General features: G+C 61.1%; 49 protein-coding genes and 1 pseudogene (2 of these 50 running past the window's edge). 31 read left to right on the forward strand and 19 right to left on the reverse strand.

Annotated elements, in window-relative coordinates:
• The 5 genes from serS to BMY45_RS15840 all read right to left on the reverse strand — a co-directional run.
• Positions 1-590, reverse strand: the 5' portion of a protein-coding gene (serS, locus tag BMY45_RS15820) for a serine--tRNA ligase (protein ID WP_092399175.1). The gene continues 691 nt to the left of window position 1, outside the view; only the first 590 of its 1,281 coding nucleotides appear in the window; its start codon is at positions 588-590; its stop codon lies off the left edge, out of view.
• A 15-nt stretch (positions 591-605) separates the two neighbouring features.
• Positions 606-980, reverse strand: coding sequence for a fluoride efflux transporter CrcB (gene crcB, locus BMY45_RS15825; RefSeq protein ID WP_047227715.1), 375 nt, complete (start codon positions 978-980; stop codon positions 606-608).
• Positions 977-2,302, reverse strand: a complete 1,326-nt coding sequence (locus tag BMY45_RS15830; protein ID WP_092399177.1) for a replication-associated recombination protein A — start codon at positions 2,300-2,302, stop codon at positions 977-979. The genes crcB and BMY45_RS15830 overlap by 4 nt, the downstream gene beginning before the upstream one ends.
• 173 nt (positions 2,303-2,475) lie before the next feature.
• Entirely contained in the window at positions 2,476-3,099 is a 624-nt protein-coding gene (gene lolA / locus BMY45_RS15835; protein WP_092399179.1) for an outer membrane lipoprotein periplasmic chaperone LolA, read from the reverse strand.
• A 58-nt stretch (positions 3,100-3,157) separates the two neighbouring features.
• A complete protein-coding gene (locus BMY45_RS15840; protein WP_092399181.1) occupies positions 3,158-5,563 on the reverse strand; it encodes a DNA translocase FtsK in 2,406 nt (801 codons plus the stop codon).
• A gap of 318 nt (positions 5,564-5,881) precedes the next feature.
• On the opposite strand from BMY45_RS15840, the gene trxB reads away from it, so the two are divergent.
• From trxB to infA, 4 genes are all read left to right on the forward strand, one after another.
• Positions 5,882-6,841, forward strand: a complete 960-nt coding sequence (gene trxB, locus BMY45_RS15845; protein WP_092399183.1) for a thioredoxin-disulfide reductase — start codon at positions 5,882-5,884, stop codon at positions 6,839-6,841.
• A gap of 76 nt (positions 6,842-6,917) precedes the next feature.
• Positions 6,918-7,598: a leucyl/phenylalanyl-tRNA--protein transferase gene (gene aat / locus BMY45_RS15850; protein ID WP_092399362.1), complete on the forward strand. Its 681-nt coding sequence runs from the start codon at positions 6,918-6,920 to the stop codon at positions 7,596-7,598.
• 57 nt (positions 7,599-7,655) lie between these two features.
• Positions 7,656-8,363 (forward strand): arginyltransferase, encoded by a 708-nt coding sequence (locus BMY45_RS15855; protein ID WP_092399185.1) that lies wholly within the window; start codon positions 7,656-7,658, stop codon positions 8,361-8,363.
• Positions 8,364-8,463: 100 nt separating this feature from the next.
• Positions 8,464-8,682 (forward strand): translation initiation factor IF-1, encoded by a 219-nt coding sequence (gene infA, locus BMY45_RS15860; RefSeq protein WP_002553999.1) that lies wholly within the window; start codon positions 8,464-8,466, stop codon positions 8,680-8,682.
• Positions 8,683-8,921: 239 nt separating this feature from the next.
• Here infA and clpA read toward each other — a convergent pair whose 3' ends face one another.
• Both clpA and clpS read right to left on the reverse strand, forming a co-directional pair.
• The gene (gene clpA / locus BMY45_RS15865) at positions 8,922-11,192 is read right to left on the reverse strand and encodes an ATP-dependent Clp protease ATP-binding subunit ClpA (protein ID WP_047227721.1); all 2,271 of its coding nucleotides are present in this window, start codon (positions 11,190-11,192) and stop codon (positions 8,922-8,924) included.
• Between the two features lie 29 nt (positions 11,193-11,221).
• Entirely contained in the window at positions 11,222-11,584 is a 363-nt protein-coding gene (gene clpS / locus BMY45_RS15870) for an ATP-dependent Clp protease adapter ClpS (protein WP_015094394.1), read from the reverse strand.
• A 242-nt stretch (positions 11,585-11,826) separates the two neighbouring features.
• Between clpS and cspD the strand changes: the two genes are divergently transcribed.
• The gene (cspD, locus tag BMY45_RS15875) at positions 11,827-12,084 is read left to right on the forward strand and encodes a cold shock domain-containing protein CspD (protein ID WP_177193358.1); all 258 of its coding nucleotides are present in this window, start codon (positions 11,827-11,829) and stop codon (positions 12,082-12,084) included.
• 81 nt (positions 12,085-12,165) lie between these two features.
• On the opposite strand, the gene icd is transcribed toward cspD, so the two are convergent.
• Positions 12,166-13,422 (reverse strand): NADP-dependent isocitrate dehydrogenase, encoded by a 1,257-nt coding sequence (icd, locus tag BMY45_RS15880; protein WP_092399189.1) that lies wholly within the window; start codon positions 13,420-13,422, stop codon positions 12,166-12,168.
• A gap of 483 nt (positions 13,423-13,905) precedes the next feature.
• Between icd and BMY45_RS15890 the strand changes: the two genes are divergently transcribed.
• From BMY45_RS15890 to aceA, 9 genes are all read left to right on the forward strand, one after another.
• Positions 13,906-16,131: an NADP-dependent isocitrate dehydrogenase gene (locus BMY45_RS15890; protein ID WP_092399193.1), complete on the forward strand. Its 2,226-nt coding sequence runs from the start codon at positions 13,906-13,908 to the stop codon at positions 16,129-16,131.
• A 198-nt stretch (positions 16,132-16,329) separates the two neighbouring features.
• A complete protein-coding gene (locus BMY45_RS15895) occupies positions 16,330-16,776 on the forward strand; it encodes an NUDIX hydrolase (protein WP_092399195.1) in 447 nt (148 codons plus the stop codon).
• A 59-nt stretch (positions 16,777-16,835) separates the two neighbouring features.
• Complete coding sequence (mnmA, locus tag BMY45_RS15900) at positions 16,836-17,960, forward strand: tRNA 2-thiouridine(34) synthase MnmA (RefSeq protein WP_047227726.1); 1,125 nt, start codon at positions 16,836-16,838, stop codon at positions 17,958-17,960.
• Complete coding sequence (gene hflD / locus BMY45_RS15905) at positions 17,957-18,580, forward strand: high frequency lysogenization protein HflD (RefSeq protein WP_047227727.1); 624 nt, start codon at positions 17,957-17,959, stop codon at positions 18,578-18,580. Before mnmA ends, hflD begins: the two co-directional genes overlap by 4 nt.
• 291 nt (positions 18,581-18,871) lie before the next feature.
• Entirely contained in the window at positions 18,872-20,242 is a 1,371-nt protein-coding gene (purB, locus tag BMY45_RS15910; protein ID WP_092399197.1) for an adenylosuccinate lyase, read from the forward strand.
• An 83-nt stretch (positions 20,243-20,325) separates the two neighbouring features.
• Positions 20,326-21,492 (forward strand): ribosomal protein uL16 3-hydroxylase, encoded by a 1,167-nt coding sequence (locus BMY45_RS15915; protein ID WP_047227729.1) that lies wholly within the window; start codon positions 20,326-20,328, stop codon positions 21,490-21,492.
• Positions 21,485-21,910 (forward strand): GNAT family N-acetyltransferase, encoded by a 426-nt coding sequence (locus BMY45_RS15920; RefSeq protein ID WP_092399199.1) that lies wholly within the window; start codon positions 21,485-21,487, stop codon positions 21,908-21,910. Before BMY45_RS15915 ends, BMY45_RS15920 begins: the two co-directional genes overlap by 8 nt.
• A gap of 305 nt (positions 21,911-22,215) precedes the next feature.
• On the forward strand, positions 22,216-22,977 hold the full coding sequence (locus BMY45_RS15925; protein ID WP_092399201.1) for a secretin N-terminal domain-containing protein: 762 nt from the start codon (positions 22,216-22,218) through the stop codon (positions 22,975-22,977).
• Positions 22,978-23,434: 457 nt separating this feature from the next.
• Positions 23,435-24,760 (forward strand): isocitrate lyase, encoded by a 1,326-nt coding sequence (gene aceA / locus BMY45_RS15930; protein WP_014337679.1) that lies wholly within the window; start codon positions 23,435-23,437, stop codon positions 24,758-24,760.
• 120 nt (positions 24,761-24,880) lie between these two features.
• Here aceA and BMY45_RS28650 read toward each other — a convergent pair whose 3' ends face one another.
• Together BMY45_RS28650 and BMY45_RS28655 are read right to left on the reverse strand one after the other, a co-directional pair.
• Complete coding sequence (locus BMY45_RS28650; RefSeq protein ID WP_371913959.1) at positions 24,881-25,798, reverse strand: methyl-accepting chemotaxis protein; 918 nt, start codon at positions 25,796-25,798, stop codon at positions 24,881-24,883.
• Positions 25,784-26,803, reverse strand: a pseudogene (locus BMY45_RS28655) (methyl-accepting chemotaxis protein); the annotation flags it as partial. The pseudogene BMY45_RS28655 and the gene BMY45_RS28650, both read right to left, overlap by 15 nt.
• Positions 26,804-27,676: 873 nt before the next feature.
• On the opposite strand from BMY45_RS28655, the gene BMY45_RS15940 reads away from it, so the two are divergent.
• From BMY45_RS15940 to BMY45_RS16010, 15 genes are all read left to right on the forward strand, one after another.
• Positions 27,677-28,090: an NADH-quinone oxidoreductase subunit A gene (locus tag BMY45_RS15940; protein WP_011062185.1), complete on the forward strand. Its 414-nt coding sequence runs from the start codon at positions 27,677-27,679 to the stop codon at positions 28,088-28,090.
• A 10-nt stretch (positions 28,091-28,100) separates the two neighbouring features.
• Positions 28,101-28,775, forward strand: a complete 675-nt coding sequence (locus BMY45_RS15945; RefSeq protein WP_024779314.1) for a NuoB/complex I 20 kDa subunit family protein — start codon at positions 28,101-28,103, stop codon at positions 28,773-28,775.
• Between the two features lie 72 nt (positions 28,776-28,847).
• Positions 28,848-30,632, forward strand: a complete 1,785-nt coding sequence (nuoC, locus tag BMY45_RS15950) for an NADH-quinone oxidoreductase subunit C/D (RefSeq protein WP_092399205.1) — start codon at positions 28,848-28,850, stop codon at positions 30,630-30,632.
• A gap of 2 nt (positions 30,633-30,634) precedes the next feature.
• Positions 30,635-31,132 (forward strand): NADH-quinone oxidoreductase subunit NuoE, encoded by a 498-nt coding sequence (gene nuoE / locus BMY45_RS15955; RefSeq protein WP_003203372.1) that lies wholly within the window; start codon positions 30,635-30,637, stop codon positions 31,130-31,132.
• Positions 31,129-32,487: an NADH-quinone oxidoreductase subunit NuoF gene (gene nuoF / locus BMY45_RS15960; RefSeq protein WP_092399207.1), complete on the forward strand. Its 1,359-nt coding sequence runs from the start codon at positions 31,129-31,131 to the stop codon at positions 32,485-32,487. Before nuoE ends, nuoF begins: the two co-directional genes overlap by 4 nt.
• 142 nt (positions 32,488-32,629) lie before the next feature.
• A complete protein-coding gene (gene nuoG, locus BMY45_RS15965; protein WP_092399209.1) occupies positions 32,630-35,344 on the forward strand; it encodes an NADH-quinone oxidoreductase subunit NuoG in 2,715 nt (904 codons plus the stop codon).
• Positions 35,341-36,348, forward strand: coding sequence for an NADH-quinone oxidoreductase subunit NuoH (gene nuoH / locus BMY45_RS15970; protein ID WP_047227737.1), 1,008 nt, complete (start codon positions 35,341-35,343; stop codon positions 36,346-36,348). Before nuoG ends, nuoH begins: the two co-directional genes overlap by 4 nt.
• Before the next feature lie 11 nt (positions 36,349-36,359).
• Positions 36,360-36,908, forward strand: a complete 549-nt coding sequence (nuoI, locus tag BMY45_RS15975; RefSeq protein WP_047227738.1) for an NADH-quinone oxidoreductase subunit NuoI — start codon at positions 36,360-36,362, stop codon at positions 36,906-36,908.
• A gap of 9 nt (positions 36,909-36,917) precedes the next feature.
• On the forward strand, positions 36,918-37,418 hold the full coding sequence (gene nuoJ / locus BMY45_RS15980; protein WP_047227739.1) for an NADH-quinone oxidoreductase subunit J: 501 nt from the start codon (positions 36,918-36,920) through the stop codon (positions 37,416-37,418).
• Between the two features lie 4 nt (positions 37,419-37,422).
• Entirely contained in the window at positions 37,423-37,731 is a 309-nt protein-coding gene (nuoK, locus tag BMY45_RS15985; RefSeq protein ID WP_044463936.1) for an NADH-quinone oxidoreductase subunit NuoK, read from the forward strand.
• Positions 37,728-39,581 carry an NADH-quinone oxidoreductase subunit L gene (nuoL, locus tag BMY45_RS15990; RefSeq protein WP_092399211.1) on the forward strand — a complete coding sequence of 618 codons (1,854 nt, stop codon included), beginning with the start codon at positions 37,728-37,730 and terminating at the stop codon, positions 39,579-39,581. The genes nuoK and nuoL overlap by 4 nt, the downstream gene beginning before the upstream one ends.
• Before the next feature lie 39 nt (positions 39,582-39,620).
• A complete protein-coding gene (nuoM, locus tag BMY45_RS15995) occupies positions 39,621-41,153 on the forward strand; it encodes an NADH-quinone oxidoreductase subunit M (protein ID WP_047227741.1) in 1,533 nt (510 codons plus the stop codon).
• A 7-nt stretch (positions 41,154-41,160) separates the two neighbouring features.
• Positions 41,161-42,624, forward strand: coding sequence for an NADH-quinone oxidoreductase subunit NuoN (gene nuoN, locus BMY45_RS16000; protein ID WP_047227742.1), 1,464 nt, complete (start codon positions 41,161-41,163; stop codon positions 42,622-42,624).
• A gap of 131 nt (positions 42,625-42,755) precedes the next feature.
• Positions 42,756-43,859 carry an NAD(P)/FAD-dependent oxidoreductase gene (locus tag BMY45_RS16005; protein WP_092399213.1) on the forward strand — a complete coding sequence of 368 codons (1,104 nt, stop codon included), beginning with the start codon at positions 42,756-42,758 and terminating at the stop codon, positions 43,857-43,859.
• 201 nt (positions 43,860-44,060) lie between these two features.
• The gene (locus BMY45_RS16010; protein ID WP_047227744.1) at positions 44,061-44,537 is read left to right on the forward strand and encodes a hemerythrin domain-containing protein; all 477 of its coding nucleotides are present in this window, start codon (positions 44,061-44,063) and stop codon (positions 44,535-44,537) included.
• 55 nt (positions 44,538-44,592) lie between these two features.
• Here the strand turns inward: BMY45_RS16010 and BMY45_RS16015 are convergent, their stop codons facing one another.
• The 7 genes from BMY45_RS16015 to BMY45_RS16050 all read right to left on the reverse strand — a co-directional run bounded on the left by BMY45_RS16015 (position 44,593) and on the right by BMY45_RS16050 (position 51,430).
• A complete protein-coding gene (locus BMY45_RS16015; protein WP_092399215.1) occupies positions 44,593-45,471 on the reverse strand; it encodes a LysR family transcriptional regulator in 879 nt (292 codons plus the stop codon).
• A 249-nt stretch (positions 45,472-45,720) separates the two neighbouring features.
• A complete protein-coding gene (ycaC, locus tag BMY45_RS16020; protein ID WP_014337664.1) occupies positions 45,721-46,350 on the reverse strand; it encodes an isochorismate family cysteine hydrolase YcaC in 630 nt (209 codons plus the stop codon).
• 143 nt (positions 46,351-46,493) lie between these two features.
• Positions 46,494-48,332 carry an amidohydrolase gene (locus tag BMY45_RS16025; RefSeq protein WP_092399217.1) on the reverse strand — a complete coding sequence of 613 codons (1,839 nt, stop codon included), beginning with the start codon at positions 48,330-48,332 and terminating at the stop codon, positions 46,494-46,496.
• A gap of 174 nt (positions 48,333-48,506) precedes the next feature.
• Positions 48,507-49,133 carry an antibiotic biosynthesis monooxygenase gene (locus BMY45_RS16035; RefSeq protein WP_092399221.1) on the reverse strand — a complete coding sequence of 209 codons (627 nt, stop codon included), beginning with the start codon at positions 49,131-49,133 and terminating at the stop codon, positions 48,507-48,509.
• Positions 49,126-49,539: a DoxX family protein gene (locus tag BMY45_RS16040; RefSeq protein ID WP_092399223.1), complete on the reverse strand. Its 414-nt coding sequence runs from the start codon at positions 49,537-49,539 to the stop codon at positions 49,126-49,128. The genes BMY45_RS16035 and BMY45_RS16040 overlap by 8 nt, the downstream gene beginning before the upstream one ends.
• The gene (locus BMY45_RS16045; protein ID WP_092399225.1) at positions 49,536-50,477 is read right to left on the reverse strand and encodes a LysR family transcriptional regulator; all 942 of its coding nucleotides are present in this window, start codon (positions 50,475-50,477) and stop codon (positions 49,536-49,538) included. Before BMY45_RS16045 ends, BMY45_RS16040 begins: the two co-directional genes overlap by 4 nt.
• Before the next feature lie 131 nt (positions 50,478-50,608).
• Entirely contained in the window at positions 50,609-51,430 is an 822-nt protein-coding gene (locus tag BMY45_RS16050) for an alpha/beta fold hydrolase (RefSeq protein ID WP_092399227.1), read from the reverse strand.
• 355 nt (positions 51,431-51,785) lie between these two features.
• Between BMY45_RS16050 and BMY45_RS16055 the strand changes: the two genes are divergently transcribed.
• A complete protein-coding gene (locus BMY45_RS16055) occupies positions 51,786-54,596 on the forward strand; it encodes an ATP-binding protein (protein ID WP_092399364.1) in 2,811 nt (936 codons plus the stop codon).
• On the opposite strand, the gene BMY45_RS16060 is transcribed toward BMY45_RS16055, so the two are convergent.
• Positions 54,543-56,021, reverse strand: coding sequence for an ATP-binding protein (locus tag BMY45_RS16060; protein ID WP_092399230.1), 1,479 nt, complete (start codon positions 56,019-56,021; stop codon positions 54,543-54,545). The two genes, BMY45_RS16055 and BMY45_RS16060, sit on opposite strands and share 54 nt — an antisense overlap.
• A 183-nt stretch (positions 56,022-56,204) precedes the next feature.
• Complete coding sequence (locus BMY45_RS16065; protein WP_092399232.1) at positions 56,205-57,155, reverse strand: GlxA family transcriptional regulator; 951 nt, start codon at positions 57,153-57,155, stop codon at positions 56,205-56,207.
• A gap of 212 nt (positions 57,156-57,367) precedes the next feature.
• Here BMY45_RS16065 and BMY45_RS16070 point away from each other — a divergent pair, with 212 nt between their 5' ends.
• Positions 57,368-57,671, forward strand: partial view of a pirin family protein gene (locus BMY45_RS16070; RefSeq protein WP_092399234.1) — the start only. The gene runs 419 nt beyond the window's last position; the window shows 304 of its 723 coding nt (coding positions 1-304); it begins with the start codon at positions 57,368-57,370; its stop codon lies off the right edge, out of view.

Here is a 57,671-nt window from a genome sequence, read left to right on the forward strand (position 1 = left end):
TAAGGGGTGTAGGCTTCTTCGTAACCGTGTTCGGTGACGTGCAGGTTGATCATGAACTGCGCCAGGGCGCGATGCAGACGGGCAATTGGCCCACGCAACAAAGCAAAGCGAGCGCCCGACAGCTTGGCGGCGGTTTCAAAGTCCAACCAGCCGAACTTCTCGCCCAGGGCCACGTGATCCTGAACCTGAAAATCGAAGGTTGTCGGCGTGCCCCAACGGCGCACTTCGACGTTGCCGTCTTCGTCTTCACCGACCGGAACCGATTCATGCGGCAGGTTGGGGATACCCAGCAGGATCGAATCCAGTTCGGTCTGGATCGCGTCCAGCTCGACCTTACCGGCACTCAACTCACCCGCCATGCGCTCGACATCGGCCATCAGCGGTGCGATGTCTTCGCCGCGCTGCTTGGCCTGACCGATGGATTTGGAGCGCGCGTTACGTTCAGCCTGCAGGGCTTCGGTGCGGGTCTGGACGGTCTTGCGCTGTTCTTCCAGCGCTTCGATGCGCGCGACGTCCAGGGCGAAGCCACGGGATGCCAGGCGGTCCGCTACGTCCTGAAGGTTGCTACGTAACAGTTTGGAATCGAGCATGTCGGTCTCTCGTTATCAAAGTTTGGTCAGGGACAGGCCGGCCCAGGTGGCGAGCAGCCCGCCGAATACGCTGATGGCCGCGTAGCCCAGGGCCAGCGGCACCTGCCCGCTTTCCAGCAGGCGTACCGTATCCAGTGAAAAGGATGAAAAAGTCGTCAGGCCGCCAAGAAAGCCGACCAACAGCCCCGCGCGCACCTCGATGGGCACCTCGGGGCGAATCAAAAACAGACCGTATAGAACGCCGATCAGCAGACAGCCCACGATATTAACGGCCAGCGTGGCGGTATAGAAGTGCCGTGGCCAATTTGCGTTGACCCAATTGCCGGTGGCAAAGCGCAACAACGTGCCGGCGACGCCACCTGCGGAGACTGCGAGGATCAAGGGGATCAAGGTTTTCTCCGTTGCCGTGGACTCAGACGGTCCAGTTGTGCCAGGTGATTGAGTTTTTCGCCGATCTTCAGTTCAAGGCCTCGGGGCACCGGCTGATAGAACGACTGGGGTTCGAGTTCTTCGGGAAAATAGTCTTCGCCGGCGGCATAGGCGTCCGGTTCGTCGTGAGCGTAACGGTATTCATCGCCGTAGCCCAATTGCTTCATCAGTTTGGTCGGCGCGTTACGCAGGTGCAGCGGCACTTCCAGGGAACCGTGCTCGGTGGCGCTGCGCATCGCGGCCTTGAAGCCCATGTACACCGCATTGCTCTTTGGCGCGCAAGCCAGGTACGTGATGGCCTGGGCCACGGCGAGTTCGCCTTCCGGGCTGCCGAGGCGCTCCTGCACATCCCAGGCCGCCAGGCACAGGCTCAGGGCGCGGGGGTCGGCATTGCCAATGTCTTCGCTGGCCATGCGCACCACTCGGCGCGCCAGGTACAACGGATCGCAGCCACCGTCGATCATTCTGGCGAACCAGTACAACGCCGCGTCGGGGTTGGAGCCGCGTATGGATTTGTGCAGCGCCGAAATCTGGTCATAGAACGCCTCACCGCCCTTGTCGAAGCGTCGACGGGTATCGCCCAAGAGGCTTTGCAGCAGTTCAACGCCGATCTCGCTGTTGTCTTCGGCCAGGTCCGAGGCGTTTTCCAACAGGTTGAGCAAGCGCCGGCCATCGCCGTCGGCGGCAGAAAACAGGATCTGGAAGCCTTCGTCGCTGAGGCTCAACTGGCGCTTGCCCAGGCCGCGCTCCTCGGTCAGCGCCCGGTGCACCAGCTTGCGCATCGCCGCCTCGTCGAGGCTCTTGAGCACATAGACCCGCGCCCGAGACAGTAGGGCGTTATTGAGTTCGAACGAAGGGTTTTCGGTGGTCGCGCCAATGAAGATAAGCGTTCCGTCTTCGACGTAGGGCAGGAACGCGTCCTGCTGCGACTTGTTGAAACGGTGCACTTCATCGACAAACAGAATGGTGCGCTTGCCGTACTGCCCGGCCTGTTGCTTGGCGACTTCCACCGCCTGGCGGATTTCCTTGACCCCGGCCAGCACCGCCGAAACCGTTTCGAAATGGGCATCCGAAACTTCTGCCAGCAGCCGTGCCAGGGTGGTCTTGCCCACGCCCGGCGGCCCCCAGAAGATCATCGAATGCAGCGCGCCCTGCTCCAGCGCTTCGCGCAGAGGCTTGCCGCGAGCGAGCACATGCTCCTGGCCGACGTACTCATCCAGGTTGGTCGCGCGCAGGCGGGCGGCCAATGGCTGGGCAATCGGGGCGCTTCGAAACAGGTCCATCACTACTTACACAACCTCCGCTGGGTCCTGGTGCCGATCCTCTCTGCCGGAGCAGATCTGTGGGAGCAAGGCTTGCCCGCGATACAGACACCTCGGTGCGTCTGGTAGACCGAGGCGATGCAATCGCGGGCAAGCCTTGCTCCCACAGGCCATTTCCCACAGGGGCTTTGTGTTTATTCCTGGATTACATCAGCACCCTTGGGGATGTCGAACTTGAACTTGGCCGCAGCGATCGGCTCGTTGGCCTTGACCCCGGTGAACAGGATATTGGTGCGCTGGCCGACACTGTCGATCAGTTGCATGTCGTTGACCAGGCCATTGCGGAATGACAGGCGCAGGCTGTCAAACAGGCTGTCCTTGGTCTTGGGCTTGAGGGTGAAGTCAATCACGCCGCCGGCCTCTTTGGAGCTGATGTCGAAACTCTGGCTGATCTTGGAAACATCGCCGGAGAGCAGCAACGCCGGGGTCTGGGTCAAGCGCTGGTCCAGGGTCTTGATGGTGACCTGCTCCAGGTCTGGGTCCCACAGGGAGACTTTCTTGCCATCGGACACCATCAGTTGTTCAGCCGGTGCATCGGTGTGCCAATAGAACAGGCCCGGACGTTGCAAGGCCATCTCACCCGCGGTCTCCTGCAACTGGGTACCACTGCCGTCGAGGGTCAGCTGGGAGAAGCGAGCGGTCAGGGTCTGGGAACGTTCCAGCAACTGGGTCAGGCGGGCCACGTCCTTTTCATCGGCGTGGGCCGACAAGGTGGTCAGGGCCAGTACGGGCAACAGCAACATGCGAATCAGGCGCATGGGAGTCCTCTTGAAGTCGTGGGAGGTCAAGCGGCGTGTCGCCAGGCCGCTCAGGTCATTAATCGCGCATCGGGCCCGGCGCCAGTACTTCGCGCGAACCGTTGGTGTTCATCGCCGTGACGACCCCGGCCATTTCCATGGCCTCGATCATGCGTGCGGCACGGTTGTAGCCGATCTTGAGCTTGCGCTGAACGGCGGAAATCGAGGCCCGGCGGCTTTCCAGGACGAACTGCACCGCTTCGTCATAGAGCGCATCGGTTTCGGCATCGTCATCGCCACCACCGCTGCTGCCCTCAAAGCCGCTGCCAGCCTCCTCGACACCGTTGAGGATGTCGTCGTTGTATTCAGGGGCGCCACGCAGCTTCCAGGCTTCAACGACCCGATGAACTTCATCGTCGGACACGAACGCACCGTGCACACGAATCGGCAGGCTGGTGCCCGGCGGCATGTAGAGCATGTCACCGTGGCCCAGCAACTGCTCGGCGCCACCCTGATCGATGATGGTCCGCGAGTCGATCTTGCTCGACACCTGGAACGCCATGCGGGTCGGAATGTTGGCCTTGATCAGGCCGGTGATCACGTCCACCGACGGCCGCTGCGTCGCGAGAATCAGGTGGATACCAGCAGCACGGGCCTTCTGGGCGATACGGGCGATCAATTCTTCGACCTTCTTGCCGACGATCATCATCATGTCGGCGAATTCGTCCACCACCACCACGATGGTCGGCAGCTTGTGCAACAGCGGCGCTTCGTCGTGGATGTTTTCGCGGTGATACAACGGGTCGGCCAACGGCGTGCCGGCCTCCTCGGCTTCCTTGACCTTGGCATTGAAGCCCGAGAGGTTGCGCACGCCCATCTTCGCCATCAGCTTGTAGCGGCGCTCCATCTCGGCGACGCTCCAGCGCAGGGCGTTGGCGGCGTCCTTCATGTCGGTCACCACCGGGCACAGCAGGTGCGGAATACCTTCATAGATCGACAGCTCGAGCATTTTCGGGTCGATCATGATCAGCTTGGCGTCTTCGGGACCTGACTTGAACAGAATCGACAGGATCATCGCGTTCACACCCACCGACTTACCGGAACCGGTGGTACCGGCCACCAGCAGGTGCGGCATTTTCGCCAGGTCAGTGATGACCGGCTTGCCGCCGATGTCGTGGCCCAGGGCCAGGGTGACCGGCGACTTGTGGTTGTCGTATTCAGGGGTGGAGAGCACTTCGGAGAAGCGTACGATCTGCCTATCTTCGTTCGGAATCTCGATGCCCACGGTGGTCTTGCCGGGAATCACTTCCACTACGCGCACGCTGGTCACGGCCAGAGAACGCGCCAGGTCCTTGGCCAGGTTGGCGATACGGCTGACCTTCACGCCGGCGGCCGGCTGGATTTCGTAACGGGTAATCACCGGACCCGGGTGGATCGAATCCACCGAAACCTCGACGCCGAACTCCTTGAGCTTGATTTCCAACAGGTGACCGACGGCCGCCAGGGATTCGGGGGAATAGTTGAGCTGTTTCTTTTCGGCCGGGTCCAGGATCGAGATCGGCGGCAAGGTGCCTTCCACTGCGCTGTCGACGAACAGCGGCGCCTGTTTCTCTTTCTGTACGCGCTTGCTCTGCTCCGGCGCCTTGGCCGGCGCCATGGTGATGACCGGCGGCACCTGTTTCTCACGCTCGGACATGTGCTTGCTCAGAGCCTGCTCACGTTCGATCAAGCGTTCCTTGACCTTGGCCTGCTCGCGCTTGTCCGTGACGGTCGGGGCCACCACGTCGTGGACGCGGTCATCCACCTCGCGCAGTTGCGCCACCAGTTGCTTGCGCTCGGTGCGCGCCGCCCACCAGCGATTCATGGCCCCCTGGATCAGCTCGATCAGGTCCAGGGTGATCTTGCCGGTGACATCCATCACCTTGAACCATGACAGATCGGTGAACACCGTCAGACCAAACAGGAACAGGGCGATGAACAGCAGCGTGCTGCCCTGGATGTTCAGGGCATTTTTGGCCAGCTCGCCAAGACTTTCCCCCAGCGCGCCGCCCGCTCCGGCCGGCAGGCCGGTGGGTGCGTGGAAATGGATGTGGGCCAGCGCGGCGCCCGACAGCACCAGGAACACCAGGCCGATCAGGCGCCAGGAAAACAGCCAGCCACTCCACTGCCAGGGCTCGTGGCGCTGACGGAAAATCTGATAGGCCTTGATCGCCAGCAAAAGCGGAAAGATGTAGGCGAAATAGCCCAGCACCATGAACAGGATGTCGGCGCTGTAGGAACCGGCCGGACCGCCGAAATTCTGCACATCGTCGATCTTGCTGTTGTGGCTCCAGCCCGGATCGTCCTTGCCATAAGTCAGCAAGGCCATCATCAGGAACAGGCACAAGGCGCCGATGGCGATCAACGCACCTTCCTTGAGCCGGTAGTGCAATTGCTGGCGCCAGAGCGGAACGACTGTTTTAGGTGCTGCGGTGGATTTCTTCAAAACGCTTCTTTTCCTGCGCCAAAGGCGCGTCCATCTGTTGAATGACTATAAAAAACTGCTCATCACGAGCAGGCAAAAAAGTGAATGTGCACAACCGGTACTACTTTTACCACTGTGACGTGCATCCAGAAAACCGCAGGTGTTGCCGAAGATTTTGATCTTTTGCCTCTCCTGCGTTCAAAACTCAAGCATTGTACGGGTTTGTCGGCCCCAAGGCATTGCCCGCACGATGGGCTACAGCATAGCCAAAATCCAGCTGTGCTGGCGTCAATTGGAGCATGCATTCTCTTTCGTGACAAAGGCTTATGAGGTGTTTTTATGAGCGAAGTGAAGCATTCACGCCTGATCATTCTCGGTTCCGGCCCCGCGGGATACAGCGCCGCTGTCTATGCCGCCCGTGCCAACCTCAAACCCGTTGTCATTACTGGCCTGCAGGCCGGTGGCCAGCTCACCACCACCGTCGAAGTCGACAACTGGCCCGGCGATGTCGAGGGCTTGACCGGTCCAGTGCTGATGGAACGCATGCAACGCCACGCCGAACGCTTCGACACGCAGATCGTCTACGACCATATCCACACCGCCAAGTTGCAACAGCGCCCTTTCCAACTCATCGGCGACAGCGGCACTTACACCTGCGACGCACTGATTATCGCGACCGGCGCTTCAGCTCAATACCTGGGCCTGGCCTCGGAGCAGACCTTCGCCGGCAGGGGCGTTTCCGCTTGCGCGACCTGCGACGGATTCTTTTACCGCAATCAGGTCGTGGCGGTGGTCGGTGGCGGCAATACGGCGGTTGAAGAGGCCTTGTACCTGTCCAACATCGCCCGTGAGGTCCACCTGATTCACCGCCGGGACAAACTGCGCGCAGAGAAAATACTGCAGGACAAGCTGTTCGAAAAAGCCAGCCACGGCAACGTGAAACTGCACTGGAACCAGAATCTGGATGAAGTGCTGGGCGACGCCAGCGGCGTGACCGGCGTGCGTCTGCGCCAGAGTGAGACTGGCCAGAGCAGTACCTTGTCCCTGGCCGGTGTGTTTATCGCGATCGGCCATCAACCCAACACCGAGTTGTTCCAGGGCCAACTGACAATGCGCGACGGCTACCTGATCGTCCGCGGCGGCAGCGAGGGCAATGCCACTGCAACCGATATCGAAGGTGTATTCGCCGCCGGCGACGTGGCCGATCACGTGTATCGACAAGCCATTACGTCGGCCGGCGCCGGTTGCATGGCCGCACTCGACGCCGAGAAGTATCTCGATGACATTCCGGTGGCTTGACGGTTAACCTTGAGGCGGGCTCTTGTCTGCGTCTGCGCACAAGAGCCGCCCTCCCCTTCTGCACGCCCGGATGACCATGCTGACTTGGCTACAACGCAACACGTTCGATTTTCCGCCACTGGCCAAAGCCCTGAGCGACCCCAACGGCTTGCTGGCCGCCGGTGGCGACCTGTCCGCCGATCGGCTGATCCGGGCCTATCGCCACGGCTGTTTCCCGTGGTTCTCCGAAGGCCAGCCGATTTTGTGGTGGTCACCGGATCCACGCACCGTACTGTTTCCCGACGAACTGCATGTATCGCGCAGCCTGGGCAAGCTTCTGCGCAAGCAACGCTATGCCGTGACGTTCGACAAGGACTTTGCCGCTGTCATCGAGGCCTGCGCCGCGCCCCGAGACTATGCTGACGGCACCTGGATCACCGAGGCCATGCAGACCGCCTATCTGGAGCTGCATCGACGCGGTTTCGCCCATTCAGTGGAGGTATGGGACCAAGGTATGTTGGTGGGTGGCCTGTATGGCCTGGCCATGGGGCAGCTGTTTTTTGGCGAGTCCATGTTCAGTCGGGCCGACAACGCCTCGAAATTCGGCTTCGCCACCCTGGTCCAACATCTCAAAGCGGCCGGTTTCGTGCTGATCGACTGCCAAATGCCCACCGAACACCTGCACAGCCTGGGCGCCCGGTCGATCCCAAGGACTGAGTTTGCCGGCTACCTCAAGGCGCATCTGGACCAGCCCAATCACGCAACCTGGGTTTGCTGAGCGACAATGGCGCTCCTGGCTTACACTTAATCCAAAGCTTACTCCCGAGGGTTGATCATGACCGAGTTGGCGCGCTTGAAGTTTTATGCCACTCAACCCCACTCTTGCAGTTACCTGCCCGAGGAGCAGGCCACGACGCTGTTCCTCGATCCTAGCCAGCCCATGGATGTGCATGTCTACGCAGACCTGTCGGAGATGGGCTTCCGTCGCAGCGGCGATCATCTCTACCGGCCCCATTGCCAACATTGCAATGCGTGCGTTCCGGCGCGCATTCCCGTGGCTCAGTTTGTACCCAATCGCCAGCAGAAGCGGATTTTCAAGCGCAACGCCGATCTTCAGGTCCGACCAGCCAAGCCGCAGTTCAGCGAAGAGTATTTCGATCTGTACCAGCGCTACATCGAGCAGCGCCACGCCGACGGCGACATGTACCCACCCAGTCGTGATCAGTTTTCGACCTTTCTGGTCCGCGACCTGCCCTTTTCCCGCTTCTATGAGTTCCGCCTCGAAGGGCGACTGGTGGCCATCGCCGTCACAGACCTGCTGCCCAACGGGCTTTCGGCGGTGTACACCTTCTACGAGCCCGACGAAGAACGGCGCAGCCTGGGGCGGTTTGCCATTCTCTGGCAGATCAACGAAGCCCGGCGCCTGAGGCTGGAAGCGGTGTACTTGGGCTACTGGATCAAAAACTGCAAAAAAATGAACTACAAGACCCAATATCGCCCCATCGAATTGCTGATTAACCAGAGATGGGTCGTCCTCAGTTAGAACCCCTTGGCTTAAACCCCCTTTTTCGGGCACAATGCACGCCGCTTTTGCCTGGCGCAGTTGCACCGGGCCATTCACTGGATACCGAGGGCTTTACTGCATGTCGAAAGAAGACAGCTTCGAAATGGAAGGCACTGTCGTCGACACCCTGCCCAACACCATGTTTCGTGTGGAGTTGGAAAATGGGCACGTCGTAACCGCGCACATCTCCGGCAAGATGCGCAAGAACTACATTCGTATTCTTACCGGTGACAAAGTGCGCGTCGAGCTGACGCCCTATGACTTGAGCAAAGGGCGCATCACTTACCGCGCTCGCTAACAAGTCAATACAAAACGCCCGGCTGATGCCGGGCGTTTTTGTTTGCCTGGGATTTGTCTCACTCTCCAGAAACACACAAATCCCTGTGGGAGCGGGCTTGCTCGCGAAGGGTCAGTTTGCATAGATGTTGAATGTACAACCGCATTCGCGAGCAAGCCCGCTCCCACAGGAGATCGGCGTGTTTCTGAAGTCAGCAAAAAGGCGCCTTTCGGCGCCTTTTGCTTTATTGCAGCTAACGATCAGGCCATTTCAGCCGTGGTTTCGAAGTCGAAGGTCAGCTCGCCGTCCTTGATGTCGATGTGGACCACACCGCCATGTTCGGCCAGTTCGCCAAAGAGGATTTCCTCCGCCAGCGGACGCTTGATCTTGTCCTGGATCAGGCGAGCCATCGGCCGCGCGCCCATTGTCACATCGTAACCGCCGGCCGCCAGCCAACTGCGGGCCGCATCGGTGACTTCCAGCAGCACACGCTTGTCTTCGAGCTGCGCCTGAAGTTCGGTAAGGAACTTGTCCACCACACTCTTGATGACCTCATGGCTGAGGCGACCAAACTGGATAATGGTGTCCAGGCGGTTGCGGAATTCAGGCGTGAAGCTCTTCTTGATCACTTCCATCGCATCGGACGAATGGTCCTGATGGGTGAAACCGATCGAAGCGCGAGCTGCGGTTTCTGCACCGGCGTTGGTGGTCATGATGATGATCACATTGCGGAAATCCGCCTTGCGCCCGTTGTTGTCGGTCAGCGTACCGTGATCCATGACCTGCAGCAGCAGGTTGAAGACTTCCGGATGCGCCTTCTCGATTTCATCGAGCAAGAGCACGCAATGCGGCTGCTTGGTGATGGCCTCGGTCAGCAGACCGCCCTGGTCGAAACCGACATAACCCGGAGGCGCACCAATCAGACGCGACACGGTGTGACGCTCCATGTACTCGGACATGTCGAAGCGAACCAGCTCGATCCCCATCGCCTTGGCCAATTGCCGTGCAGCCTCGGTCTTGCCGACACCGGTAGGACCTGCGAACAGGAAGGAACCCACCGGCTTGTCCGGCGACTTGAGACCGGCGCGGGACAACTTGATGGCGGTAGACAGCGAATCGATGGCCGCATCCTGACCGAACACCGTCAGCTTCAGATCGCGCTCCAGGTTACGCAGCAGCTCCTTGTCGGAACTGGTGACGTGCTTGGGCGGAATCCGCGCGATTTTCGCGACGATGTCCTCAACCTGTGGCACTTCGATGCGCTTGACGCGCTTCTCCACGGGTTGAAGGCGCTGATAGGCACCCGCCTCGTCGATCACATCAATGGCCTTGTCCGGCATGTGCCGGTCATTGATGTAACGCGAGGCCAGCTCAGCGGCGGCGCGCAGCGCCTCATCACTGTATTCGATATTGTGATGCAGCTCGAAACGCCCCTTCAGCCCACGCAGGATACCGATGGTGTCTTCCACCGAAGGCTCCGACACATCGACTTTCTGGAAACGCCGGGCCAGGGCACGGTCCTTCTCGAAAATCCCGCGAAATTCCTGGAACGTGGTCGAACCGATGCAGCGGATATCACCCGAAGACAGCAGCGGCTTGAGCAGGTTCGAGGCATCCATGACGCCACCGGACGCGGCACCGGCACCAATGATGGTGTGGATTTCGTCGATGAACAGGATCGCCTGCGGACGCTTTTTCAGCTCGCCCAGCAAGGCCTTGAAGCGCTTCTCGAAATCACCGCGGTACTTGGTGCCCGCCAGCAAGGCCCCCAGATCGAGGGAATACACCACACTGTTGGCGAGCAGGTCCGGCACCTGGTTGTCGACGATGCGCTTGGCCAGGCCTTCGGCGATCGCAGTCTTGCCCACGCCCGCCTCGCCCACCAGCAGCGGGTTGTTCTTGCGGCGTCGGGCCAGGATCTGCGCGACCCGTTCGACTTCCGCCTCGCGTCCGACCAGTGGATCGATACGCCCCTGGCGCGCCAGTTCATTCAGATTGCTGGCATAGGCGTCCAGCGGATTGCCTGAAGAAGAAGACTCACCGCCCTCGTCATCCTGCATATCCTGTTCACCTTCGGAGTGATCGCCGTGCCCAGGCACCTTGGAAATGCCATGGGCGATGTAATTGACGACATCGATGCGCGCAACACTCTGCTGCTTGAGCAGGAAAACTGCCTGGCTTTCCTGTTCGCTGAAGATGGCGACCAGGACGTTGGCGCCGGTCACTTCACGCTTACCCGAGCTCTGTACATGGAAGACAGCACGCTGCAGGACACGCTGGAAGCCCAGGGTTGGCTGGGTTTCACGATCCTCGTCATGAACGGGGATCAATGGCGTGGTGGAGTCGATGAACTCCTGCAAATCATGCTTGAGTTTATCGAGGTTTGCGCCACAGGCACGCAAAACGGTGGCGGCAGCCTCGTTATCCAATAGGGCCAGCAGCAGGTGCTCGACGGTCATGAATTCATGACGCTTCGAACGAGCCTCCTTGAAGGCAAGATTGAGGGTGACTTCGAGCTCGCGGTTTAACATAGCTTCACCTCATACCCAAGTGGTCGGCGTTAACCGTCCTTCTCGATTTCACAGAGTAGCGGATGCTGGCTTTCCCGGGCGTACTGGTTGACCTGCATGGCCTTCGTCTCGGCGATGTCGCGGGTAAACACTCCACATACTGCCCGTCCCTCTGTATGGACGGCCAGCATGACCTTGGTCGCCAGCTCGCGATTCAGGTTAAAAAACACCTCGAGCACTTCGACGACGAAATCCATCGGTGTGTAGTCATCGTTGAACAAAACCACCTTGTACATCGGTGGCGCCTGTAATGCAGGCTTTGCTTCCTGAACAGCAATGCCTGCGGAATCGTCGTCATGTAGATCCGGGCGATCCTGATTGAATGTTAGTCGAATCTGGCTGATTGCATGCATGGAAAGAAAGGTTCGTTTAGTTGGCAAATACAGTGATGGGGGCGCTTGCAGGCGATTTCAACCACGACCGCCGGGTCGCCTTGACTATCGGGAAAACGGTGTTACAACCAATAGAGCCCATCGTGGGTTAAAAAGGTCCGTGGAATCGATCCTGTTTTCCAAGATTAGACTGCGGATGGACTGGATGATACTCCACTGACGGAGTGTGTTGCAGAGGGATATGGCCTATGTCGGTCGTCAAGATGAGTGGCAAAGTCAAATGGTTCAATAACGCCAAGGGCTACGGTTTCATTATTGCCAACGGCAGGGATGAAGACCTTTTCGCCCATTACTCGGCGATTCAGATGGATGGCTATAAAACCCTGAGAGCCGGACAACGCGTCACATTCGAAGTTATCCAGGGGCCCAAGGGCCTGCACGCGGTCAATATTGCGGCGGACACCGTTGAAGATACCCCTTGCGCCACCCCTGTCAATGTCATGACCACTGAAGTCCATTGATCGGCACAAGCCTCCCCCGACACCAAAAATGCCCGACTCGATCACTCGAGCCGGGCATTTTTTTGCTGGCTGGCGATCCGCTTACATGTGCGAAATCAGTGCATCACCGAAGGCCGAGGAAGACAACAGCGTAGCGCCGTCCATCAGACGTTCGAAGTCATAGGTCACGGTCTTGGCCGAAATTGCGCCGTTGGTGCCCTTGATGATCAGGTCGGCCGCTTCGGTCCAACCCATGTGCCGCAGCATCATTTCCGCCGACAGGATCAGCGAGCCCGGGTTGACCTGGTCCTTGCCGGCATACTTGGGTGCGGTGCCGTGAGTGGCTTCGAACATCGCCACGGTGTCGGACAGGTTGGCGCCCGGTGCAATGCCAATCCCCCCCACTTCCGCCGCCAGGGCGTCGGAGAGGTAGTCACCGTTGAGGTTCAGGGTCGCGATCACGTCATATTCGGCCGGGCGCAGCAGGATTTGCTGGAGCATGGCATCGGCGATGGCGTCCTTGACGATGACGTTCTTGCCGGTTTTCGGGTTCTTGAACTGCATCCACGGACCGCCGTCGAGCAACGTCGCGCCGAACTCCTCGGCCGCCACTTCGTAGGCCCACTCCTTGAAGGCACCTTCGGTGAACTTCATGATGTTGCCTTTATGCACAATGGTCAGCGAATCGCGGTCGTTGTCCACTACATATTGCAAGGCCTTGCGGGCCAGACGCTGGGTGCCCTGCTTGGAAACCGGCTTGACGCCGATGCCGCAGTTCTCGTCGAAACGGATCTTGGTCACGCCCATTTCTTCTTTCAGGAACTTGATGACCTTGGTGGCTTCGGCCGAACCGGCTTTCCACTCGATGCCGGCATAGATGTCTTCGGAGTTCTCACGGAAGATCGTCATGTCCACGTCGCCAGGCTTCTTGACCGGGCTTGGCACGCCTTCGAACCAGCGCACCGGACGCAGGCAGACATACAAATCGAGCTGCTGGCGCAGGGCTACGTTCAGCGAGCGAATACCACCACCGACCGGCGTGGTCAGCGGGCCCTTGATGGAAACCACGTAGTCTTTGACCGCGTCCAGGGTTTCCTGGGGCAGCCAGGTGTCCTGGTCGTAAACCTGGGTTGCTTTCTCACCGGCGTAGACCTCCATCCAGGAAATCTTGCGCTTGCCGCCATAGGCCTTCTGAACCGCAGCGTCCACCACCTTGATCATGACCGGACTGATATCGACGCCAATGCCGTCGCCTTCAATGAAGGGGATGATCGGGTTGTCGGGAACATTAAGAGAATGGTCTGCATTGACGGTGATTTTGTCACCGACGGCTGGAACCTGAATCTTTTGATACCCCATGCTGAACTCCATTGCTTGGATTGAACATCTGGCTGCGTTCGAGCGTACCCCAGTTGAATCGGCGCGCAAACCCTACGTTAGGCTCATCCGGGGGAATAGCTTGCAGTTAGCGGTGTACAACCCTGAAAACCAAGGGAAAAGCGCCAAACATGAGCATAGTCCGCTCCTTGGGTACTGCGACGTTTAGACCAATGGACGTGTACGGAAGTCTATGAACCATCGGCAGATTGCCAGCTACCTATGTATAATGCCGCCGCTGACCACAGGGTCACGCTGGCTGAGTGCTCTATCACAGGACTTTCCGCCAGTTTAAAAGCCGGACCGTTACCGCGGCCCAACCGCTTGACGCTCGACTGATGCACCCAACATCACCGCGAAGAAACCTCGACATTCGGCTCACGGATGACTTTTGAACGAACGCGCTTACCCGGCGCTCCTCGAGTTTCTGCGCATGCTTTAGCAAAGAAGAGAGTTAATCCGAATATGCCCACCCGCTCGAAGATCATCTACACCTTCACCGACGAAGCTCCCGCCCTCGCCACCTATTCGCTGCTGCCGATCGTCGAAGCCTTTACCGCCTCGGCCGACATCGCGGTGGAAACCCGCGATATCTCCCTTGCAGGGCGCATCCTGGCCAGCTTCCCCGAGCAACTGGGTGACAAAGCCGTCGCCGACCACCTCGCCGAACTGGGCGACCTGGCCGTGACGCCTGAAGCCAACATCATCAAGCTGCCGAACATCAGCGCCTCGGTGCCGCAACTGCAGGCCGCGATCAAGGAATTGCAGGCCCAGGGCTACGCACTGCCGGACTACCCGGAAACCGTGACCAGCGACGCCGAGAAAGACGCACGCGCCCGTTACGACAAGGTCAAGGGCAGCGCCGTGAACCCGGTCCTGCGTGAAGGCAACTCCGACCGCCGCGCTCCGCTGTCGGTCAAGAACTACGCGCGTAAGCACCCGCACAAAATGGGCGCCTGGGCAGCCGACTCCAAATCTCACGTGGCCCACATGAGCACTGGTGATTTCTACGGCAGCGAAAAAGCCGCCCTGATCGACGCCGCCGGCAGCGTGAAAATCGAGCTGATCGCTCAGGACGGCACTGCCACTGTCCTGAAGGAAAAAACCACCGTACAAGCCGGTGAGATCCTCGACTGCGCCGTGATGAGCAAGAACGCCCTGCGCGACTTCATCGCCGCTGAAATCGAAGACGCCAAGCAAAAAGGCGTGCTGCTGTCGGTCCATCTCAAGGCCACCATGATGAAGGTTTCCGACCCGATCATGTTCGGTCAGATCGTCGCCGAGTTCTACAAAGACGCCCTGGCCAAGCACGCACAAGTGCTGGAGCAGATCGGCTTCAACCTGAACAACGGCATCGGCGACCTGTACGCCCGCATCAAGGCCTTGCCGGCCGAGCAGCAGGCGCAGATCGAAGCCGACATCCAGGCGGTCTACGCGGCGCGCCCATCGCTGGCGATGGTCAACTCCGATAAAGGCATCACCAACCTGCACGTGCCGAGCGACGTCATCGTCGACGCCTCGATGCCGGCCATGATCCGTGACTCCGGCAAGATGTGGGGCACCGACGGCCAGTTGCACGACACCAAGGCGGTGATCCCGGATCGCTGCTACGCCACCATCTACCAGGCGGTGATCGAAGACTGCAAGCAACACGGCGCTTTCGATCCGACCACCATGGGCAGCGTGCCGAACGTCGGCCTGATGGCCAAGAAAGCCGAAGAGTACGGCTCCCACGACAAGACCTTCCAGATCAAGGCCGACGGCGTGGTCCGTGTTTCGGACAACACCGGTCGCACCCTGCTGGAGCAGAACGTCGAGGCGGGTGACATCTTCCGCATGTGCCAGACCAAGGACGCGCCAATCCAGGACTGGGTCAAGCTGGCCGTCAACCGTGCCCGCGCCAGCGCCACTCCAGCGATTTTCTGGCTGGACCCGATGCGCGCCCACGACGGCGTGGTGATCGAAAAAGTCCAGGCTTACCTGAAGGACTACGACACCGCCGGCCTGGACATCCGCATCATGTCGCCGGTCGACGCGATGAAGTTCACCCTGGCCCGCACCCGCGAAGGCAAGGACACCATTTCGGTGACCGGCAACGTGTTGCGCGACTACCTGACCGACCTGTTCCCGATCATGGAACTGGGCACCAGTGCCAAGATGCTGTCGATCGTGCCGCTGATGAACGGCGGTGGCCTGTTCGAAACCGGCGCCGGCGGCTCGGCACCCAAGCACGTTCAGCAGTTGCTGGAAGAAAACTTCCTGCGCTGGGATTCCCTGGGCGAGTTCCTGGCCCTGGCCGCGTCCCTTGAACACCTGGGCGTGACCTACAACAACCCTAAAGCCCTGGTGCTGGCCAAGACCCTGGACCAGGCCACCGGTGAGTTCCTGGACCGCAACAAGTCGCCTTCGCGCAAGGTCGGCGGCATCGACAACCGTGGCAGCCACTTCTACCTGACCCTGTTCTGGGCCCAGGCATTGGCCGCTCAAAACGACGACGCAGCCCTCAAGGCCCAGTTCACCGCCCTGGCCAAGACGCTGACCGACAACGAAGAAACAATCGTTGCCGAACTCAATGCCGTCCAAGGCAAACCGGTGGACATCGGCGGTTACTACTTCGCCAACCCGGAGCTGACCAGCAAGGCCATGCGCCCAAGCAACACCTTCAACGCGGCGATTGCTGCGCTGGTGTAAGGTTGTAAGGGAACACCACAAACCCCGGCCCTGGTGCCGGGGTTTGTGTTTTCAGACACAACACATTCCCCCTGTGGGAGCGAGCCTGCTCGCGATTGCGGTATAACATTCAATACTGATGCTGACTGACACACCGCTATCGCGAGCAGGCTCGCTCCCACATTTGACCGCGCTCAACCTTTGAATCGGGAACACTTCATGGACTGGAAACCCCACATCACCGTCGCCACCATCGTCGAAGACAACGGCCGCTTCCTGATGGTGGAAGAATCCAAGGGCGGACGGGCGGTGCTTAACCAGCCTGCAGGCCACCTGGACCCGAACGAAACCCTGATCGAAGCCGCCGTGCGCGAAACCCTGGAAGAAACCGGCTGGGACGTCGAGCCCACCGCCGTGGTAGGCATTTATCTGTACACCGCCCCCAGCAACGGCGTGACCTACCAACGCGTCTGTTTCGCCGCCAAAGCCTTGGAACACCACCCCGAGTATCAATTGGACGACGGCATCCTCGGCGCCAAGTGGCTGACCCGCAACGAGTTGCTCGAACAACGTGAACACTGGCGTAGCGAGCTGATCATCCGTTGCATCGACGATTATCTGGCCGGTCATCGCCACAGTCTGACGCTGATCCGTCCTTCTCTTTAGCCTTGCGCGTCCGGGCCTGATAGAATCGCGTCCTTTTTCAAGACACTCATTGAACTGCTATGCGTGATCCAGCCCCTTCTGACACCACCAACAAGCGCGTCATTGTCGGCATGTCCGGCGGCGTGGACTCTTCCGTTTCCGCCCTTCTGCTGATCGAGCAGGGTTATGAGGTGGAAGGCCTGTTCATGAAGAACTGGGAAGAAGACGACGGAACCGAATACTGCACCGCCATGGACGACCTGGCGGACGCCCAGGCCGTCTGCGACAGGATCGGCATCAAGCTGCACACCGCCAACTTCGCCGCCGAGTACTGGGACAACGTGTTCGAGCACTTCCTGGCCGAATACAAGGCCGGTCGTACGCCGAACCCGGACATCCTCTGCAACCGCGAAATCAAGTTCAAGGCATTCCTCGACTACGCCATGATGCTCGGCGCCGACCTGATCGCCACCGGTCACTATGTGCGCCGCCGCGACATCGATGGCCGCACCGAGCTGCTCAAGGGCCTGGACCCGAACAAGGATCAGAGCTACTTCCTGCACGCCGTCGGCGGCGAGCAGATCGCCAAGACCCTGTTCCCGGTGGGCGAGCTGGAAAAGCCGCAAGTGCGCGCGATCGCCGAAAAACACGCCCTGGCCACCGCCAAGAAGAAAGACTCCACCGGCATCTGCTTTATTGGTGAGAGGCGTTTCAGCGATTTCCTCAAGCAGTACCTGCCGGCCCAGCCAGGCGAAATCAAAACCACCGAAGGCGAAGTCATCGGCCGCCACCATGGCCTGATGTACCACACCATCGGCCAGCGCCAGGGCCTGGGCATCGGCGGACTCAAGGACGCCGGTGAAGAGCCGTGGTACGTGCTGGTCAAGGACCTGGAGCACAACGAGCTGATCGTCGGCCAGGGCAACGACCACCCATGGTTGTTCTCCCGCGCCCTGCTCGCCTCCGACATTTATTGGGTCAACCCGATCGACCTCAGCCAACCGCGCCGTCTGACGGCCAAGGTTCGCTACCGCCAGAGTGATCAACCCTGCATGCTGGAGAAAACCGCCACGGGCTATCGCGCAACATTCGATGACCCGCAACGAGCCGTCACACCCGGCCAGTCCGTGGTGTTCTACGATGGGGAAATCTGCCTGGGCGGCGGCGTGATCGAAGTCGCAGAGCCCTGGAGCAGCAAGGCATGAGCCCGACCCAGGAGCAACTGACGGCATTGGGCGGTGTATTTCTTGCCGCCGTGCTGGTGGACCGGATCGCCAAGACCGGCCAAGCCACCGAAGCGGGCCTGAGCTGCATGCTCGGCAGCCTGCTGATTCGTGATCCCAAGGACACACTTGAAGTCTATGGCGGCGACGACCTGAACCTGCGCGAGGGTTATCGCGCACTGATCGGCGCCCTGGAGCGCGACCCCAGCACCCTGCAACGCGAGCCGCTGCGCTACGCCCTGTCGATGCTGGGCCTCGAACGTCAATTGGCCAAGCGCGACGACCTGCTGGACACCATCGGCAATCGCCTGCCGCAGATTCAGTCCCAGGTTGAACACTTCGGTCCCGCCCACGAAAACGTCATCGCCGCTTGCGGTGCGCTGTACCAGGACACCCTGAGCACCTTGCGCCAGCGTATCCAGGTACACGGCGACATGCGCAATCTGCAACAACCGAGCAATGCCTCGAAGATCCGCGCCCTGTTGCTGGCCGGAATTCGCTCGGCGCGGTTGTGGCGGCAGTTGGGTGGTCATCGCTGGCAACTGGTGATCAGCCGACGCAAATTGCTGAAAGAGCTTTACCCGTTGATGCGCAACGAATAAATCGCATCGACCCGTTTTTTTGTGGCGAGGGAGCTTGCTGCCGCTGGACTTGTAGGAGCTGCCGAAGGCTGCGATCTTTTGACCTTTCGCTTGGGATTCAAGCGCCTGGAGAGATCGCAGCCTCGTTGCACTCGACAGCTCCTACGGCCCATCGGCAGCAAGCTCCCTCGCCACAAGTAATAAATAGTGTCCCATTACGCGTAATACGCCGGTCAGTTGGCGACGGACCGACGAATGTTTTCATGTATGATACGCGCCCCATTTCGTTGCCCGACTGTCCGAGAACACCCCATGCAGCTTTCTTCGCTCACTGCGGTTTCCCCTGTTGACGGCCGCTACGCCGGCAAAACCCAGGCCCTGCGCCCGATTTTCAGCGAGTACGGCCTGATCCGTGCCCGCGTTCTGGTTGAAGTGCGCTGGCTCCAGCGCCTTGCCGCTCACCCTGCCATCGGCGAAGTCCCGGCGTTTTCCGCGCAAGCCAACGCGGCGCTCAATGCCCTGGCTGAAAACTTTGTGCTGGAGCACGCCGAGCGCGTCAAAGAGATCGAGCGCACCACCAACCACGACGTCAAAGCCATCGAATACCTGCTCAAGGAGCAGGCGGCCAAGCTGCCGGAGCTGGCCAACGTCAGCGAATTCATCCACTTTGCCTGCACCAGCGAGGACATCAACAACCTGTCCCACGCCCTGATGCTGCGCGAAGGCCGTGATGACGTGATGCTGCCGCTGATGCGCCAGACCGCCCAGGCCATCCGCGAGCTGGCAATCCGCTTCGCCGACGTGCCGATGCTGTCGCGCACCCACGGTCAGCCGGCCTCGCCGACCACCCTGGGCAAAGAGCTGGCGAACGTGGTGTACCGTCTGGAGCGCCAGATCGCCCAGGTCGCCGCTGTGCCACTGCTGGGCAAGATCAACGGCGCCGTGGGCAACTACAACGCACACCTGTCGGCCTACCCGGACATCGACTGGGAAGCCAACGCCCGCGCCTTCATCGAAGACGAGCTGGGCCTGAGCTTCAACCCGTACACCACCCAGATCGAACCGCACGACTATATCGCCGAGCTGTTCGACGCGATCGCGCGCTTCAACACCATCCTGATCGACTTCGACCGTGACATCTGGGGCTACATCTCCCTGGGTTACTTCAAGCAACGCACCATCGCTGGCGAAATCGGTTCCTCGACCATGCCGCACAAGGTCAACCCGATCGACTTCGAAAACTCCGAAGGCAACCTGGGCATCGCCAACGCGCTGTTCCAGCACCTGGCGAGCAAGCTGCCGATTTCCCGCTGGCAGCGCGACCTGACCGACTCCACCGTACTGCGCAACCTGGGCGTCGGTTTTGCCCACAGCGTCATTGCCTATGAAGCCAGCCTCAAGGGCATCAGCAAGCTGGAACTGAACGAGCAGAAGATCGCCGCCGATCTGGACGCCTGCTGGGAAGTCCTCGCCGAGCCGATCCAGACCGTGATGCGTCGCTACAACATCGAAAACCCGTATGAAAAGCTCAAAGAACTGACCCGTGGCAAGGGCATCAGCCCTGAAGCGTTGCAGACTTTCATTGATGGCCTGGACATGCCTGCCGAGGCCCGCGCCGAGCTGAAAAAGCTCACGCCGGCCAACTACATCGGCAACGCAGCGGCACAAGCCAAGCGCATCTGATCCACCGTTTTGCCCTGAGACGCCCGGCCGCGCCGGGCGTTTTTATTCGCGTCTGAAAAGTATATTTTTTCAATAGGTTACACATGAATCCTGATATTCCTCTGCAACTCTTGGGCGGCATCACGGCACGGGAGTTCCTGCGCGACTACTGGCAGAAAAAACCACTGCTGATCCGCCAGGCGATTCCAGACTTCCAAAGCCCGATCGATGCCGACGAACTGGCCGGCCTGGCCCTGGAAGAAGAAGTCGAATCGCGCCTGGTCATCGAGCACGGCGAACGTCCCTGGGAATTGCGTCGCGGCCCGTTTGCCGAAGACGAATTCAGCAAACTGCCGGAGCGCGAGTGGACCCTGCTGGTGCAGGCGGTCGATCAGTTCGTACCCGAAGTCAGTGAACTGCTGGAAAACTTCCGCTTCCTGCCAAGCTGGCGCATCGACGATGTGATGATCAGCTTCGCCGCCCCGGGTGGCAGCGTCGGCCCGCATTTCGACAATTACGATGTATTCCTGCTGCAGGGCCATGGCCAGCGCAACTGGAAAATCGGCCAAATGTGCGACTCTGAGAGCCCGCTGCTGCAACACGCCGACCTGCGCATCCTCGCCGACTTCGAGGCCACCGACGAGTGGACCCTGGAACCGGGCGACATGCTTTACCTGCCGCCGCGCCTGGCCCACTGCGGCGTGGCCGTGGATGACTGCATGACCTACTCGGTAGGCTTCCGGGCGCCGAGCGCCGCCGAAGTGCTGACCCACTTCACCGACTTCCTCAGCCAGTTCCTGCCGGACGAAGAGCGCTACACCGACGCCGATGCGCGCCCGGTGGCCGATCCGCACCAGATCCAGCACGACGCCCTCGATCGCCTCAAGGGCCTGCTGGCAGAGCACATGAGCGACGAGCGTCTGCTGCTGACCTGGTTCGGCCAGTTCATGACCGAGCCGCGCTACCCGGAACTGGTGGTAGGCCCGGAACTGGAAGAAGACGACCTGCTGGCCGGCCTGGAACAGGGCGCCGTGATCATCCGCAACCCAAGCGCCCGCCTGGCCTGGTCGGAAGTCGATGATGACCTGCTGCTGTTTGCCAGCGGCCAGAGCCGTTATCTGCCGGGCAAGCTGCGCGACCTGCTGAAAATGATCTGCGCCGCCGACGCCCTGCACAGCGAAAACCTCGGCCCGTGGCTGGCGGACGAAGACGGTCGCGGCCTGATCTGCGAACTGGTCAAGCAAGGCAGCCTGGGGTTCGCTGATGAATAAAATTCACGTTCGTGTCGCAGACTGGCAAAAGGATAACGCCGAGATCCGGCGCATTCGTGAGACTGTGTTCATTGCCGAGCAATCCGTCCCGCCTGAACTGGAATGGGATGCCGATGACCAGGGCGCGGTGCATTTCCTGGCGTTTGAAGGCGACTTCCCCATCGGCACCGCTCGCCTGTTGACTGACGGCCATATCGGTCGCGTCTCGGTCCTCAAGGACTGGCGCGGCCTGAAGGTGGGTGACGCGCTGATGCACGCCGTGATCGCCGAAGCCGAGAAGCGCGGGCTCAAGCAACAGATGCTCAGCGCCCAGGTGCATGCCACGCCGTTCTACGAGCGACTGGGTTTTGCCGTGGTCAGCGAGGAGTTCCTGGAAGCCGGGATTCCTCATGTGGACATGGTGCGGCACTCGGCCTGACACCGTGGCGCGGGAGTTCGATCCCGCCAGGTGTAGGAGCTGGCGAAGCCTGCGATCTTTTGATTTTGCTCTTTTGCTTCAAACTCAATTGGCAATGGAAAGATCGCAGCCTCGTTGCACTCGTCAGCTCCTACAGGGTGGACCCCAGCGGGGATAAATCCCCTCGCCACAAGAGCATCATGCAACACCCCAAAACGCCCCGCCATCCACCGATGCCGGGGCGTTTTGCCGTCTACCATTCAACTTGCCCCATCCGGGGCCGACAAACTGGCAATATCAAGCCTTTGTCTCGCGGAGAAATGGACATGTCCTTACGCACCCTGCTCGCCACCCTGCTGCTCGGCTGCAGCCTGTCGGTGATGGCCGCCACTGAAATCGTCCCACTGAATTACCGGACCAGCGCCGACCTGTTACCGGTGGCGCAGAATTTCATCGGCAAGGACGGCCAGGTCAGCGCCTATGGCAACCAACTGATCGTCAACGCCGAGCCCGGCAAAATCGAAGAACTCAAGGCATTTCTCGCCCAACTGGACACCGCCCCCAAGCGCCTGTTGATCACGGTCGACACCAACGAAAACAACCTGCAGGGTGACCAGGGCTATTCGATCAACGGCGCCGCGCCCAGCCAGACCCGCATCATCAACCGCAGCACCGCCAGCCGCGAAGGCGGTGTGCAGCAGGTCCAGGCCAGTGAAGGCCAGCCGGCGCTGATTCAGGTCGGCCAGAGCGTGCCGTTCACCAGCAGCCAAACCGACAACTATGGCCGCCTGCAAAGCCAGACCGAATACCGCAACGTCACCCAGGGCTTTTATGTCACGGCCAGCGTCACCGGCGAGACCGTTCATCTGAACATCAGTACCAACCGTGACCGCATGAGCCAGGAGCGTCCCGATGTAGTGAACGTTCAAAGTACCGACACAACGGTCAGCGGCCGCTTGGGTGAATGGATCACCCTGGCCGGCGTCAATCGCCAGACCCAGGCCGATAAACAGGGGCTGAGCCGCAGCTACTCGACCCAAGGCCGGGACGACATGATTCTGCGGGTTAAGGTGGATACCCTGAACTGAAGCACCAAAAACTGACTGATGAGTCGTATTAGACCAAAGATGTAGTGCCACAAAAAAAGCACTACAAAACGTTTGACGAGCCAAAAAACCGAAGGCATGATGGCCTCGCTCCCGCTAATCAGGGGCCCTGGCAAGGGCCTTCGGGTCGACGCTTGCAACTACCCTGCGAGCCGATTCGTGTCTGTACCGCCCACAAGGTGTGTTTGACGAGGTTGCGACTGGAACGAAGTTGTCCCGAGGGACGGAAGCGTAACTAGGTAACCCGGCATCACTCTGAGTTCGTATAAAGGCCCACGACGCCCGAATGCGCCCGCAGTTCGCCTCTACCTGCTCACTTTCCCCTCGAGCCCATCGTTCATCCCGTCGCCTCCCCGCCTGAACCGACTTGACCGTCCAACCCCTGGTCGGCAGGAGCAGGAATTTTCCACCCCAGACCTATGCGACGAGGTTTATCTCCATGGCACTGACACGCGAACAGCAAATTGCAGCCCTTGAAAAAGATTGGGCTGAAAACCCGCGCTGGAAAGGCGTGAAGCGCAATTACTCCGCTGCTGACGTCGTCCGTCTGCGTGGCTCGGTTCAACCTGAGCACACTTTTGCGAAAATGGGCGCCGAGAAACTGTGGAACCTGGTCACCCAGGGCGCCAAGCCAGCCTTCCGTCCCGAGAAAGATTTCGTCAACTGCATGGGCGCCCTGACCGGCGGCCAGGCTGTACAGCAAGTCAAGGCCGGTATCCAGGCGATCTACCTGTCGGGCTGGCAAGTGGCTGCGGACAACAACTCCGCCGAGTCGATGTACCCGGACCAGTCGCTGTACCCGGTGGATTCGGTTCCCACCGTGGTCAAACGCATCAACAACTCGTTCCGTCGTGCCGACCAGATCCAGTGGAAAGCCGGCAAGAACCCAGGCGACGAAGGCTACATCGACTACTTCGCGCCAATCGTGGCCGACGCTGAAGCCGGTTTCGGCGGCGTACTGAACGCCTATGAGCTGATGAAGAGCATGATCGAAGCAGGCGCCGCCGGCGTTCACTTCGAAGACCAACTGGCTTCGGTGAAGAAATGCGGCCACATGGGCGGCAAAGTATTGGTGCCGACCCAGGAAGCCGTGCAGAAGCTCACCGCTGCCCGCCTGGCCGCCGACGTTGCCGGCGTACCGACCATCATCCTGGCCCGTACCGACGCCAACGCCGCTGACCTGCTGACTTCCGACTGCGACCCGTACGACCAGCCGTTCGTGACCGGCACCCGCACCCAGGAAGGCTTCTACAAGGTGCGCGCCGGTCTCGACCAGGCGATCGCCCGTGGTCTGGCCTACGCGCCGTACGCCGACCTGATCTGGTGCGAAACCGCCAAACCAGACCTGGACGAGGCGCGTCGCTTCGCCGAAGCGATCAAGAAGGAATACCCGGACCAACTGCTGTCGTACAACTGCTCGCCTTCCTTCAACTGGAAGAAAAACCTGGACGACGCGACCATCGCCAAGTTCCAGCGCGAACTGTCCGCCATGGGCTACAAGCACCAGTTCATCACCCTGGCCGGCATTCACAACATGTGGCACAGCATGTTCAACCTGGCGCACGACTACGCCCGCAACGACATGACCGCCTACGTGAAGCTGCAAGAGCAGGAGTTCGCTGACGCCGCCAAGGGCTACACCTTCGTGGCTCACCAGCAGGAAGTGGGCACCGGCTACTTCGACGACATGACCACCGTGATCCAGGGCGGCACCTCCTCGGTCACCGCGCTGACCGGCTCCACCGAAGAAGAGCAGTTTCACTGATCCTCGGCTTGCCTTGAGTCAACGGCCCTTGCGGACCGAATAAAAGCTAACCGCAAAGCCGACGTTCTGCAGCCCCGACTGGTTCGGGGCTTTTTTTTGCCTGCGTTTTTCTTACGTTTTTTACACTTTGAAGTGGCTGACCAACTGCTGCAACTGGTTACCCAGCCGCGCCAGTTCGATGCTTGAGGCCGCGGTTTCTTCGCTGGCTGAGGCGGTCTGTTCGGATACATCGCGCACGCTCAGAACACTGCGGCTGATTTCCTCCGCCACTGAGCTTTGTTGCACCGCGGCGGCGGCAATCTGCTGGTTCATGGCCTGGATACCAGAAACTGCCTGAGTGATGTTGCCCAGGGAGATGCCGGCCTTGCCGGCCAATTCCACGCTGCTGTCGGTCAGTTCGCGGCTGTTTCGCATGATACTCGACACCTGACGCGTGCCGTCCTGCAAGCCCGCCACCAGGCTCTCAATCTCTTCGGTGGAATGCTGGGTACGCTGGGCCAGCCCACGCACTTCGTCGGCGACCACGGCAAAACCGCGCCCGGCGTCACCCGCGCGAGCGGCCTCAATGGCGGCGTTGAGGGCCAACAAGTTGGTCTGCTCAGCCACCGCTCTGATCACGTCCATGATCTTGCCGATGCGCGCGCTTTCCTGTTCCAACTCATCCATGGCGTCGACTGAGCGCCCGACTTCGCTGGCCAAGCGCTCGATCTGAACGATGGCTTGCGCAACAACCTGGTCGCCAATACGGGCCTGTGCATCGGCCTCTGATGCGGCTGCGCAAGCTTGTTCGGCATTACGCGCGACCTCATGCACGGTAACCGACATTTCGTGCATGGCGGTCGCCACCTGATCGGTCTCGGTCTTCTGACTATTGACCCCGGCGCTGGTCTGCTCGGTGACGGCCGATAATTCTTCGGCGGCGCTGGCGATTTGGGTGACGCCATCGCGGATGCCACCGATCAGGTCGCGCAAGGTGGTGCCCATGCGCTGAATACCTTGCTGCAAGACACCCAGCTCATCACGACGAGTCACGATCATGTGTTGCGTGAGGTCGCCTGCCGCAATGCGATCGACCACAGCCAATGTGTCCTGCAACGGCCGCGTAATCTGGCGAGTGATGAGCATGGCAGCAAGAATTCCCAACAGCATCGCCAATGCAGTACAGCTCAACTGCAAGATACGGGACTGGGCGCTGTCTTCGTCACGGGAGGCCAGTTGGCTGGCATACATTTCGTCAGACAGGCGGGTGATGGTTTCCCCCAAATCAAGGGTGTCCTGCACAGCCTTGCCCATGGCCTGATTACTGGTCGTGAAGTTCTGCACCGAACGACGGTAAGCAATCAGCGCAGTTTCCAGTTGCTTGAAGGTGTCGGCATAGGTCGGGCCGAAAGCGCTGTTGAGCGCTTCGATGGTCTTGAACGCATTTTCGAGCTGGCGGGTGGCGGCTTGTTCTGTGGTGCTGTTGGGGTTGCCGGTATAACCACGCACTTCATAACGCACCAGCGCTACATCCTCTTTAGCTTTGAGGATGAGCTTATAAAGGTCAAAACGGCGCTCATCCGAGGCAGGCATTGCTTCTACGTCATTGATGACCTTGGCAATCAGCGCGGCGCCCTTGACCGCATTGACGCCCATCTCCTTGCGCATGGCTGCGTCATTGCGATACGCCTCACGCATCGTATTCAGTGCCACTTGATACTGCGTGCTGGCCTGCTCGATCAGGGCAAGTTTCTTCAGGTTTTCAGGTTTTCTCAGCTCTTTTGCGAGGCTTTTCTGCTGGGCGACAAACTGCTCCAGCGACGCCTGGATCAATGCACCCTTTTGTTCATCCCCTCGGTCCAACTGGTACTGCAAGCGAGCCCTGCGCAGGTGATCAAGACGGTTGCCAAGCTCGGTAATGCTGGTCATTCGATCAGTACGCTCGATCATCTTTCCCAGGCTGAACCAGCCGGTCGCGGCGAGAATAGCGGTCAGAAGCAGCACAACAGCAAAGCCCAAAGCCAGCTTGAGCATAACGCTCATATTCGCGATCCGAGAGTTCATGACATTCCTTGGGTATCAGCCGCGAACGATGGAAACTGACACGGCTATCTAAGAAGGGGGCGAAAATCTAACCAGTATTGATATAGATGATTAGATGAATGAAGCGTAAAGATAGCCATTTGATATCATCTCTTCAAGACCTTGGGCCCACCCTCGTGCCGATTTTTTTTGCTCGCAAAACGGTGTCGATTGAACGCGCGCCCCCCCGGCCCTAGGTTCTACGCGAGGTCAACTGAGCGACATCGATCGAACATCCCCGGTTTTTTCACCCGTTTTTTTTGAAGCAACCTACTCTGTAAGAGCAAGCCTGCATCTGTGGGAGCCAGGCTTGCCCGCGATGAACGATTGCGCAGTCTGCCTCGGGACAGCGTTGCCGGCATCGCGAGCAAGCTTGGCTCCCACAGGAGCAGTCCTAGGCAGATCCAACCTTCACCAAGCCCGCCCTCAAAAAAACTGCGGCGCACGGGTAGAAAAATTGATCGAAGGCAGTATTGGGCAGTCCGAAAAGGAGTAAAACGTCCGACGCTGACAATTGCAGTAGCGACGATGTAAGACAGCCTCTCGGACACGATACTAAGTGCACTGTAGAAAAGGCTGACTCAGATAATAATAATTATCATTTGGAAGTCATTATCATTGTTACATTCCGCACGAAATATAATTGATGAATAACCGCCCAATCCCCGCCCCGCCGGGGCCGCAGGGTCTTGGAGGTGCGCTATGTCCTTATTCCAATAAATAATTTCGCTACAGGAATTTTACTTGCCCGGTGTTTAGCCATAAAATCACCGCGATTGATTGCTGCGACATATCGTCACTGCGTTATTTCTTTTCAAGCTCAGAGACCTTTGCTCTCTGTTAAGGATTTCCAGCATGCCCGAAGCGACAGGACTCATGGCCCACAACTGGGGCTTTGCCATTTTCCTTCTGGGCGTTGTCGGCCTGTGTGCCTTCATGCTCGGCGTGTCGAGCCTGCTCGGGTCAAAAGCCTGGGGCCGCAGCAAAAATGAACCGTTCGAGTCCGGCATGCTGCCTACCGGTGGCGCCCGCTTGCGGCTCTCAGCCAAATTCTATCTGGTCGCGATGCTCTTCGTGATCTTCGATATCGAAGCCCTCTTTCTCTTTGCATGGTCTGTGTCCGTCCGCGAAAGCGGCTGGACCGGATTCGTCGAAGCTCTCGTTTTCATAGCAATTCTGTTGGCAGGTCTTGTCTACCTTTGGCGGGTGGGGGCTCTTGATTGGGCTCCGGAAGGTCGTCGTAAGCGGCAAGCGAAGCTGAAACAATGAGGCTTTGGCAATGCAATACAATCTCACCAGGATCGACCCCGATGCTCCTAACGAGCAGTATCCGATTGGCGAGCGGGAAACCGTTTCCGATCCGTTAGAAGATCAAGTCCACAAAAACATCTTCATGGGCAAGCTCGAAGACGTGCTGAACAGCACGGTCAACTGGGGTCGCAAGAACTCCCTGTGGCCGTACAACTTCGGCCTTTCGTGCTGCTACGTGGAAATGACCACCGCCTTCACGGCGCCCCACGACATCGCGCGCTTTGGCGCCGAGGTGATCCGGGCATCGCCGCGCCAGGCGGATTTCATGGTTATTGCCGGGACCTGCTTCATCAAGATGGCGCCGATCATCCAGCGTCTCTACGAGCAAATGCTCGAACCGAAGTGGGTTATCTCCATGGGTTCGTGCGCCAACTCCGGTGGCATGTACGACATCTATTCCGTCGTTCAAGGGGTGGACAAGTTCCTGCCCGTGGACGTCTACGTGCCTGGCTGCCCGCCTCGCCCTGAAGCGTTCCTGCAAGGCTTGATGCTGTTGCAGGAGTCGATTGGCCAGGAGCGTCGCCCACTGTCCTGGGTCGTTGGTGATCAAGGCGTCTATCGCGCCGAGATGCCATCGCAAAAGGAACAGCGCCGCGAACAGCGTATCGCAGTCACCAACCTGCGCAGCCCCGACGAAGTCTGATCCAGCTCTGCTCTGCATAAGAAACGAGAACCTGGCTTCATTCTTTACGTTGACCGAAAGCGATAAATAACCATGACTACAGGCAGTGCTCTGTACATCCCGCCTTACAAGGCAGACGACCAGGATGTGGTCGTCGAACTGAACAACCGTTTTGGCCCCGAGGCGTTCACCGCCCAGCCGACCCGCACCGGCATGCCGGTGCTTTGGGTTGCCCGCGCCAAACTCGTCGAAGTCCTGACGTTCCTGCGTAACCTGCCCAAGCCGTACGTCATGCTCTATGACCTGCATGGCGTGGACGAGCGTCTGCGCACCAAGCGTCAAGGGCTGCCCGACGGCGTCGATTTCACCGTGTTCTATCACCTGATGTCGATCGAGCGTAATAGTGACGTGATGATCAAGGTCGCCTTGTCCGAGAGCGACCTCAGCGTGCCGACCGTGACCGGTATCTGGCCGAACGCCAACTGGTACGAACGTGAAGTGTGGGACATGTTCGGGATCGATTTCCCCGGCCACCCGCACCTGACGCGCATCATGATGCCGCCAACCTGGGAAGGTCACCCGCTGCGCAAGGACTTCCCGGCCCGCGCCACCGAGTTCGATCCGTTCAGCCTGTCCCTGGCCAAGCAACAGCTCGAGGAAGAAGCCGCGCGCTTCAAGCCGGAAGACTGGGGCATGAAACGCTCCGGGGCGAACGAGGACTACATGTTCCTCAACCTGGGCCCGAACCACCCTTCGGCCCACGGTGCATTCCGCATCATCCTGCAGCTGGACGGCGAAGAAATCGTCGACTGCGTCCCGGACATCGGTTACCACCACCGTGGCGCCGAGAAGATGGGCGAGCGCCAGTCCTGGCACAGCTACATTCCCTACACCGACCGCATCGATTACCTCGGCGGCGTGATGAACAACCTGCCGTACGTGCTTTCGGTCGAAAAACTGGCCGGGATCAAGGTGCCGGAAAAGGTCGACGTCATCCGCATCATGATGGCCGAGTTCTTCCGGATCACCAGCCACCTGCTGTTCCTGGGCACCTACATCCAGGACGTGGGCGCCATGACCCCGGTGTTCTTCACCTTCACCGACCGCCAGAAGGCCTACACGGTGATCGAAGCCATCACCGGTTTCCGCCTGCACCCGGCCTGGTACCGCATCGGTGGCGTTGCCCACGACCTGCCGCGGGGTTGGGAAAAGCTGGTCAAGGATTTCGTCGAATGGATGCCCAAGCGCCTGGACGAATACACCAAGGCCGCCTTGCAGAACAGCATCCTCAAGGGCCGCACCATCGGGGTCGCCGCGTACAACACCAAAGAGGCCCTGGAATGGGGTGTCACCGGTGCGGGCCTGCGTTCCACCGGTTGCGACTTCGACCTGCGCAAGGCGCGCCCGTACTCCGGCTACGAAAACTTCGAATTCGAAGTACCGCTGGCAGCCAATGGTGATGCCTATGACCGCTGCATGGTTCGCGTCGAGGAGATGCGCCAGAGCATCAAGATCATCGACCAGTGCATGCGCAACATGCCGGAAGGCCCGTACAAGGCGGATCACCCGCTGACCACGCCGCCGCCCAAAGAGCGCACGCTGCAACACATCGAGACCCTGATCACGCACTTCCTGCAGGTTTCGTGGGGCCCGGTCATGCCGGCCAACGAATCCTTCCAGATGATCGAAGCGACCAAGGGCATCAACAGTTATTACCTGACGAGCGATGGCGGCACCATGAGCTACCGCACCCGGATTCGCACCCCAAGCTTCCCACACCTGCAACAGATCCCTTCGGTGATCAAAGGCAGCATGGTCGCGGATATGATTGCGTACCTGGGTAGTATCGATTTCGTTATGGCCGACGTGGACCGCTAAGCATGAATAGCACGCTTATCCAGACAGACCGTTTCGCCCTCAGCGAAACCGAGCGCTCGGCCATCGAGCACGAGCTGCATCACTACGAAGACCCGCGCGCGGCGTCGATCGAAGCCTTGAAGATCGTCCAGAAGGAACGTGGCTGGGTGCCTGATGGCGCGCTCTACGCCATCGGCGAGATCCTCGGCATCCCGGCCAGCGACGTCGAAGGTGTCGCCACCTTCTACAGCCAGATCTTCCGCCAGCCAGTGGGCCGCCACATCATTCGCGTCTGCGACAGCATGGTCTGCTACATCGGCGGCCACGAGTCCGTGGTCGGCGAGATCCAGAACAAGCTGGGCATCGGCCTGGGCCAGACCACCGCCGACGGTCGTTTCACGCTGTTGCCGGTGTGCTGCCTGGGCAACTGCGACAAGGCTCCGGCGCTGATGATCGACGACGACACCTTCGGTGACGTCCAGCCTGACGGCGTCGCCAAACTGCTGGAGGGCTACGTATGACCCTGACTTCCTTCGGGCCCGCCAACCGCATCCAGCGTTCGGCCGAAACCCATCCCCTGACCTGGCGTCTGCGTGACGACGGCGAAGCGGTATGGCTGGACGAATACCAGGCCAAGAATGGCTACGCCGCCGCGCGCAAGGCATTCAGCGACATGGCCCAGGACGACATCGTCCAGACCGTCAAAGACTCCGGCCTCAAGGGTCGCGGCGGTGCGGGCTTCCCCACTGGCGTGAAGTGGGGCCTGATGCCCAAGGACGAGTCCATCAACATCCGCTACCTGCTGTGCAACGCGGATGAAATGGAGCCCAACACCTGGAAAGACCGCATGCTGATGGAGCAACTGCCCCATCTGCTGATCGAAGGCATGCTGATCAGTGCCCGTGCGTTGAAAACCTACCGTGGCTACATCTTCCTGCGCGGCGAATACACCACCGCCGCCAAGCACCTGAACCGTGCCGTGGAAGAAGCTAAGGCCGCAGGCCTCTTGGGCAAGAACATCCTGGGCTCGGGCTTTGATTTCGAGCTGTTCGTCCACACCGGCGCCGGGCGTTACATCTGCGGGGAAGAAACCGCGCTGATCAACTCCCTGGAAGGCCGCCGCGCCAACCCGCGCTCCAAGCCGCCCTTCCCTGCCGCCGTCGGCGTGTGGGGCAAGCCGACCTGCGTGAACAACGTCGAGACCCTGTGCAACGTGCCGGCGATCATTGCCGACGGCGTGGACTGGTACAAATCCCTGGCCCGCGACGGCAGCGAAGACATGGGCACCAAGCTCATGGGCTTCTCCGGCAAGGTCAAGAACCCGGGCCTGTGGGAACTGCCATTCGGCGTCACCGGCCGCGAGCTGTTCGAAGACTACGCCGGCGGCATGCGCGACGGTTACAAGCTCAAGTGCTGGCAGCCCGGCGGCGCCGGCACCGGCTTCCTGTTGCCCGAACACCTGGACGCACAAATGTATGCCGGCGGCATCGCCAAGGTGGGTACCCGTATGGGCACCGGCCTGGCCATGGCGGTGGACGACAGCGTCAACATGGTGTCCCTGCTGCGCAACATGGAAGAGTTTTTCTCCCGTGAGTCGTGCGGTTTCTGCACCCCTTGCCGCGATGGCCTGCCCTGGAGCGTCAAGCTGCTGCGGGCCATTGAAAACGGCGAAGGCCAGGCCGGCGACATCGAGACCCTGCTGGGTCTGGTGGGTTTCCTCGGCCCGGGCAAGACCTTCTGTGCTCATGCACCGGGTGCCGTGGAGCCGTTGGGCAGCGCGATCAAATACTTCCGCTCTGAATTCGAGGCCGGCATCGCGCCAACGCGCGCCGGTGATCTCAATCAGGTGGTCACGCCGACCATGGTCGGCGCGTAACGACGCTTAAAAAGGCGAAGGGTCCGTGCCCTTCGCCTTTCGTTCGATGACGCCTTTTCACCAAGGCTGTTTGGATTCGGACGAATAACAAGATTCCATTAGCCACGCCCGCTGACACCGGGCCAACGAAGAACTTTGAACCATGGCCACTATCCACGTAGACGGCAAAGAGCTCGAAGTCGATGGCGCAGACAACCTGTTACAGGCATGTCTGTCCCTGGGCCTCGACATCCCTTATTTCTGCTGGCACCCCGCCCTTGGCAGCGTAGGCGCCTGTCGCCAATGCGCGGTCAAGCAGTACACCGACGAAAACGACAAGCGTGGTCGGATCGTCATGTCCTGCATGACCCCTGCCACCGACGGCAGCTGGATCTCCATCGACGACGAAGAAGCGAAAGTGTTTCGCGCCAGCGTCGTCGAATGGCTGATGACCAACCACCCCCACGACTGCCCGGTCTGTGAGGAAGGCGGTCACTGCCACCTGCAAGACATGACGGTGATGACCGGCCACAACGAGCGCCGTTATCGCTTCACCAAGCGCACCCACCAGAACCAGCAACTGGGCCCGTTCATCTCCCACGAGATGAACCGCTGCATCGCCTGCTACCGCTGCGTGCGTTTCTACAAGGACTACGCCGGCGGCACCGACCTGGGCGTGTTCGGCGCCCACGACAACGTGTACTTCGGTCGCGTTGAAGACGGCACCCTGGAAAGCGAGTTCTCCGGCAACCTCACCGAGGTCTGCCCGACCGGTGTGTTCACCGACAAGACTCACTCCGAGCGCTACAACCGCAAGTGGGACATGCAGTTCTCGCCAAGCATCTGCCATGGCTGCTCCAGCGGTTGCAATATTTCCCCGGGCGAACGCTACGGCGAACTGCGTCGCATCGAAAACCGCTTCAACGGTTCGGTCAACCAGTACTTCCTGTGCGACCGTGGCCGCTTCGGCTACGGCTACGTCAACCGCACCGATCGCCCGCGTCAGCCACTGCTGGCGGGCGGCGCCAAGCTGAGCCTGGACGAAGCACTGGATAAAGCCGCCGACCTGCTGCGCGGTCGCAACATCGTCGGCATCGGTTCGCCACGGGCCAGCCTGGAAAGCAACTACTCCCTGCGTGAACTGGTCGGCGCCGAGCACTTCTACAGCGGCATCGAAGCAGGCGAGCTGGAACGCATTCGCCTGGTGCTGCAAGTGCTCAAGGACAGCCCGCTGCCCGTGCCGACGATGCGCGACATCGAAGACCACGACGCCGTGTTCGTCCTTGGCGAAGACCTGACCCAGACGGCCGCGCGCATGGCCCTGGCCCTGCGCCAGTCGGTCAAGGGCAAGGCCGAAGACATGGCCGACGCCATGCGCGTGCAGCCATGGCTCGACGCGGCCGTGAAGAACATCGGCCAGCACGCGCTTAACCCGCTGTTCATTGCCAGCCTGGCGGAAACCAAGCTCGACGACGTCGCCGAAGAATGTGTCCACGCAGCTCCCGACGACCTGGCGCGCATCGGTTTTGCCGTGGCCCACGCCCTGGACGCCAGCGCCCCGGCCGTCGAAGGCCTGGACAGCGAAGCAGCCGCCCTCGCCCAGCGTATCGCCGACGCCCTGCTGGCGGCCAAACGCCCATTGATCATTGCCGGCACCTCGTTGGGTTCCAAGGCGCTGATCGAAGCCGCCGCCAACATCGCCAAGGCACTGAAGCTGCGCGAGAAGAACGGTTCCATCAGCCTGATCGTGCCGGAAGCCAACAGCCTCGGCCTGGCCATGCTCGGCGGCGAATCGCTGGACGCAGCGCTGCAAGCGGTGATCGACGGCAGCGCCGACGCCATCGTGGTGCTGGAAAACGACCTGTACACCCGCACTGACAAAGCCCGGGTAGACGCTGCCCTGAGTGCAGCGAAAGTGCTGATCGTTGCCGACCACCAGAAAACCGCCACCACCGACCGCGCCCACCTGGTGCTGCCGGCGGCAAGCTTCGCCGAAGGCGACGGTACGCTGGTCAGCCAGGAAGGTCGCGCCCAGCGCTTCTTCCAGGTGTTCGACCCGACTTATCTGGACGCCAGCATCCTGGTCCATGAAGGCTGGCGCTGGCTGCATGCCCTGCGCGCCACCCTGCTGAACCAGCCGATCGACTGGACGCAACTGGACCATGCCACCGCCGCCGTCGCTTCGAGCAGCCCGCAACTGGCTCGCATCGTCGATGCCGCGCCATCGGCCGCATTCCGCATCAAGGGCCTGAAGCTGGCCCGCGAACCGCTGCGCTACTCCGGTCGCACCGCGATGCGCGCCGACATCAGCGTCCACGAACCACGGACCTCCCAGGACAACGACACTGCGTTCTCGTTCTCCATGGAAGGTTACTCGGGCTCCGCCGAACCGCGCTCGCAAGTGCCGTTCGCCTGGTCGCCGGGCTGGAACTCGCCGCAAGCCTGGAACAAGTTCCAGGACGAAGTCGGCGGTCACCTGCGTGCCGGTGACCCGGGCACTCGCCTGATCGAAAGCCAGGGCGATGGCCTGAGCTGGTTCGCCAGCGTGCCGCGCGCCTTCAACCCGGCACCGGGCACCTGGCAGGTCGTACCGTTCCATCACCTGTTCGGCAGTGAAGAGAATTCTTCCAAAGCCGCTCCGGTCCAGGAACGCATCCCGACCGCCTACGTGTCGCTGGCCAAGTCCGAAGCCGATCGCCTGGGCGTCAACGACGGTGCCCTGCTGAGCCTGAACGTCGCGGGCCAGACCTTGCGTCTGCCGCTGCGCATCAATGAAGAACTGGGCGCCGGCCTGGTGGCCCTGCCGGCCGGCCTGGCGGGTATTCCACCGGCGATATTCGGCAAAACCGTCGACGGTCTGCAGGAGGCAGCGCAATGAGCTGGTTTACCCCTGAAGTGATCGACGTGATCCTGACGGTTCTCAAGGCCATCGTGATCCTGCTGGCCGTGGTGGTCTGCGGTGCGCTGCTGAGTTTCGTCGAACGTCGCCTGCTGGGCTGGTGGCAGGACCGTTACGGTCCGAACCGCGTCGGCCCGTTCGGCATGTTCCAGATCGCCGCCGACATGATCAAGATGTTCTTCAAGGAAGACTGGACGCCGCCGTTTGCCGACAAGGTGATCTTCACCCTGGCACCGGTCGTGGCCATGAGCGCCTTGCTGATCGCCTTCGCGATCATCCCGATCACCCCGACCTGGGGCGTGGCGGACCTGAACATCGGCCTGCTGTTCTTCTTCGCCATGGCGGGTCTGTCGGTGTATGCGGTGCTGTTCGCCGGCTGGTCGAGCAACAACAAGTTCGCCCTGCTGGGCAGCCTGCGGGCCTCGGCCCAGACCGTGTCCTACGAAGTGTTCATGGGCCTGGCGCTCATGGGCGTGGTGGTCCAGGCCGGCTCGTTCAACATGCGCGACATCGTCGAGTACCAGGCCCAGAACCTGTGGTTCATCATTCCGCAGTTCTTCGGTTTCTGTACCTTCTTCGTGGCCGGCGTGGCCGTGACTCACCGTCACCCCTTCGACCAACCGGAAGCGGAACAGGAATTGGCCGACGGTTATCACATCGAATATGCCGGCATGAAATGGGGCATGTTTTTCGTCGGTGAATACATCGGCATCATCCTGATCTCGGCGCTGCTGGTGACGTTGTTCTTCGGTGGCTGGCACGGTCCGTTCGGCATCCTGCCGCAACTGTCCTTCGTCTGGTTCGCCCTGAAGACCGCGTTTTTCATCATGCTGTTCGTCCTGCTGCGCGCCTCGATCCCGCGCCCGCGCTACGACCAGGTGATGGACTTCAGCTGGAAATTCTGCCTGCCGCTGACCCTGATCAATTTGCTGGTGACCGCTGCGATCGTGTTGATGAACACGCCTGCGGCCGCGGTTCAGTGAGGATTTGACCCATGTTCAAATATATTGGCGACATCGTTAAGGGTACCGGTACCCAACTGCGAAGCCTGGTCATGATCTTCGGCCATGGCTTTCGCAAGCGCGACACCCTGCAATACCCGGAAGAAGCGGTCTACCTGCCGCCGCGTTATCGCGGCCGCATCGTCCTGACCCGCGACCCCGACGGCGAAGAACGCTGCGTAGCCTGCAACCTGTGCGCCGTAGCGTGCCCGGTGGGCTGCATCTCGTTGCAGAAAGCCGAAACCGAAGACGGTCGCTGGTACCCGGACTTCTTCCGTATCAACTTCTCGCGCTGCATTTTCTGCGGCCTCTGCGAGGAAGCGTGCCCGACCACCGCGATCCAGCTCACACCGGATTTCGAAATGGCCGAGTTCAAACGTCAGGACCTGGTGTACGAGAAAGAAGATCTGCTGATTTCCGGTCCCGGTAAAAACCCTGATTACAACTTCTATCGTGTTGCAGGTATGGCCATTGCCGGTAAGCCAAAAGGCGCCGCGCAAAATGAAGCCGAACCGATCAACGTGAAGAGCTTGCTGCCTTAAGGAAGAAAGATGGAATTCGCTTTCTATTTCGCATCGGGTATCGCGGTGGTCTCCACGCTTCGAGTGGTCACCAACACCAACCCCGTGCACGCCCTGCTCTACCTGATCATCTCGCTGATCGCCGTGGCCATGACCTTCTTCAGCCTCGGTGCGCCGTTTGCCGGTGCGCTGGAAGTGATCGCCTACGCCGGCGCCATCATGGTGCTGTTCGTGTTCGTGGTGATGATGCTGAACCTGGGCCCGGCCTCGGTGCAGCAAGAACGCTCCTGGCTCAAGCCGGGCATCTGGGCCGGGCCGGTGATTCTCGCCGCGCTGCTGCTGGGTGAACTGCTGTATGTGCTGTTCGCTCATCAGAGCGGCCAGGCCATCGGCCACACCACCGTAGACGCCAAGGCCGTGGGCATCAGCCTGTTCGGCCCGTATCTGCTGGTGGTCGAACTCGCCTCGATGCTGCTGCTTGCCGCAGCCGTCACGGCGTTCCATTTGGGCCGTAACGAGGCGAAGGAGTAATCACATGCCTGCTATCCCTCTCGAGCATGGTCTGGCGGTTGCCGGCATCCTGTTCTGCCTCGGTCTGGTCGGCCTGATGGTCCGCCGTAACATTCTGTTCGTGCTGATGAGCCTGGAGGTCATGATGAATGCCTCCGCCCTGGCCTTCATCGTCGCGGGCGCTCGCTGGGCGCAGCCGGATGGACAAGTCATGTTCATCCTGGTGATCAGCCTGGCAGCCGCCGAGGCCAGTATCGGCCTGGCGATTCTGTTGCAGCTGTATCGCCGCTTCCACACTCTCGATATCGACGCTGCCAGCGAGATGCGCGGATGAACCTACTCTTTCTGACTTTCGTATTTCCCCTCATCGGTTTCCTGCTGCTGTCGTTCTCTCGTGGACGCTGGTCGGAAAACCTTTCGGCGCTGGTTGGCGTGGGGTCCATCGGCCTGTCTGCCATCGTCACGGCCTACGTGATCTGGCAGTTCAACGTCGCCCCGCCGGAAGGTGGCGCGTACGTGCAGGTGCTGTGGCAGTGGATGGCGGTGGAAGGCTTCACGCCGAACTTCGCCCTGTACCTGGATGGCCTGTCGGTGACCATGCTGGGCGTGGTAGTCGGCGTGGGTTTCCTGATCCACCTGTTCGCCTCCTGGTACATGCGCGGTGAAGCCGGTTACTCGCGCTTCTTCGCCTACACCAACCTGTTCATCGCCAGCATGCTGTTCCTGGTGCTCGGCGATAACCTGTTGTTCCTGTACTTCGGCTGGGAAGGTGTGGGCCTGTGCTCGTACCTGTTGATCGGTTTCTACTACAGCAACCGCAACAACGGTAACGCGGCGCTCAAGGCGTTCATCGTGACCCGGATCGGCGACGTGTTCATGGCCATCGGCCTGTTCATCCTGTTCCAACAACTGGGCACGCTGAACATCCAGGAACTGCTGGTCCTGGCGCCGCAGAAGTTCCAGGCTGGCGACTTCTGGATGGTCCTGGCGACCCTGATGCTGCTGGGCGGCGCTGTCGGTAAATCCGCGCAACTGCCGCTGCAAACCTGGCTGGCGGATGCGATGGCCGGCCCTACCCCGGTGTCGGCACTGATCCACGCCGCAACCATGGTGACCGCCGGTGTCTACCTGATCGCCCGTACCCACGGGTTGTTCGCGCTGGCGCCGGATATCCTGCACCTGGTGGGCATCGTCGGCGGTGTGACCCTGGTGCTGGCCGGTTTCGCCGCCCTGGTCCAGACCGACATCAAGCGGATCCTCGCCTACTCCACCATGAGCCAGATCGGCTACATGTTCCTGGCCCTGGGCGTCGGCGCCTGGGAAGGCGCGATCTTCCACCTGATGACCCACGCCTTCTTCAAGGCGCTGCTGTTCCTTGCTTCCGGTGCGGTGATCGTTGCCTGCCACCACGAGCAGAACATCTTCAAGATGGGCGGCCTGTGGAAGAAACTGCCGCTGGCCTACGCCAGCTTCATCGTCGGCGGCGCGGCCCTGGCGGCCCTGCCACTGGTCACCGCCGGTTTCTACTCCAAGGACGAGATCCTCTGGGAAGCGTTCGCCAGCGGTAACCAGGGTCTGCTCTACGCAGGCCTGGTGGGTGCATTCATGACCTCGCTGTACACCTTCCGCCTGATCTTCATCGCGTTCCACGGTGAAGCCAAGACCGAAGCCCACGCCGGCCACGGCATTGCCCACTGGCTGCCACTGTCGGTGCTGATCGTGCTGTCGACCTTCGTCGGCGCCATGATCACGCCACCGCTGGCCGATGTACTGCCGCAAAGCGTCGGCCATGCCGGCGGCGACGCCAAGCACAGCCTGGAAATCGCTTCGGGCGCCATCGCCCTGGCCGGTATCCTGCTGGCCGCCCTGCTGTTCCTGGGCAAACGTCGCTTCGTCACGGCGATCGCCAACAGCGGCATCGGGCGGTTCCTTTCGGCCTGGTGGTTCGCTGCCTGGGGCTTCGACTGGATCTACGACAAACTGTTCGTCAAGCCATACCTTGCGATCAGCCACATTCTGCGCAAAGACCCGCTCGACCAGACCATTGGCCTGATCCCGCGTATGGCCAAGGGCGGCCACACTGCCCTGAGCCGTACCGAGACCGGTCAACTGCGTTGGTATGCGGCTTCCATGGCGGCTGGCGCCGTGCTGGTTATCGGCGCCATCGTGCTGGTAGCGGTCTGATATGAACCTTGCGAACTTGCGAAAGGAAACGAGCCCGTCATGATTCTGCCCTGGCTAATCCTGATCCCCTTCATCGGCGGCCTGCTGTGCTGGATGGCGGAGCGTTCAAGCTCCACCCTCCCGCGCTGGATTGCGCTGCTGACCATGTCCCTGGAACTCGCACTCGGCCTCTGGCTCTGGGCGACCGGCGACTATTCATTTGCTCCGGCCCCTGGCGCCGATCCGACCTGGGCGCTTGAGTTCAAGCACATCTGGATCGAACGCTTCGGTATCAGCGTGCACCTGGCCCTCGACGGCCTGTCGCTGCTGATGATCCTGCTGACCGGCCTGCTGGGTATCCTCTCGGTCCTGTGCTCCTGGAAAGAGATCCAGCGTCACGTCGGTTTCTTCCACCTGAACCTGATGTGGATCCTGGGCGGTGTCGTCGGCGTGTTCCTGGCGCTGGACCTGTTCATGTTCTTCTTCTTCTGGGAAATGATGCTGGTGCCGATGTACTTCCTCATCGCGCTCTGGGGTCACAGTTCTTCGGACGGCAAGAAAACCCGGATCTACGCGGCGACCAAGTTCTTCATCTTCACCCAGGCTTCCGGCCTGATCATGCTGGTGGCGATCCTGGGTCTGGTGCTGGTCAACTTCAACAACACCGGCGTGATTACCTTCAACTACGCCGACCTGTTGAAAGTGCAGATGTCGCGCACCACCGAATACGTGCTGATGCTGGGCTTCTTCATCGCCTTCGCGGTGAAGCTGCCGGTGGTGCCGTTCCACTCCTGGCTGCCGGACGCCCACGCCCAGGCACCGACCGCCGGTTCCGTGGACCTGGCCGGTATCCTGCTCAAGACGGCGGCCTATGGCCTGCTGCGCTTCGCCCTGCCGCTGTTCCCCAACGCCTCGGCCGAGTTTGCGCCGATTGCCATGACCCTGGGTCTGATCGGGATTTTCTACGGTGCGTTCCTGGCGTTCGCCCAGACCGACATCAAGCGCCTGATCGCCTTCTCCAGCGTTTCGCACATGGGCTTTGTGCTGATCGGGATCTACTCCGGCAGCCAGTTGGCCCTGCAAGGCGCGGTGATCCAGATGCTGGCCCACGGCCTGTCGGCGGCGGCACTGTTTATCCTCAGCGGCCAGTTGTACGAGCGTCTGCACACTCGGGACATGCGTGAAATGGGCGGCATCTGGTCGCGCATCGCGTACCTGCCGGCCATCAGCCTGTTCTTCGCGGCGGCGTCCCTGGGCCTGCCGGGCACCGGTAACTTTGTCGGCGAGTTCCTGATCCTGATCGGCTCGTTCGTCAGCGCTCCATGGATCACCGCCATCGCTACGTCTGGCCTGGTGTTCGGTTCGGTCTACTCGCTGATCATGATCCACCGCGCCTACTTCGGTCCGACCAAGTCGGATGAAGTACTGCGCGGCATGGACGGTCGCGAACTGATCATGGTGCTCGGCCTTGCGGTGCTGCTGGTTTACCTCGGCGTCTACCCGCAACCGTTCCTCGACACTTCTGCCGCCACGATGCATGGCGTGCAGCAGTGGCTCGGCACCGCCTTCTCTCAACTCGCTTCGGCCCGGTAAGAGCGCTATGGAATTCACGATTCAACACTTTATCGCGCTTGCGCCGCTGTTGATCACCAGCGCCACGATCATCGTGGTGATGCTGGCGATCGCCTGGCGGCGTAATCACTCACAGACCTTCCTGCTGTCGGTGGCGGGGCTGAACCTGGCCCTGCTGTCGATTCTGCCGGCCCTGAAAGTCGCGCCGCTGGCGGTCACACCGCTGTTGCAGATCGACAGCTTCGCGTGCCTGTACATGGCGCTGATCCTGGTCGCCACCCTCGCCTGCGTCACCCTCGCCCACGCCTACCTCGGCGATGGCGGTACGGGTTACCCGGGCAACCGTGAAGAACTGTACCTGCTGATCCTGATGGCCGCCGCCGGTGGCCTGGTTTTGGTAAGCGCACAGCACCTGGCCAGCCTGTTCATCGGCCTGGAGCTGCTGTCGGTGCCGGTCTACGGTCTGGTGGCCTATGCCTTCTTCAACAAACGCTCCCTGGAAGCCGGCATCAAGTACATGGTGCTGTCGGCCGCCGGTTCCGCGTTCCTGTTGTTCGGCATGGCCCTGCTCTACGCCGAAGCCGGCACCCTGAGCTTCGTCGGCATCGGTCAGGCTCTGGCGGCCACGGGCCTGCCAAGCCCGATCGCGCAACTGGGCCTGGGCATGATGCTGATCGGCCTGGCGTTCAAGCTGTCGCTGGTGCCCTTCCACCTCTGGACCCCGGACGTCTACGAAGGCGCCCCGGCGCCGGTGGCGGCGTTCCTGGCCACCGCGTCGAAAGTCGCGGTGTTCGCAGTGATGGTGCGGTTGTTCCAGATCTCGCCAGTGGCCAGCAGCGGTGTACTGAGCGACGTGCTGACCATCATCGCCATCGCGTCGATCCTGTTCGGTAACCTGCTGGCGTTGACCCAGAGCAACCTCAAGCGTCTGCTGGGTTACTCGTCCATCGCCCACTTCGGTTACCTGCTGATCGCCCTGATCGCCAGCAAGGGCCTGGCCGTGGAAGCCATCGGCGTGTACCTGGTCACCTACGTGATCACCAGCCTCGGCGCCTTCGGCGTGATCACCCTGATGTCCTCGCCGTACAACGGCCGCGACGCCGACGCCCTGTACGAATACCGCGGCCTGTTCTGGCGCCGTCCGTACCTGACCGCCGTACTGACCGTGATGATGCTGTCCCTGGCCGGTATCCCGCTGACCGCCGGTTTCATCGGCAAGTTCTACATCATCGCCACCGGCGTCGAGGCGCACCAATGGTGGCTGGTCGGCTCCCTGGTGCTGGGCAGTGCCATCGGCGTGTTCTACTACCTGCGCGTCATGGTCACCCTGTACCTGATGGAACCGAACCTGCGTCGCCACGATGCCGAGCTGCACTGGGAACAGAAGGCAGGCGGCGTGATGCTGCTGGCCATCGCCGTACTGGCGTTCTTCCTCGGTGTGTACCCGCAGCCGTTGCTGACGTTGGTCCAGCAGGCTGGCCTGACGGGCTGATCGCCCGAACGGTGTAGTCATCAAAAAATGCCCGTATCGCCAGATACGGGCATTTTTTTTGGGCTGTAGAAGTCGCCTGCGCCGGGCTATCCTGAGGCGCTTGAGCATAGACGACTGCAAGGGGAAAGGGTTTGGGCATGGACATCGATTGCGTGGTGGTGGGCGCTGGCGTGGTCGGGCTCGCCGTGGCTCGGGAACTGGCCCAGGCCGGTCACGAAGTGCTGTTGATCGAAGCCGGCGAAGCCATCGGCATGGGCACCAGCTCGCGCAATTCCGAAGTCATCCATGCCGGCATCTATTACCCACCGGGAAGCCTCAAGGCGCAGCTGTGCGTCGAGGGTCGCCAGCGGTTGTACGCGTATTGCGACAGTCACGGCGTCGCGACCCAAAGGCTTGGTAAATTGATCGTTGCCAAGGATCAGCTTCAGGTGGAGGGGCTCAAGGCCTTGCTTGAGCGAGGATTGAAGAACGGTGTCGACGACCTGCGTCTGCTCGCTCAGCAACAGGCCCAGGCGCTGGAGCCGGCCCTGGCGTGTGTCGCCGCGCTGTATTCGCCCTCCACCGGTATCGTCGACGCCCATGCGCTGATGCTGGCCTTGCAGGGCGATGCCGAAGCGGCCGGTGCCGACATCGTATTCCACACACCCTTGCTGAGGGCGCGGACCCTCACCGGTGGTTTCATGCTGCAATTGGGTGGTACGGCGCAGATGAGTCTGTCCTGCCGCCGCCTGATCAATGCGGCTGGCCTCCAGGCGCCCGCCCTCGCCCGCTGTATCGAGGGGCTGGCGCTGCACTCGGTGCCCCGCGATTATTTGTGCAAGGGCAACTACTTCAGCCTGACCGGACGCGCGCCTTTCCGGCATCTGATCTACCCCGCTCCGGAAGCTGCCGGTCTGGGTATTCACATGACCCTGGATTTGGCGGGCCAGGCCCGGTTCGGTCCGGACACCGAGTGGATCGAGCGCGAGGACTACCGTGTGGACCCGGCCCGGGCCGAGGCCTTTTATCCGGCGATTCGCAGTTATTGGCCTGACTTGCCGGACCAAAGCCTGCAACCGGGTTATAGCGGCATCCGTCCGAAAATTTCCGGCCCCGACGAGCCCGCCCGCGACTTCCTCATCAGCAGCCCCGCCGAGCATCAGGTCCCGGGGCTGATCAATCTGTTCGGGATCGAATCGCCCGGGCTGACTTCATGCCTGGCGCTTGCCGGGCGGGTGCGGCAACTGATGGTTTAGCGGTTGGGGCAGCGCAAAGTGCAATGCATTTTTTCCTGCCCTCATGCAGGCTGCACGACGAGCTAAATACAGACTTATACAACCTTTTGTTTTTAAAAGACTTTTAAAAAATCCTTGGCTGGCACGGCTGATGCAATTTCCCTGGAACGCGGCGCAGGCGCTTGAAGCCGGCCCGCATCCGTGAATTGCCAGGAGCTACTTATGAACGCCATCGACCTGTTGAAAGCCGACCATGAACGCGTCAAGGCCATCCTTGCCCAGCTGAGCGAATCAACCAGCCGCGGCATCAAGAAACGCACCGACCTGTTGGCGAAACTGGAAATGGAAATTTCCATTCATACCCGACTCGAAGAAGAAATTCTTTATCCGGCCTACAAGCAGGCCGGCGGCAAGGAGCAGGCCGAGATGTACTACGAGGCCAAGGAAGAGCACCGCACGGTCGACTCGCTGGTGCTGCCGGACCTGAAGAACACTGACCCGTCCACGCCAGAATTTGCCGGCCGGGTGAAAGTGGTCAAAGAGTTGCTTGAGCACCATATCGAAGAAGAAGAAACCGAGATGTTCCCTCAAGCCAAAAAACTGCTGGGCAAAGCGACGCTGGAGTCGTTGGGCGAGCAGATGGAGGCCATGAAGGCGCAGTACAAAAAAGAAATGAGCAGCTCCAGCCTGGCCGCCTGATCAGGCATCGCCGATGTGTTCAGCCGTGGCAAACGGCTGAACACATCCCGGCCGTTCATTGCATCTGTTCACGCAAGAACTCCACTAGCGCCTGCACCGGGCGTGAACTTTGCCGATGTTGCGGATAGACCGCCGACAGCGCCAACGCCTCTGTCTCGAAGCCTTCGAGCACCTTGATCAATCGACCGTCCTTCAATGCATCACCGACAATGAACGTCGGCAGGTACGTGATACCCATGCCAGCGACAGCCGCATCCCTGAGCAAATCACCGTTATTGGCGCGCATGCGTCCGGCGACCTCCAGGGTCAGCGGTTTACTGCCTCCACCGAATCGCCATTGCACCTGACGGCTATGCCCATAGGGCAGGCAATCGTGATTGCGCAGGTCTTCCGGTCGTTCGGGGGTGCCGTGTTGCGCCAGATAGGCGGGACTGGCGCAGTACACCCGCTCGATGGTCGCGATGCGCCGGGCGATCAACGTCGAATCCTCCAGCACGCCAATGCGCAGCGCGATGTCGTAGCCTTCCCCCAGCAGGTCAACCGAGCGGTCACTCAAATCCACCTCGACACTCACCTCTTGATGGCGCTGCAAGAACAGCGGTAACAGGCTGCCCAGATGCGCGACCGCGAACGACAGCGGTGCGCTGAGACGAATGGTGCCGCGCGGCTCGCTGGTCTGGCCGCTGATGCCCTGCTCCACCTGTTCGACTTCATTGAGCAGGCGCAGCGCAGCTTCGTAATAGCGCTGGCCCAGCGGGGTCACATCCAGCCGGCGTGTCGAGCGATTGAGCAAACGCACGCCCAGCCGCTGCTCGAGCTCCATGAGCTTGCGACTGACGAACTGCTTGGACAGCCCCAGTTTTTCCGCCGCTGCGGTGAAACTGCCCGACTCCATGACCTGGGCAAAAATGCGCATTTCTTCGAAGGGGTTCATTGTCATTCCAGGGTGGACAGTCAGGATGTTCTGGTGGGTATTGTGGATAGGGGGAGACAGGTTGCATAGAGGGTGAAGGTGCCGCCGTCATCGCGAGCAAGCTTTGCTCCCACAGGAATCTGTAGTCACCCTGGATAAATGTGGGAGCGAGCCTGCTCGCGATGACGGCGGCTCAGCATGCCGAAAAGTGGATGCCGGGCGCAAAAACGCCCGCACAAGGCGGGCGTCATCCAGCAGCAGCCACTGCGCTTACTTGGCAGTCAGCGCCGAATAGCTGTTCATCAGGTTGCGGTAGTTCGGAATCCGCTGGGACAGCAGATTGCCCAGGCCCTCGATGTCGTTGCGCCAGTCACGGTGCAGCTCACAGGCCACCGAGAACCAGTTCATCATCTGCGCGCCGGCCGCAGTCATGCGCACCCAGGCCGCCTGTTGCACGGTTTCGTTGAACGTACCCGAAGCGTCGGTGACGACGAACACGTCGAAACCTTCGGCCAACGCCGACAGCGTCGGGAATGCCACGCAGACGTCGGTGACCACGCCAGCGATGATCAGTTGCTTGCGGCCGGTGGCCTTGATCGCCTTGACGAAGTCTTCATTGTCCCAGGCATTGATCTGGCCCGGACGCGGGATGTACGGCGCGTCCGGGAACATTTCCTTGAGCTCCGGCACGATCGGGCCGTTAGGGCCCTGTTCGAAGCTGGTGGTCAGGATGGTAGGCAGTTCGAAAAACTTCGCCAGGTCAGCCAAGGCCAGTACGTTGTTCTTGAACTCGTTGGGCGAAAAGTCCTGGACCAGGGAAATCAGGCCGGTCTGGTGATCGACCAGCAGAACGACCGCGTCGTCCTTGTTCAGGCGGTTGTAAGCGGGAACGTTGCTCATGGGATGACTCCTTTGGGATGGATGCTATGAAACCTGTGGGAGCGGGCTTGCTCGCGAAAGCGGTGGATCAGCTTGCGATGCTGTCGAAGGTACCGACGCATTCGCGAGCAAGCCCGCTCCCACAGGGGGAATATGTTTGTCAGTCAGAAGGCAAAGCAGGAGCAGCCAAACGCGCCCCAGAAACCCTGAAAATCGCTGACCGGAACGTTCGACAGCCGCGCCCGTTCATGGCTATGGGCGTGCACCGTGCACGGGCCGCTGCACTGGTGGACCTGCGCCTGCAACGGTGAAGTCGGGCGCCAGTGACCAGGCACCTTGACCACCGGCGACCAGTCCGGGAGCACCGGCACACTGGCGGGGCCGAGTTTTTCGAAGTCGCCGGCGGCGTACACCACCTTGCCGTCGACCACTGTCAGCACGGACTCGATCCACTTGATGGCCTCTTCCTCGACGCTGAAGAAATCCGCACTCAGTGCCGCCAGGTCCGCCAGTTGGCCCACCTTGATCTGGCCTTTCTTGCCCTGCTCCGAGGAGAACCAGGCGCTGCCATGGGTGAACAGTTCCAGCGCGGTCAGGCGCGGCAGCCCCTCTTCGTGCAGTGCCAGACCGCCGACGGTGCGGCCGCTGACCATCCAGTACAGCGAAGTCCAGGGGTTGTAGCTCGACACCCGGGTGGCGTCGGTGCCGGCGCCCACCGGCACGCCTTCGGCCAGCATGCGCTTGATCGGTGGCGTGGCTTCAGCGGCCTTGGCACCGTAGCGGTCGACGAAATATTCACCCTGGAAGGCCATGCGGTCCTGGATCGCAATGCCGCCACCCAGCGCTCGCACGCGTTCGATGTTCTTCGGTGTGATGGTCTCGGCATGGTCGAAGAACCACGGCAGGCCGTTGAAAGGAATGTCGCGGTTGACCTTCTCGAATACGTCGAGCATGCGGCTGATGGACTCGTCGTAGGTAGCATGCAGGCGGAACGGCCAGCGCTGCTCCACCAGGTGCCGAACCACCGGCTCCAGATCTTGCTCCATGCCCGCTGGCAGGTCCGGGCGCGGTTCGAGGAAATCTTCAAAATCCGCCGCCGAAAACACCAACATCTCACCGGCGCCGTTGTGCCGCAGGAAGTCATCGCCCTGGTGCAGCTTGACGCTGCCGGTCCAGTTCTTGAAGTCGGTGAGTTCTTCCTTGGGCTTCTGGGTGAACAGGTTGTAGGCGATGCGCACCGTCAACTGCTGCTCGCGCGCCAACTGCTCGATCACCGCGTAATCATCCGGGTAATTCTGGAAGCCGCCGCCGGCATCGATGGCACTGGTCAGGCCCAGGCGATTGAGTTCACGCATGAATTGGCGCGTGGAGTTGACTTGGTACTCCAAAGGCAGCTTCGGCCCCTTGGCCAAGGTCGAGTAAAGGATCATTGCATTGGGCCGTGCCACCAGCATGCCGGTGGGTTCGCCCTTGCTGTCGCGCACGATCTCGCCGCCCGGCGGGTTTGGCGTATCGCGGGTGTAGCCGGCCACTCGCAAGGCTGCGCGGTTGAGCAAGGCACGGTCATACAGATGCAAGACGAATACCGGCGTATCGGGAGCGGCCTGGTTGAGTTCTTCCAGGGTCGGCATGCGCTTTTCGGCAAACTGGAATTCGTTCCAGCCGCCCACCACACGCACCCACTGTGGCGTTGGCGTGCGGTCGGCCTGGTCCTTGAGCATGCGCAGGGCATCGGCCAGGGACGGCACGCCTTCCCAGCGCAGCTCAAGGTTGTAGTTCAGGCCCCCACGGATCAGGTGCAAGTGCGAGTCATTGAGCCCGGGGATGACGGTACGGCCCTTAAGGTCGATGACTTGGGTGCCGCTGCCGCGCAGGGCCATGGCCTCGGCGTCGGTCCCTACCGCGACGAAGCGCCCCTGGCTGATGGCGACCGCACTGGCGCGGGGTTTCTCACGGTCAACGGTATGGAACTGGCCATTGAATAGAATCAGATCGGCGTTCATCGGATGTCCTTTGGCGATGGATGTGCGAACACATCAAGAGTAAATACAGTCCGTGGCGAGGGAGCTTGCTCCCGCTCGGGCGCGTAGCGGCCGCTCTTTTTTGGGCCGCTTCGCAGCCCAGCGGGAGCAAGCTCCCTTGCCACAACAGTGTTTGTCACAACAGCTCGGCGCTGCTTAGGGCTCCAGGTGTTCGTGGGTTTGGGAGGCTTCCAGCCACGGCGCGAACAGGCGGGTCGCCAGCGGCATGCACACGTACACCACCGACAGCACGATGGTCAGGGTGATCAGGAACGTAGCGACTACGTAGTTGGAAAGAAATGCGTGCAGTTGCAGCAAAGGTCCCCAGATCAGCGGCACCAGCAAGGTGTGGGGCAGGATGACCAACAGCGTCACCACCGCCTGTTTCCAGCGTGGCGGGGGGATGGAGGCATCCGCCAACGGCGCGAACCAGAACTCCTTGTGAGGGGCGACTTCGGTCTGGTCGCCATCGGCCAGCAGCGGCGCGGCTTCTTCCACCAACTCGCGGCGCTGGGGCGAATCCAGCCAGCGTTGCATCGCCTCGGTGGAGCAGAAACGCAGCACGCAGGTAAACAGCGACAACCCGCCCAGCTTGCCCCGCACCACATCCACACCCAGGTGCCCAGGCCACTGACCGGCCACCCGCACGGTGCGGCGCAACCAGGCCTCATAAGCCGCGTCCTGACCGGACTTGATCCGGTGCTTGATCACCAGCGTGACGATTTCATCAAAGCCAGGTTTTGCAGGGTCGCGGGTGGAATCAACGGTTTGAGGTTCAGACATGACGTAGCACTCCAACAAAACGCGTGTTCATCGCCAGGCGTCCAGGCCCGGCAATCAACACGCTGGTAAATACGATCAGCAGCAGCCAGCCGAACTGCCCTTCTTCCAGGGTCCACTGCGGGTGTACCACCACCAGCGCGACGGCCAGCAGAAACAGGATGGGCACGCACGCCAGACGCACGAGGACCCCGGCCATGATCAACAGGGGGCAAAGCACTTCGGCGAAAATCGCCAGCATCAGGGTGGGCGCGGCGCCCAGATGAAACGGGTCCTCGATACGGGTCAGCTCAACGCTGTAATGCAACAGCTTGGGCAGCCCGTGGACCCACAGTAAAAACAGCCCACCGCTCAGGCGCAGGAACAGCAAACCCAGATCCTGCAGGGAACGTTCATCCACGATGCTCATCGGTGAGTTCCCTGCGGGTAGGCGGCGGCCGGCAACGGTTGAGACATATGGGTGGCAATGCGCGAGCGCAGCCAGCGCTCGGCCGGATCGTTGTCATGCACACCGCTCCAAACCATCGACAACTCGGCGGCATTGATCTGGAACGGCGGATCCTCAGCACGCAGCGCGCAGCCTTCCACCAGCGCACAGGCGGCGTAGTCAGGCACGGTGGCGATCAATTCGGTGCCTGCCAGCAAGGCCCGCAGGCCGCTGAACTGCGGCACTGCCAACACCACTTTGCGCGTTCGACCGATGCGGGCCAGGTCCAGGTCGATGTTGCCGCTCAGGTCGCCCGAAAACGAAACCATGGCATGGGGCCGCGCGCAGTATTCGTCCAGGGTCAGCGGCCCTGGGCGCTGGTCGCCGCGTAAGACCTTGCAGGGAATGTCGCGCAGTTTCTTGCGCTTGGCATTGGCCGGCAGGTCGGTGGTGTAACTCACGCCGACGCTGATTTCGCCACTGGCCAGCAGCGACGACATCAGCAGAAAATTGGCCCGGCGCACCACCACGATGATGCCGGGGGCCTCTTCGCGCAGTTGACTGAGCAAGGGTGGAAACAAGCCGAACTCGGCATCATCGGACAAGCCGATGCGGAACACGTCGCAACTGGTAGAGGGATCGAAAGCCTTGGCTCGACTGACCGCGCCCGAGATCGTATCCATCGCCGGTTGCAGTTCCCGCAGAATCGCCAAGGCCCGCGGCGTCGGCTCCATGCCGCGACCGTTGCGGATCAGCAGCGGATCGTCAAACAGGTCCCGCAAGCGTCCCAGCGCGGCGCTCACCGCCGGCTGGCCCATGAACAGCTTTTCGGCGACACGGGTCAGGTTCTTCTCGAACATCAGCGCCTCGAAGATCACCAGCAGGTTCATGTCGAGGCGGCGCAAGTCATTGCGGTTCATGGGTGCTATTCCTGTTGAATACCGGTCCTGTGGGAGCGGGCTTGCTCGCGAAAGCGGTGGGTCAGGGGACACTTATGTCGAATGTGCCACCGCATTCGCGAGCAAGCCCGCTCCCACAGGTTAGTGCTTGGTCAACCCTGGATGAACGCCAGCAGGTCCGCGTTCAAGCGGTCCTTGTGGGTATCGGTCAGGCCATGCGGCGCGCCGGGGTAGATCAGCAACTGCGAGTTTTTGAGCAACTTGGCGGCGGCGATGCCCGCGGTTTCGATCGGGACCACCTGATCATCATCGCCATGGACCACCAGGGTCGGCACATCGATATTGCGCAGGTCTTCGGACAGATCCGTCTCCGAGAACGCCTTGATGCAGTCGTAGGTGTTCTTGTGCCCGGCGAGCATGCCCTGCATCCAGAACCAGTCGATCATGCCCTGGGAGACCTTGGCGCCCGGCCGGTTGGCACCGAAGAACGAACTGGCCACTTCTTTGTATAGCTGAGAACGGTCAGCCAGGGAGGCCTGGCGGAAACCGTCGAACACCTGTACGGGCAAGCCACCCGGGTTGGCCGGGGTTTTGAGCATCAACGGGGTCACCGCCGAAATCAGCCCGAGTTTGGCGACGCGGGCGGCACCATGACGACCCATGTAGCGGGCAACTTCGCCACCGCCGGTGGAGAAGCCCAGCAGCACCGCATTCTTGAGGTCCAGCCGCTCGATCAGCTCGGCCAGGTCATCGGCATAGGTGTCCATGTCGTTGCCGCCCCAAGGCTGGCTGGAGCGCCCGTGCCCGCGGCGGTCATGGGCGATCACGCGGTAACCGTTGGACGCCAGGAACATCATCTGCGCCTCCCAACTGTCCGAGTTCAACGGCCAGCCATGGCTGAAGACCACCGGTTGACCACTGCCCCAATCCTTGTAGTAAATCTCGGTGCCGTCGCGGGTGATGAAGGTGCTCATGACGTGATTCCTTGAGATGAGTGGATGGCTCAATGGTCCGGTCAGAGGGGGCATTTGCGTGAGTTAAACGTTGTTAATTTTTTGGAGCGTCGGTGTGAACAACTGCTTTTGTGGCGAGGGAGCTTGCTCCCGCTGGGCTGCGCAGCAGCCCCAAGACTGTCACCGCGGCGTGCCAGATTGATTGGGAGCGGGGCCTTGGGGCCGCTTCGCAGCCCAGCGGGAGCGAGCTCCCTCGCCACAGAGATCGGCGCCTTGAACGCGGCGTCTGGAAACGTTCACCGTTGCGCTTGAAACAAAACCTGAGGAACATGCTCGGGAAAAGCCGATGCACCGGGACCAGAACATTGAGAGCAACATGAGCCAGTACCTCAACCTGCCTGTCGAACAGACGCTGCATTTCGGCCCTTACCGCGTCCATCCTCGCCAGCGCCTGGTGCTGGAGGCCGGGCAGCCGTTGCGCCTGGGACGCCGGGCAGTGGAGATTCTGCTGGTGTTGCTCGAACACGCCGGACACGTGGTGAGCAAGCAGGAACTGATGGCCCGTGTCTGGCCCAAGAGCGTGGTGGAAGACACCAACCTGCGGGTGCACGTGGCGGCGCTGCGCAAGGCCCTGGGAGACGGCCAGCATGGGCAGCGCTACATCATCACTGTGGCGCAGCGCGGTTACAGTTTCGTCGCACCGGTGTCCCTGGAGCCGGTGGAGCAACTGGCGCGAATCCCTCACCCTTCCCTGGCCCACAACCTGCCGCCGCGCCGCACCCGGCTGATCGGACGCCAGGGCCTGGTGGAAAACCTGGTGGCCCAGCTGCCGCGAAAACGTTTCATCACCCTGGTGGGGACCGGCGGGATCGGCAAGACCACCGTCGCCTTACGTGTCGCTGAGCGGCTGATCGGTCACTACCGGGATGGCGCCTACCTGTTGGACCTGGCGTCGCTCAACGACCCGTGCACGATCGTCCCGAACCTGTGTGCGCTGCTGGACCTGCCACTGCATGAAGGCGACCCGCTGGACATCGTCACCCGGCGACTCAAGGAACAACACCTGCTGCTGGTGATCGATAATTGCGAGCACCTGATCGATGCCATCGCCCAGCTCAGTGAAACCCTGCTGCGCGGGGCGCCCCACTTGCATATCCTGGCCACCAGCCGCGAAAGCCTGCGGGCCGAAGGTGAGCACGTGCAGCATCTGGATTCCCTGGCGTTCCCACCTTGGGAGATGCCCATTGAGGGTTATCCGGCCCTGGAGTTCCCGGCGCTGCAACTGTTCGCCGAACGGGCAATGGCCAGTCATGACAGCTTCGAGCTGACGGATCAGGACATACCGCTGGTGGTCGACATCTGCCGGCGGCTGGACGGGATTCCCCTGGCCATCGAACTGGCCGCCGGTCAGATCGGGGTGTTCGGGCTGGAGGAACTTCACCGGCAACTGCAAGGCAGCGTCGCCCTGCTCCACAACGACACTCATGCCGCCGCACCGCGTCAGCAAACCCTGCGTGCCACACTGGACTGGAGTTTTGCGCTGCTCACCGCCTGCGAGCAGACCTGCCTGCGACGGCTGGCGGTGTTCATGGGCAGCTTCAATCTGACGTCGGCCGCTGCGGTGATCGTGGGTCAACATATCGCGCCGGACCAGGTGCTGATGTCGGTCAGCCAACTGGTCGCCAAATCGCTGCTCAACGTCGAGGTCGGCGATGAAGAGGTGCGTTATCGCCTGCTGGATACCACTCGCAGCTATGCCCTGGAAAAACTGGCTGAAGCCGGGGAGCTGGCTGCCAGCCATCAGCGTCACGCCGAGCGCTGCCTGACACTGATGGAGCATGCCGAAAAAGACTGGGAAACGACCCCCACGCGGCAGTGGATCGCCCGCCACGCCCTCTATCGCGACGACATCCGTGCCGCGCTCGACCGGGGGCTGGGCCCGCAGGGATCGCATGCGGTAGCGATCCGCCTGACAGCCCGCACCCTGCCCCTCTGGCAGGAGTTGTCGCTGCTCAGGGAGCACGGGCTTTACGTGAGCAAGGCGCGGGCGTTATTGCGCCAAAGCCCCGCGCCGTGCCCACGACTGACCCTGGCCCTGGAACTGGCCCATGCCAGTTTCAATTACCATACCCAAGGCGGCACGCCTGCCACTGTCGAAGCCTTCATCACGGCCCGGGGCCTGGCGCAACAATGCCAGGACCTGGCCGGCGAGCTGCGAGCCGTGTCGGGGCTCATGACCGTCAACCTCAGCTGCGGCAACTACCAAGAGGCGCTGGAACAAAGTCTGGATTTCGACCGACTGGGCGTGCACGGCGACCCGACCCTGTCCTTGAGCACCCAACGCCTGCGAGTGCTGGCGCAGCATTTCACGGGTGACCAGACGGCCGCCCGGCGTGATGCCGAACAAGTGATCCAGCGCCTGGCCCAGAGCGGCCATCTCAGCCGTTTCTCCCACGGCTTCGGCGTGCAATACGATCAAAGCGTGGCGGCACTGACCGTGCTAGCGCGTATTCTCTGGCTGCAAGGCTTTGCCGAAAAAGCCCGGCGCACCGCCGACCTTGCGCTGCAGATTGCCTTGCAGATCAACCACGGCATCTCGATCTGCTACACCCTGGCGCTGAGCGGTTGTGTGATTGCGCACTACAACGGCGATCATTCACACGCCCGGGAAAGGCTCGAACTGTTGAAGCACCAGGCGAAAAAACATTCGGTCATGCTGTTCCATGACTGGGCCAGCCACTATGCCCGCGCTTTCGATGACGAAACCCTGAAAGCAAGTTCGACCAACGCCGGACTGATCCAGGACATCGTCGTCACCCTGCGCATCGATTGCGTCAGCCAGGCACAGGTCGAGCGCGCCCGCAACGGTGCGGCAGGCTGGTGTACGGCGGAGATCCTGCGGGCCGAGGCCGAAGCCCTGCTGGCGCAGAACGACCCCGCCCTTGAGCGCTGCGCCGAAGAGCAACTGCTGAGCGCTCTGGCGGTGGCCCGGCGGCAAAATGCCTTGGCCTGGGAATTGCGCAGCGCCATGTCCCTGGCCCGGCTGTGGCAACGCCGGGGCATGGACCATGCCGCCCAAGATCTGCTCAGGCCGGTCTATCGACGTTTCAGCGAAGGGTTCGACACTCCCGACCTACAGCAAGCTGGCGCGCTCCTGCAAAAACTGGCCCGACAGCTGGGGCCTTGAACGACGTACCTCCCAAGCTTCTTGCAGTGCATGGCGCCGGTTGAAAACAGCCCACTGACCACTGCGTCGCGATTTTTCCAGGGCGTAGGCGCGAGTGGTGTGGAGCAAGTGGAACCGAGCCCCGTCCACGCACTGCTCGACCATGACCAGCGATTGGTTCGCCAGCCGTGACAGCAGACCAGGCAATTGCCTGGCCTCCAACTCGGCACAACTGATGACGGCCAGCGCCGCCTTGAGCGTAAACGGCCCATCGAACACGGCCAGGCGCTGGAACACGGCTTGCTCATCGTCACTCAAGCGCTCGAAGCTCCAGTCCAGCATGGCCTCCAGGCTTCGATGGCGCGCCACAGCCGTGCGGCGCCCATGGTTCAAGAGTGACAGCCCACAATCCAACTGTTCCAAAACCCCCGCCACGCCCAACACACCCACCTGGGCCGCCGCCAGTTCCAGCGCCAGCGGTAACCCGTCCAGGCGTTGGCATATCTGGACAATCACCGCCAACTCGCGGTCATTGGGCTCGAAACCCTGCTGCCGGGCAGCGACCTGATCGATCAACAACTGCACCGCCGGACACGCCAATATCTGGTGGGCCGGCTCACGGGACGAGGTCACTGTCAGCCCCGGCAGTTGTACGACGCGCTCATCGGTCAGATTCAAGGGCTCACGGCTGCTGAACAACAGCGAGACCTGCGGGGCCGATGCGCCCAACGCCCGGGCCAGATCCCGGCAGGCGTCGAGCAGATGGTCGCCGCCATCGAGCACCAGCAACATCCGCCGCGATTTCAGTTGCTGGCTCAAGGTTCCGTGTCCCAGCCCCAGGGTGCAGGTAACCTGTGCCGTCACCTGCGACGGCTCGCTGATGGCGGACAGGTCCACAAACCAGGCACCGTCGTCAAAGTGTTCCAGCAACAGTTCGGCCGCCCGCAGCACCACGGTGGTCTTGCCGACCCCACCCGGTCCGGTCACGGTGGTCAGGCGCTGACGGGGCACCTCGCTGAGCAACCGTCCCAGCACTTTGTCGCGACCGATCACCGGGCTCAGGCGCGCGGGCAGGTTGTGGCGCTCGAGCGGCTGCTCGACGTCAACATCCACGACCACGGGCGCGGCAAAGCAATAGCCCTGCCGGGGATGATTGAGGATGTAGCGCCCCTCCTGCGCCGCGTCACCGAAAGCCCGCCGTAGCGCCGCGATGTGCACCCGCAGGTTGATGTCTTCCACCACGCTGTCAGGCCAGACGCGGGCGATAAGCGCTTGCTTGCTCACGAAGTGACCGGCGTTCTCCAGCAACACTTGAAGAATGTCCAGGGCGCGGCCACCCAATATCAGAGGCTCGCCTTCACGCGTGACAAGTCGCTGCTGGCGATAAAAGCTAAACGGGCCGAAGCACACCGCCGGCTCGGTGTCGGGTCTGGCGAAACTGTTCATGGGCGATCGAGCGCCGGATAACCATCGCGGGCATGACACTCCGGCGATTCGAACGCGTCTGCCCTGGCTCCTGCGCATCCTTTCCAGAGGGTTCGCCGTTATCTTGGCAGCCATCGCCCAGAGGACAATGCTGGCACAGGGCGCATGACGGACATTGCGGTGCCCTGGACGGACACCGACGGCTCAACTGAACTGCTGGCGGTATTGCACGGGGGTCAGGCCAAGCTTTTCACTGAACAGCAAGCGCATGTGCCGCACACTGCCGAAGCCGCTGCGAAACGCCACGGTCTTGAGGGGCAAATCCGTGGATTCCAGCAACTGGCGGGCGCGATCGATACGCGCGCCTTGCAGGAACTCCATGGGCGTCATCTTCACTTCGCGAACGAACATCCGAGCGAAATGGCGCGAACTCATGGCGGCGATCGCGGCCATGCGTTCGATGGTGAAGGGTTCCTCCAGGTGCTCCATCACATGATGCTGCACCCGGGTAATGGCAGACTCTTGAGCCGCCACCGCCGCCACCAGCGGGCTGAACTGCGCCTGGCCGCCCTGGCGCTTCATCACCACCAGCAACACCTTGGCCACATCCAGCGCGACTTTACGACCGTGGTCCTGAGCGACGATGGACAGCGCCAGGTCGATGCCGGCGGTTACACCGCCGGAGGTGATCAAGCGTCGATCCTGCAGGAAGATTTTGTCGGTCTCCACCCGTGCCTTGGGGAAACGCTGGATCAGGCGTTCGGTGTAGTGCCAGTGGGTGGTAACGCGATAGCCGTCAAGCAGCCCCGCCTCCCCTAGCACAAATACGCCGGTGCAAATGGAGCCGTAGCGCGTGGCCCGTGGCGCCGCCGCGCGCAACCAGGTGTGCAATCCCGGATGCTGGTCGTTATAGGCGCCCGGTCCACCCGGCACCAGCAACACGTCATAGGCCGCCCAAGCCTGGTCAATGTGGATATCGGCCTGTACCGCCACGCCGTTGGACGCTCGCAACGCGCCGCGTTCGGTTCCCAGGGTCAGCAATTGATAACGAAGATCGGGTTCAAGGTAACGATTGGCGATGGAAAACACTTCAAGAGGCCCGGCCATGTCGAGCAATAAAAAATCCGGGAACAACACCATTGCAACGGTTTTCATCGAAAATACGCCAAAATATTCAGAGGCCTTAGAGGCCACAAACCCACATTATGTCGAAGCCAGCCGCCTGCTGGTAGCGGCCTCTATTGTCTACTCATAACGGACAGTCTTTCGTTTTTAACCTGCTTATTGAACCATTCAATAACCATTAACCTTCTTCTGAACCTGGCGAACGCCCACCGCCGCCGCCCATACCCATCAGGAGAGCTACCATGCTGACCCTTCGCAAAGCTTCAGACCGCGGCATCGCCCGCCACGGCTGGCTGACCTCGTTCCATACCTTTTCCTTTGCCAGCTACCGCAACGTCAACGAACAAGGCTTCTCCGACCTGCTGGTCATCAACGACGACCGGGTCGCAGCGGCCAAGGGTTTCGGCCAGCATCCGCATCGGGACATGGAGATTTTTTCCTATGTACTTGAAGGCGCGCTGGAGCATAAGGACACCCTGGGTACCGGCTCCGTCATTCGCCCCGGTGATGTACAACTGATGAGCGCTGGCAGCGGCGTGGCCCATA

It is taken from the genome of Pseudomonas sp. NFACC39-1 (assembly GCF_900110355.1).
GTDB classification, from domain to species: Bacteria; Pseudomonadota; Gammaproteobacteria; order Pseudomonadales; family Pseudomonadaceae; genus Aquipseudomonas; species Aquipseudomonas tehranensis.

What these genes read in the sequence shown, in the direction of transcription:
- BMY45_RS15830 (WP_092399177.1), bottom strand. Translation starts at nt 2,302, where the DNA reads ATGGACCTGTTTCGAAGCGCCCCGATTGCCCAGCCATTGGCCGCCCGC.
- lolA (WP_092399179.1), bottom strand. Translation starts at nt 3,099, where the DNA reads ATGCGCCTGATTCGCATGTTGCTGTTGCCCGTACTGGCCCTGACCACC.
- trxB (WP_092399183.1), top strand. Translation starts at nt 5,882, where the DNA reads ATGAGCGAAGTGAAGCATTCACGCCTGATCATTCTCGGTTCCGGCCCC.
- aat (WP_092399362.1), top strand. Translation starts at nt 6,918, where the DNA reads ATGCTGACTTGGCTACAACGCAACACGTTCGATTTTCCGCCACTGGCC.
- BMY45_RS15855 (WP_092399185.1), top strand. Translation starts at nt 7,656, where the DNA reads ATGACCGAGTTGGCGCGCTTGAAGTTTTATGCCACTCAACCCCACTCT.
- infA (WP_002553999.1), top strand. Translation starts at nt 8,464, where the DNA reads ATGTCGAAAGAAGACAGCTTCGAAATGGAAGGCACTGTCGTCGACACC.
- clpA (WP_047227721.1), bottom strand. Translation starts at nt 11,192, where the DNA reads ATGTTAAACCGCGAGCTCGAAGTCACCCTCAATCTTGCCTTCAAGGAG.
- clpS (WP_015094394.1), bottom strand. Translation starts at nt 11,584, where the DNA reads ATGCATGCAATCAGCCAGATTCGACTAACATTCAATCAGGATCGCCCG.
- cspD (WP_177193358.1), top strand. Translation starts at nt 11,827, where the DNA reads ATGAGTGGCAAAGTCAAATGGTTCAATAACGCCAAGGGCTACGGTTTC.
- icd (WP_092399189.1), bottom strand. Translation starts at nt 13,422, where the DNA reads ATGGGGTATCAAAAGATTCAGGTTCCAGCCGTCGGTGACAAAATCACC.
- BMY45_RS15890 (WP_092399193.1), top strand. Translation starts at nt 13,906, where the DNA reads ATGCCCACCCGCTCGAAGATCATCTACACCTTCACCGACGAAGCTCCC.
- BMY45_RS15895 (WP_092399195.1), top strand. Translation starts at nt 16,330, where the DNA reads ATGGACTGGAAACCCCACATCACCGTCGCCACCATCGTCGAAGACAAC.
- mnmA (WP_047227726.1), top strand. Translation starts at nt 16,836, where the DNA reads ATGCGTGATCCAGCCCCTTCTGACACCACCAACAAGCGCGTCATTGTC.
- hflD (WP_047227727.1), top strand. Translation starts at nt 17,957, where the DNA reads ATGAGCCCGACCCAGGAGCAACTGACGGCATTGGGCGGTGTATTTCTT.
- purB (WP_092399197.1), top strand. Translation starts at nt 18,872, where the DNA reads ATGCAGCTTTCTTCGCTCACTGCGGTTTCCCCTGTTGACGGCCGCTAC.
- BMY45_RS15915 (WP_047227729.1), top strand. Translation starts at nt 20,326, where the DNA reads ATGAATCCTGATATTCCTCTGCAACTCTTGGGCGGCATCACGGCACGG.
- BMY45_RS15920 (WP_092399199.1), top strand. Translation starts at nt 21,485, where the DNA reads ATGAATAAAATTCACGTTCGTGTCGCAGACTGGCAAAAGGATAACGCC.
- BMY45_RS15925 (WP_092399201.1), top strand. Translation starts at nt 22,216, where the DNA reads ATGTCCTTACGCACCCTGCTCGCCACCCTGCTGCTCGGCTGCAGCCTG.
- aceA (WP_014337679.1), top strand. Translation starts at nt 23,435, where the DNA reads ATGGCACTGACACGCGAACAGCAAATTGCAGCCCTTGAAAAAGATTGG.
- BMY45_RS28650 (WP_371913959.1), bottom strand. Translation starts at nt 25,798, where the DNA reads ATGATCGTGACTCGTCGTGATGAGCTGGGTGTCTTGCAGCAAGGTATT.
- BMY45_RS15940 (WP_011062185.1), top strand. Translation starts at nt 27,677, where the DNA reads ATGCCCGAAGCGACAGGACTCATGGCCCACAACTGGGGCTTTGCCATT.
- BMY45_RS15945 (WP_024779314.1), top strand. Translation starts at nt 28,101, where the DNA reads ATGCAATACAATCTCACCAGGATCGACCCCGATGCTCCTAACGAGCAG.
- nuoC (WP_092399205.1), top strand. Translation starts at nt 28,848, where the DNA reads ATGACTACAGGCAGTGCTCTGTACATCCCGCCTTACAAGGCAGACGAC.
- nuoE (WP_003203372.1), top strand. Translation starts at nt 30,635, where the DNA reads ATGAATAGCACGCTTATCCAGACAGACCGTTTCGCCCTCAGCGAAACC.
- nuoF (WP_092399207.1), top strand. Translation starts at nt 31,129, where the DNA reads ATGACCCTGACTTCCTTCGGGCCCGCCAACCGCATCCAGCGTTCGGCC.
- nuoG (WP_092399209.1), top strand. Translation starts at nt 32,630, where the DNA reads ATGGCCACTATCCACGTAGACGGCAAAGAGCTCGAAGTCGATGGCGCA.
- nuoH (WP_047227737.1), top strand. Translation starts at nt 35,341, where the DNA reads ATGAGCTGGTTTACCCCTGAAGTGATCGACGTGATCCTGACGGTTCTC.
- nuoI (WP_047227738.1), top strand. Translation starts at nt 36,360, where the DNA reads ATGTTCAAATATATTGGCGACATCGTTAAGGGTACCGGTACCCAACTG.
- nuoJ (WP_047227739.1), top strand. Translation starts at nt 36,918, where the DNA reads ATGGAATTCGCTTTCTATTTCGCATCGGGTATCGCGGTGGTCTCCACG.
- nuoK (WP_044463936.1), top strand. Translation starts at nt 37,423, where the DNA reads ATGCCTGCTATCCCTCTCGAGCATGGTCTGGCGGTTGCCGGCATCCTG.
- nuoL (WP_092399211.1), top strand. Translation starts at nt 37,728, where the DNA reads ATGAACCTACTCTTTCTGACTTTCGTATTTCCCCTCATCGGTTTCCTG.
- nuoM (WP_047227741.1), top strand. Translation starts at nt 39,621, where the DNA reads ATGATTCTGCCCTGGCTAATCCTGATCCCCTTCATCGGCGGCCTGCTG.
- nuoN (WP_047227742.1), top strand. Translation starts at nt 41,161, where the DNA reads ATGGAATTCACGATTCAACACTTTATCGCGCTTGCGCCGCTGTTGATC.
- BMY45_RS16010 (WP_047227744.1), top strand. Translation starts at nt 44,061, where the DNA reads ATGAACGCCATCGACCTGTTGAAAGCCGACCATGAACGCGTCAAGGCC.
- BMY45_RS16015 (WP_092399215.1), bottom strand. Translation starts at nt 45,471, where the DNA reads ATGAACCCCTTCGAAGAAATGCGCATTTTTGCCCAGGTCATGGAGTCG.
- ycaC (WP_014337664.1), bottom strand. Translation starts at nt 46,350, where the DNA reads ATGAGCAACGTTCCCGCTTACAACCGCCTGAACAAGGACGACGCGGTC.
- BMY45_RS16025 (WP_092399217.1), bottom strand. Translation starts at nt 48,332, where the DNA reads ATGAACGCCGATCTGATTCTATTCAATGGCCAGTTCCATACCGTTGAC.
- BMY45_RS16035 (WP_092399221.1), bottom strand. Translation starts at nt 49,133, where the DNA reads ATGTCTGAACCTCAAACCGTTGATTCCACCCGCGACCCTGCAAAACCT.
- BMY45_RS16040 (WP_092399223.1), bottom strand. Translation starts at nt 49,539, where the DNA reads ATGAGCATCGTGGATGAACGTTCCCTGCAGGATCTGGGTTTGCTGTTC.
- BMY45_RS16045 (WP_092399225.1), bottom strand. Translation starts at nt 50,477, where the DNA reads ATGAACCGCAATGACTTGCGCCGCCTCGACATGAACCTGCTGGTGATC.
- BMY45_RS16050 (WP_092399227.1), bottom strand. Translation starts at nt 51,430, where the DNA reads ATGAGCACCTTCATCACCCGCGACGGCACCGAGATTTACTACAAGGAT.
- BMY45_RS16055 (WP_092399364.1), top strand. Translation starts at nt 51,786, where the DNA reads ATGAGCCAGTACCTCAACCTGCCTGTCGAACAGACGCTGCATTTCGGC.
- BMY45_RS16060 (WP_092399230.1), bottom strand. Translation starts at nt 56,021, where the DNA reads ATGAACAGTTTCGCCAGACCCGACACCGAGCCGGCGGTGTGCTTCGGC.
- BMY45_RS16065 (WP_092399232.1), bottom strand. Translation starts at nt 57,155, where the DNA reads ATGAAAACCGTTGCAATGGTGTTGTTCCCGGATTTTTTATTGCTCGAC.